The 57671-nt window shown below is 41.9% G+C and carries 53 protein-coding genes (2 of these 53 cut by a window edge); 24 read left to right on the top strand and 29 right to left on the bottom strand.

The window, feature by feature from the left end; genetic code table 11:
* Positions 1–229: the start of an efflux RND transporter periplasmic adaptor subunit gene (locus tag COR50_RS06330; RefSeq protein ID WP_098193212.1), read on the bottom strand. 1019 nt of this gene lie to the left of the window's left edge; the window shows 229 of its 1248 coding nt (coding positions 1–229); the start codon lies at positions 227–229; its stop codon lies beyond the left edge, outside the window.
* Between the two features lie 288 nt (positions 230–517).
* Here COR50_RS06330 and COR50_RS06325 point away from each other — a divergent pair, with 288 nt between their 5' ends.
* From COR50_RS06325 to COR50_RS06305, 5 genes are all read left to right on the top strand, one after another.
* On the top strand, positions 518–1882 hold the full coding sequence (locus COR50_RS06325) for a sigma-54-dependent transcriptional regulator (RefSeq protein ID WP_098193211.1): 1365 nt from the start codon (positions 518–520) through the stop codon (positions 1880–1882).
* A gap of 13 nt (positions 1883–1895) precedes the next feature.
* Positions 1896–3233, top strand: coding sequence for a sensor histidine kinase (locus COR50_RS06320; protein ID WP_098193210.1), 1338 nt, complete (start codon positions 1896–1898; stop codon positions 3231–3233).
* A 38-nt stretch (positions 3234–3271) separates the two neighbouring features.
* Positions 3272–3952: a lysoplasmalogenase gene (locus COR50_RS06315; RefSeq protein WP_098193209.1), complete on the top strand. Its 681-nt coding sequence runs from the start codon at positions 3272–3274 to the stop codon at positions 3950–3952.
* Between the two features lie 97 nt (positions 3953–4049).
* Positions 4050–5648, top strand: coding sequence for an L-aspartate oxidase (gene nadB / locus COR50_RS06310; protein WP_098193208.1), 1599 nt, complete (start codon positions 4050–4052; stop codon positions 5646–5648).
* A gap of 18 nt (positions 5649–5666) precedes the next feature.
* The gene (locus COR50_RS06305) at positions 5667–6551 is read left to right on the top strand and encodes a lysophospholipid acyltransferase family protein (RefSeq protein ID WP_098193207.1); all 885 of its coding nucleotides are present in this window, start codon (positions 5667–5669) and stop codon (positions 6549–6551) included.
* Positions 6552–7035: 484 nt separating this feature from the next.
* On the opposite strand, the gene COR50_RS06300 is transcribed toward COR50_RS06305, so the two are convergent.
* From COR50_RS06300 to COR50_RS06270, 7 genes are all read right to left on the bottom strand, one after another.
* Positions 7036–7419, bottom strand: a complete 384-nt coding sequence (locus COR50_RS06300) for a LysM peptidoglycan-binding domain-containing protein (RefSeq protein WP_098193206.1) — start codon at positions 7417–7419, stop codon at positions 7036–7038.
* Positions 7420–7461: 42 nt separating this feature from the next.
* Complete coding sequence (locus COR50_RS06295; RefSeq protein WP_098193205.1) at positions 7462–7944, bottom strand: BON domain-containing protein; 483 nt, start codon at positions 7942–7944, stop codon at positions 7462–7464.
* Positions 7945–8255: 311 nt separating this feature from the next.
* Positions 8256–9659 carry an MBL fold metallo-hydrolase gene (locus COR50_RS06290; RefSeq protein ID WP_098193204.1) on the bottom strand — a complete coding sequence of 468 codons (1404 nt, stop codon included), beginning with the start codon at positions 9657–9659 and terminating at the stop codon, positions 8256–8258.
* Between the two features lie 182 nt (positions 9660–9841).
* Positions 9842–10201 carry an ArsR/SmtB family transcription factor gene (locus COR50_RS06285; RefSeq protein ID WP_098193203.1) on the bottom strand — a complete coding sequence of 120 codons (360 nt, stop codon included), beginning with the start codon at positions 10199–10201 and terminating at the stop codon, positions 9842–9844.
* Between the two features lie 266 nt (positions 10202–10467).
* Entirely contained in the window at positions 10468–11145 is a 678-nt protein-coding gene (gene tsaB / locus COR50_RS06280; protein ID WP_157760650.1) for a tRNA (adenosine(37)-N6)-threonylcarbamoyltransferase complex dimerization subunit type 1 TsaB, read from the bottom strand.
* Positions 11146–11161: 16 nt separating this feature from the next.
* Positions 11162–11830 carry a 3-hydroxyacyl-CoA dehydrogenase family protein gene (locus COR50_RS06275; RefSeq protein WP_098193201.1) on the bottom strand — a complete coding sequence of 223 codons (669 nt, stop codon included), beginning with the start codon at positions 11828–11830 and terminating at the stop codon, positions 11162–11164.
* A 57-nt stretch (positions 11831–11887) separates the two neighbouring features.
* Complete coding sequence (locus COR50_RS06270) at positions 11888–12268, bottom strand: RidA family protein (protein ID WP_098193200.1); 381 nt, start codon at positions 12266–12268, stop codon at positions 11888–11890.
* 176 nt (positions 12269–12444) lie between these two features.
* Between COR50_RS06270 and COR50_RS06265 the strand changes: the two genes are divergently transcribed.
* Positions 12445–13227: a CPBP family intramembrane glutamic endopeptidase gene (locus COR50_RS06265; RefSeq protein WP_098193199.1), complete on the top strand. Its 783-nt coding sequence runs from the start codon at positions 12445–12447 to the stop codon at positions 13225–13227.
* Positions 13228–13480: 253 nt separating this feature from the next.
* Here the strand turns inward: COR50_RS06265 and COR50_RS06260 are convergent, their stop codons facing one another.
* From COR50_RS06260 to COR50_RS06250, 3 genes are all read right to left on the bottom strand, one after another.
* Entirely contained in the window at positions 13481–13735 is a 255-nt protein-coding gene (locus tag COR50_RS06260) for a hypothetical protein (protein WP_098193198.1), read from the bottom strand.
* Positions 13736–13793: 58 nt separating this feature from the next.
* Positions 13794–15473: a L,D-transpeptidase family protein gene (locus COR50_RS06255; protein WP_098193197.1), complete on the bottom strand. Its 1680-nt coding sequence runs from the start codon at positions 15471–15473 to the stop codon at positions 13794–13796.
* Between the two features lie 200 nt (positions 15474–15673).
* The gene (locus tag COR50_RS06250) at positions 15674–17224 is read right to left on the bottom strand and encodes an Rne/Rng family ribonuclease (protein WP_098193196.1); all 1551 of its coding nucleotides are present in this window, start codon (positions 17222–17224) and stop codon (positions 15674–15676) included.
* Between the two features lie 40 nt (positions 17225–17264).
* Here COR50_RS06250 and COR50_RS22420 point away from each other — a divergent pair, with 40 nt between their 5' ends.
* Together COR50_RS22420 and COR50_RS22685 are read left to right on the top strand one after the other, a co-directional pair.
* Entirely contained in the window at positions 17265–17471 is a 207-nt protein-coding gene (locus COR50_RS22420) for a hypothetical protein (RefSeq protein ID WP_098193195.1), read from the top strand.
* Positions 17464–17652 (top strand): hypothetical protein, encoded by a 189-nt coding sequence (locus tag COR50_RS22685; protein WP_198405789.1) that lies wholly within the window; start codon positions 17464–17466, stop codon positions 17650–17652. The genes COR50_RS22420 and COR50_RS22685 overlap by 8 nt, the downstream gene beginning before the upstream one ends.
* Here the strand turns inward: COR50_RS22685 and COR50_RS06240 are convergent.
* On the bottom strand, positions 17649–18497 hold the full coding sequence (locus COR50_RS06240; RefSeq protein WP_098193194.1) for a tetratricopeptide repeat protein: 849 nt from the start codon (positions 18495–18497) through the stop codon (positions 17649–17651). The two genes, COR50_RS22685 and COR50_RS06240, sit on opposite strands and share 4 nt — an antisense overlap.
* Before the next feature lie 24 nt (positions 18498–18521).
* Positions 18522–18809: an HU family DNA-binding protein gene (locus COR50_RS06235; protein ID WP_029464490.1), complete on the bottom strand. Its 288-nt coding sequence runs from the start codon at positions 18807–18809 to the stop codon at positions 18522–18524.
* Between the two features lie 224 nt (positions 18810–19033).
* On the opposite strand from COR50_RS06235, the gene mutY reads away from it, so the two are divergent.
* The 6 genes from mutY to COR50_RS06205 all read left to right on the top strand — a co-directional run bounded on the left by mutY (position 19034) and on the right by COR50_RS06205 (position 25048).
* Entirely contained in the window at positions 19034–20104 is a 1071-nt protein-coding gene (gene mutY, locus COR50_RS06230) for an A/G-specific adenine glycosylase (protein WP_098193193.1), read from the top strand.
* Between the two features lie 194 nt (positions 20105–20298).
* Entirely contained in the window at positions 20299–20748 is a 450-nt protein-coding gene (locus COR50_RS06225) for a single-stranded DNA-binding protein (RefSeq protein ID WP_098193192.1), read from the top strand.
* Positions 20749–20901: 153 nt separating this feature from the next.
* On the top strand, positions 20902–22251 hold the full coding sequence (gene gldE / locus COR50_RS06220) for a gliding motility-associated protein GldE (protein WP_232516289.1): 1350 nt from the start codon (positions 20902–20904) through the stop codon (positions 22249–22251).
* Positions 22244–22855, top strand: a complete 612-nt coding sequence (gldD, locus tag COR50_RS06215; RefSeq protein ID WP_098193190.1) for a gliding motility lipoprotein GldD — start codon at positions 22244–22246, stop codon at positions 22853–22855. The genes gldE and gldD overlap by 8 nt, the downstream gene beginning before the upstream one ends.
* A gap of 64 nt (positions 22856–22919) precedes the next feature.
* Complete coding sequence (locus tag COR50_RS06210; RefSeq protein WP_098193189.1) at positions 22920–23495, top strand: DUF3109 family protein; 576 nt, start codon at positions 22920–22922, stop codon at positions 23493–23495.
* Between the two features lie 167 nt (positions 23496–23662).
* Positions 23663–25048 carry a LutB/LldF family L-lactate oxidation iron-sulfur protein gene (locus tag COR50_RS06205; RefSeq protein ID WP_098193188.1) on the top strand — a complete coding sequence of 462 codons (1386 nt, stop codon included), beginning with the start codon at positions 23663–23665 and terminating at the stop codon, positions 25046–25048.
* A 102-nt stretch (positions 25049–25150) separates the two neighbouring features.
* Here the strand turns inward: COR50_RS06205 and COR50_RS06200 are convergent, their stop codons facing one another.
* The 9 genes from COR50_RS06200 to COR50_RS06165 all read right to left on the bottom strand — a co-directional run bounded on the left by COR50_RS06200 (position 25151) and on the right by COR50_RS06165 (position 36515).
* On the bottom strand, positions 25151–25960 hold the full coding sequence (locus tag COR50_RS06200) for an aldo/keto reductase (protein ID WP_232516288.1): 810 nt from the start codon (positions 25958–25960) through the stop codon (positions 25151–25153).
* Positions 25961–25988: 28 nt separating this feature from the next.
* Positions 25989–26150 carry a hypothetical protein gene (locus COR50_RS22550; protein WP_232516287.1) on the bottom strand — a complete coding sequence of 54 codons (162 nt, stop codon included), beginning with the start codon at positions 26148–26150 and terminating at the stop codon, positions 25989–25991.
* A gap of 298 nt (positions 26151–26448) precedes the next feature.
* The gene (locus COR50_RS06195; protein WP_098193187.1) at positions 26449–27855 is read right to left on the bottom strand and encodes a hypothetical protein; all 1407 of its coding nucleotides are present in this window, start codon (positions 27853–27855) and stop codon (positions 26449–26451) included.
* A complete protein-coding gene (locus COR50_RS06190) occupies positions 27845–28420 on the bottom strand; it encodes an RNA polymerase sigma factor (RefSeq protein ID WP_098193186.1) in 576 nt (191 codons plus the stop codon). The genes COR50_RS06195 and COR50_RS06190 overlap by 11 nt, the downstream gene beginning before the upstream one ends.
* A gap of 132 nt (positions 28421–28552) precedes the next feature.
* On the bottom strand, positions 28553–30070 hold the full coding sequence (gene purH, locus COR50_RS06185) for a bifunctional phosphoribosylaminoimidazolecarboxamide formyltransferase/IMP cyclohydrolase (protein WP_098193185.1): 1518 nt from the start codon (positions 30068–30070) through the stop codon (positions 28553–28555).
* A gap of 13 nt (positions 30071–30083) precedes the next feature.
* On the bottom strand, positions 30084–32138 hold the full coding sequence (locus COR50_RS06180) for a ComEC/Rec2 family competence protein (RefSeq protein WP_098193184.1): 2055 nt from the start codon (positions 32136–32138) through the stop codon (positions 30084–30086).
* A 117-nt stretch (positions 32139–32255) separates the two neighbouring features.
* Positions 32256–35072 carry a carbamoyl-phosphate synthase large subunit gene (carB, locus tag COR50_RS06175; protein ID WP_098193183.1) on the bottom strand — a complete coding sequence of 939 codons (2817 nt, stop codon included), beginning with the start codon at positions 35070–35072 and terminating at the stop codon, positions 32256–32258.
* Positions 35073–35398: 326 nt separating this feature from the next.
* Positions 35399–35848: a hypothetical protein gene (locus COR50_RS06170; protein WP_098193182.1), complete on the bottom strand. Its 450-nt coding sequence runs from the start codon at positions 35846–35848 to the stop codon at positions 35399–35401.
* A gap of 97 nt (positions 35849–35945) precedes the next feature.
* Positions 35946–36515 carry a helix-turn-helix domain-containing protein gene (locus COR50_RS06165; protein WP_098193181.1) on the bottom strand — a complete coding sequence of 190 codons (570 nt, stop codon included), beginning with the start codon at positions 36513–36515 and terminating at the stop codon, positions 35946–35948.
* 126 nt (positions 36516–36641) lie between these two features.
* Between COR50_RS06165 and COR50_RS06160 the strand changes: the two genes are divergently transcribed.
* The 6 genes from COR50_RS06160 (at position 36642) to acs (ending at position 44820) form a co-directional block, all read left to right on the top strand.
* A complete protein-coding gene (locus tag COR50_RS06160; RefSeq protein ID WP_098193180.1) occupies positions 36642–36884 on the top strand; it encodes a hypothetical protein in 243 nt (80 codons plus the stop codon).
* A 56-nt stretch (positions 36885–36940) separates the two neighbouring features.
* Entirely contained in the window at positions 36941–37252 is a 312-nt protein-coding gene (locus tag COR50_RS06155) for a hypothetical protein (RefSeq protein ID WP_098193179.1), read from the top strand.
* A 40-nt stretch (positions 37253–37292) separates the two neighbouring features.
* Positions 37293–39734: a mechanosensitive ion channel family protein gene (locus COR50_RS06150; protein ID WP_098193178.1), complete on the top strand. Its 2442-nt coding sequence runs from the start codon at positions 37293–37295 to the stop codon at positions 39732–39734.
* Positions 39735–40127: 393 nt separating this feature from the next.
* Positions 40128–41285, top strand: coding sequence for a tetratricopeptide repeat protein (locus COR50_RS06145; RefSeq protein WP_098193177.1), 1158 nt, complete (start codon positions 40128–40130; stop codon positions 41283–41285).
* Between the two features lie 333 nt (positions 41286–41618).
* Positions 41619–42683: a hypothetical protein gene (locus COR50_RS06140; protein WP_098193176.1), complete on the top strand. Its 1065-nt coding sequence runs from the start codon at positions 41619–41621 to the stop codon at positions 42681–42683.
* A gap of 220 nt (positions 42684–42903) precedes the next feature.
* Positions 42904–44820: an acetate--CoA ligase gene (gene acs, locus COR50_RS06135; protein ID WP_098193175.1), complete on the top strand. Its 1917-nt coding sequence runs from the start codon at positions 42904–42906 to the stop codon at positions 44818–44820.
* Between the two features lie 610 nt (positions 44821–45430).
* Here the strand turns inward: acs and COR50_RS06130 are convergent.
* From COR50_RS06130 to COR50_RS06105, 6 genes are all read right to left on the bottom strand, one after another.
* Positions 45431–45997 (bottom strand): L,D-transpeptidase family protein, encoded by a 567-nt coding sequence (locus COR50_RS06130; protein WP_098193174.1) that lies wholly within the window; start codon positions 45995–45997, stop codon positions 45431–45433.
* Between the two features lie 131 nt (positions 45998–46128).
* The gene (locus COR50_RS06125; RefSeq protein ID WP_098193173.1) at positions 46129–49065 is read right to left on the bottom strand and encodes a M16 family metallopeptidase; all 2937 of its coding nucleotides are present in this window, start codon (positions 49063–49065) and stop codon (positions 46129–46131) included.
* A gap of 140 nt (positions 49066–49205) precedes the next feature.
* Positions 49206–49574 carry a hypothetical protein gene (locus tag COR50_RS06120; protein ID WP_098193172.1) on the bottom strand — a complete coding sequence of 123 codons (369 nt, stop codon included), beginning with the start codon at positions 49572–49574 and terminating at the stop codon, positions 49206–49208.
* A gap of 80 nt (positions 49575–49654) precedes the next feature.
* Complete coding sequence (locus COR50_RS06115) at positions 49655–50590, bottom strand: outer membrane beta-barrel protein (protein ID WP_098193171.1); 936 nt, start codon at positions 50588–50590, stop codon at positions 49655–49657.
* Between the two features lie 72 nt (positions 50591–50662).
* Positions 50663–51769 carry an anti-sigma factor gene (locus COR50_RS06110; RefSeq protein ID WP_098193170.1) on the bottom strand — a complete coding sequence of 369 codons (1107 nt, stop codon included), beginning with the start codon at positions 51767–51769 and terminating at the stop codon, positions 50663–50665.
* Between the two features lie 45 nt (positions 51770–51814).
* Positions 51815–52300, bottom strand: a complete 486-nt coding sequence (locus COR50_RS06105) for an RNA polymerase sigma factor (RefSeq protein WP_098193169.1) — start codon at positions 52298–52300, stop codon at positions 51815–51817.
* A gap of 464 nt (positions 52301–52764) precedes the next feature.
* Between COR50_RS06105 and kbl the strand changes: the two genes are divergently transcribed.
* The 4 genes from kbl (at position 52765) to COR50_RS06085 (ending at position 56933) form a co-directional block, all read left to right on the top strand.
* Entirely contained in the window at positions 52765–53967 is a 1203-nt protein-coding gene (kbl, locus tag COR50_RS06100; RefSeq protein WP_098193168.1) for a glycine C-acetyltransferase, read from the top strand.
* A gap of 150 nt (positions 53968–54117) precedes the next feature.
* Complete coding sequence (blaOXA, locus tag COR50_RS06095) at positions 54118–54921, top strand: class D beta-lactamase (RefSeq protein WP_098193167.1); 804 nt, start codon at positions 54118–54120, stop codon at positions 54919–54921.
* A gap of 178 nt (positions 54922–55099) precedes the next feature.
* A complete protein-coding gene (locus COR50_RS06090) occupies positions 55100–56119 on the top strand; it encodes a VWA domain-containing protein (protein WP_232516286.1) in 1020 nt (339 codons plus the stop codon).
* Between the two features lies 1 nt (position 56120).
* Positions 56121–56933: a tetratricopeptide repeat protein gene (locus tag COR50_RS06085; RefSeq protein WP_098193165.1), complete on the top strand. Its 813-nt coding sequence runs from the start codon at positions 56121–56123 to the stop codon at positions 56931–56933.
* Between the two features lie 288 nt (positions 56934–57221).
* Here COR50_RS06085 and COR50_RS06080 read toward each other — a convergent pair whose 3' ends face one another.
* On the bottom strand, positions 57222–57671 hold the 3' portion of the coding sequence (locus COR50_RS06080; protein ID WP_098193164.1) for a hypothetical protein. The gene runs 270 nt beyond the window's last position; 450 of the gene's 720 nt are visible here — the last part of the coding sequence; its start codon lies beyond the right edge, outside the window; it ends in the stop codon at positions 57222–57224.

Here is a 57671-nt window from a genome sequence, read left to right as displayed (position 1 = left end):
CCAGCCTAATTGTTTTTAAGGGTTGCACGACCGCGGTTACAGCGATATAAACATCGAAGGAACCCTTTGTAACGGTAGATATCGTGATTTTGTCTTTTTCAACATTTAATTTTGACCTGTGGTCGGCAAATATGAGGTTATAGAGTAATAGGAGCCCGAGCACGGAGCCTACGCTCACCCAAGTGATCCGTTTTTTATTCCAGTACTTCTTTTCAATTTTTCTATCCATTGCTTAAAAAAATTTGCATAATGCTTTTTCCAATCTATATGCCAAACAGACCAAACCGCCATGGTGGCTAATTTAAGGGAAATGCATCCTCAAAAAATGTTCTGTAGTGGACATCATGTGTTCGGAATCGGACAGTTTGGTGGATAATTGATCTATATTGAAAAATGTAATTATTCCTGTTGATAGTTTGATTAATATTGTAATTGCGCCCATTGTGCCCTTTCGAAAAAGTTGCTCGGATAGTTTAGGAACGCCATTTGTTAGATTGATTTTTAGAAAACATTATATATGAATACAATTCACCCAGGCAAAGTTTTAATTGTAGATGATGATGCGGATGTGCTCAGAGCCGCCCGATTATTATTGAAACGACATTTTTCGCAGGTAGATTTTGAGAAGAATCCTCAAAAAATCCCTTACCTGGTAACGAACTTCGACTATGATGTGATATTACTGGATATGAACTTTACCAGGGATCTTAGCAGCGGTAAGGAAGGTTTCGAATGGTTGGACAAGATACTAGATATCAAACCGGACGCTGCTGTCGTACTCTTCACGGCTTATGGCGATGTGGAAATGGCAGTACGGGCTATTAAAGCAGGGGCCGTGGATTTCGTATTAAAACCATGGGAAAATGAGAAATTAATAGCCACGCTACAACATGCCATTGAAAATAAACAAGAGCAAACCCAGGCCAGCAAATCCTTTAGCAATAAAGCGGTTACCGGTTCTGAAAATCCTATTATCGGGGACAGCCCCGCTATGAAAGAATTATTGGATACGGCGGCCAGGGTTGCCGAAACAGATGCCAATATCCTGATCTTAGGAGAAAATGGTACCGGTAAAGATTTATTGGCGCGGCATATTCACCAACTTTCACATAGGAATGGGCAACCCTTCGTAAATGTAGATTTAGGTGCATTGAGTGAGACCCTTTTCGAAAGCGAGCTTTTCGGGCACGTTAAAGGCGCCTTCACCGATGCACGCGAAGATAGGACCGGCAGGTTTGAAGAAGCACACCAGGGAAGTATTTTCCTAGATGAAATCGGGAATATTACCCTTCCCTTCCAAGCAAAATTACTAACCGTTCTACAAAATCGTTCTATCACCAAAGTAGGCTCCAATAAAGCTGTACCGGTTGATGTAAGGCTAATTTGCGCCACCAATAGAAACATAGAACAGATGGCTGCGCAACACCTATTCCGGCAGGACTTATTATACCGCATCAACACCATCGAGTTACATCTACCGGCATTAAGGGAACGCCAGGAAGATATCGTGATGTTAGCAGAATACTTCCTCGGAATTTACCGCAAAAAATATAATCGCCCTGTTGCATTCTTGCATGATACGCTTGTTACACAAATGGAACAATATGATTGGCCGGGTAATGTAAGGGAATTACAACACGCCATAGAACGCGCCGTTATCCTTTCCCAGGGAAAAAGTTTGATGCCGAAGGATGTATTCATGAAATCCAACAATAACAACAACGATAAATCCATGGATACCGGTTACAACCTTGAAGAAATGGAGCGCAACATGATTAACCAAGCCTTGAAAAAATTCAACGGTAATATTACCGAAGCCGCCAAGGAGTTGGGACTTAGTCGTGCCGCACTGTACCGTAGATTGGAAAAATATAATATCTGATAAACCGATTCGTTTGAAAAAATTTAGTATCAATATTCTTGTTAGGATATTCTTAATGGTATTGACCATCAGTGCAGGTACTTGGGCAGCATTCAGCCATATGCCTTTGCTGGTGCTACTCTTCTTGGTATTACTGATCGTACAAACCTATCAAATGCATCACTTCGCCACAAGGGTCAACCGCAAGTTGTCCTTGTTTTTAGAAGCGATCCGCTATGAAGATTTCTCGGTACGGTTCAGCGCTGACAATAAGCTCGGGGAAAGTTTTAAAGCACTGAATATGCAATTCAACGAGGTATTGGAAGCTTTTCGACAAACTAGGGCAGATCGTGAAGCAAACCTGAAATATATTGATACGATTATCCAACACGTTTCGGTAGGGGTGCTTTCCTTTGACGCCGATGGTAAAATCGAGTTAATCAATCCCGCGGCTTTCCGCTTACTAGGTATTTACCGCTTAAGATATTTAGCGGAGCTCGGGAGCACTTACCCGGATCTGCCGGGGCTGCTGCACGAAATTCCCGCGGGCAGCAAGTTTTTATACCCCACGCCGAACGGGCAGCAATTATCAATTAATGCCACCACCGTAAGGCTACAGGGTCGCTTCGTGAAATTGATTTCTATTCAAAATATACATGGCGAACTACAACGGAAAGAGTTAGAAGCTTGGCAAAATCTAACGAAGATTTTACGTCATGAAATCATGAATTCAATTACACCGATCGTTTCCTTGATCGGCACGATGAAAGAGATCGTTGACCTGGATCTTGTACCCGCTGTACCCGGTGGAAACGAAGCCGTGATAGACCTGCAAGAAGCATTGCAAACAATTGAAAACAGGAGTAAAGGCATCATGAATTTTGTAAATGCTTACCGGGATTATACAACCTTGCCCAAACCCGTATTTACATTTGTCCGACTCGACAATCTTTTGAACACCATCAGTAATTTGTTATACAGTGAAATCAAGGGGAAAGGTATTTCTTTCAGGTTGCAAATAGAAGCGCCGAATACCGAGATCCGTGCAGACCAGGCACAAATGCAAATGGTATTAATTAACCTGGTTAAAAACGCGATGGATGCCTTGGAGCATACCGAAAATCCTAAGATTGAAGTTAAAGGTTTTATTAATAGCTCACAACAAATTTGCATCGCAATTATTGATAATGGCCCAGGCATCGAACAAGAAGCCCTACAAAAAATATTTATCCCCTTCTTCACAACGAAGAAAAAGGGATCGGGCATCGGTTTAAGCTTGTCACAACAAATTATACAGATGCACGGCGGACAATTAAAAGTGGAAAGTCCGCCCGGTGAAGGCACTTCATTTTATATCTTGTTAAATACATAAATTAGGCGTAAGTTGTTCGGAGTTATTTCCTGTACGTTATGCAAAAATATATTTGGGGTACTCTTTATTTTCTATTGTTATTGATTGATATCTATGCAATATTCTATAAAGTAGACCTTTTACGATACATCACGAAGCCTTCCCTGATGATTTTGCTGGCCCTCTATTACTGGATGCAAGTAGGCCATACAACCTATAGATCGAGGAACATAATTTTCTTAGCGCTGGTATTCTCTTGGTGGGGTGATATAATGTTATTGATCAATGGAACCGACAGTACCTTTTTCATGCTGGGTTTATCATCATTCCTACTTGCGCATATTATGTACACCATCTTTTTTATTCAAAGTAGACTTCCCAAAAGCATAGTTAATCATAACAATTTATGGTATGCATCTTTTGTGCTGTTATACGCGGTCTCATTAGTTGCATTCTTGTACCCGCACCTAGGTAATATGGCGTTACCCGTTATTATTTATGCCATTGCCATCACGGTGATGTTGATGAGCTGTATCTTTTCCTATGCCCACCTGTCATATGATTTTGTAAAGTTTCTTTTAACCGGGGCCATACTTTTTGTCCTGTCAGATTCTATCTTGGCATATGATAGATTTTACCAACCGGTTAAAGGTGGCGGTATATTTATCATGCTCAGTTACGGTTTAGCGCAATGGTGCCTAGTGGAAGGCGCTTCTAAATACTTGAAAAGAGCCTGGTAAAACATGGGTTATAATTTCATTAAAATCTATATTATATAAACCCTTAAACCTTGAAATACATCACTTCAAATGCGAAAATTGCGTACTTTTGAAGATTATGTATCAGACAGATTTTTTGGTTGTAGGCTCTGGTATTGCCGGACTCACATACGCATTAAAAATTGCCGATAAATTTCCCGGCAAAAAGGTGACGATTATTACCAAGTCAAGGGAAGATGAAACGAATACAAAGTACGCCCAGGGCGGTGTTGCCGTAGTAAACGATTTGGAACACGATAGCTTCGAAAAACACATCGAAGATACCTTGATTGCCGGCGATGGGCTTTGCAATGAGAAAGTTGTTGAAATCGTTGTCAAAGAAGGGCCTGCCCGGGTAAATGAAATCATAGAATGGGGTACAAACTTTGATAAAAACGCAGCCGGTAATTTTGCTAACGGCCGTGAAGGCGGTCATTCCGAATTCCGCGTAATTCACCATAAAGATGTCACCGGCAAAGAAATTGAACGGGCCTTATTAGAAGCCATCCACCAAAGATCAAATATCGAGATCATTTCGCATTGTTTCGTAATCGACCTGATTACCCAACACCATCTCGGTTACCTCGTAACCAAATCCACGATAGGCATCGAATGCTACGGTGTTTATATCCTCAACCAGCAAACAAAAAAAATCGAAAAGATACTCAGTAAGATCACCCTGCTGGCTACCGGTGGTAATGGCCAAGTTTACCGTGCAACGACCAATCCCGTTATCGCAACCGGTGATGGTGTAGCAATGGTTTACCGCGCCAAAGGCAAGATCGAAAACATGGAATTTATCCAGTTTCACCCAACTGCCTTGCATCAGCCCGGGGAGAATCCTTCCTTTCTAATTACCGAAGCCGTACGTGGCGATGGGGGTATCCTTCGAAACAAACAGGGCGAAGATTTCATGCATAAATATGACCCCCGGCTGTCGCTCGCGCCGCGCGATATCGTGGCTAGGGCCATCGATAGCGAGATGAAGATCTCGGGTACCGAGCATGTTTACCTGGATTGCAGGCATATGGATTTACAGAAATTTATACACCACTTCCCTAATATCTACGAGAAATGCAAATCCCTAGGAATCGATATCACTAAAGATATGATCCCTGTTGCTCCCGCTGCACATTATAGTTGTGGAGGGATCAAGACAAACGAATGGGGACAAACTTCTATCAGTAATTTATATGCTTGCGGGGAGTGTGCCAGCACGGGCTTACACGGCGCCAACCGCCTCGCATCCAATTCCTTGTTGGAAGCTATGGTATTTGCGCACCGTTGCTATCTCGATGCGGTGGAGAAGATCGATCAAATTTCTTTTAAACAGGATATCCCGGATTGGGATGCCGGCGGTACAACGGAACCGAAAGAGATGATCCTCATCACGCAAAGCTTAAAAGAACTGAAACAGGTGATGAGCGACTATGTCGGTATCGTGAGAACCAATACCCGTTTGGCCAGGGCGATGCGCCGCCTGGATATGTTGCATGAAGAAACGGAAGCCTTGTATGCCAAAACGGTGCTTTCACCGCAATTATGCGAGCTGCGTAACCTTATTACCGTGGGATACTTAATAGTAAAAGGCGCAAGTTTCAGGCACGAAAGCCGCGGTTTGCACTACAATACTGACTACCCGGAAAAAAGTCCGCTCGTACAAAACATCATTTTATAACAGTAGAAGGAAACAAATATGTATTATGTAGTCCTGGGTTTACTCTACCTGGTTTCAATATTACCTTTTCCATTACTGTACTTGCTAAGTGATTTCATATACCTCGTTATTTATCACCTGGTGGGCTACCGGAAAAAGGTGGTAATGCAAAACTTGAGAAATGCTTTCCCCGGAAAAAGTGAAGCGGAATTAACGGTTATAGCAAAAAAATATTACCGCAGGTTAACGGATATGATGGTGGAATCCATCAAGCTGTTGACGATGAGCCGTAAATCATTACAAAAACGTTTCCTATGTGATCTTAGCATCTTGCATGACCTATATGCGGCGGGCAAAAGTTGCCAATTACACCTGGGACATAATTTCAACTGGGAATGGGCCAACCTCTTTTGTATGCAAGGCGTACCGTTCAAGTTTTTAGTGGTTTTCATGCCGCTCAGCAGTAAAACGATGAACCGCGTATTCATTCATTTCAGGGAAAAATTCGGTAGCGTACTGCTCCCGGCCAACGACATGAAAAATGCGATGACTCCCTGGATAGGCAAACAATACCTGATCGCTTTAGTGGCCGATCAGAACCCCGGTAAGAAACACCGTGGGTATTGGTATCCCTTCCTCAACCAGATGACACTTTTTTATAAGGGACCCGAAACCCAAGCCAAGCGCTATAATATCCCCGTTGTTTTTGCCAATATAAAAAGAATCAAAAGGGGGTATTACAAAGCAGAACTGAAGCTGGCCTTCGAAGACCCGATCAATACACCCGATGGAGTTATCACTGAAGCTTTTGTAAAATACTTGGAATCAAAAATTTATGAAGAGCCGGAAGGCTGGGTTTGGAGCCATAGAAGATGGAAGCATAAATATTTGCCGGAATACGGCACGGGGGCGCAAGCTCATTAAAGCCACAGCCACGGGATAATGATAATTCCCTAAACCCTGAGGGGATTTAACTATAATAAATCATTATTGTCCGACTATATTTTAACCTGGGAGCAATTTGATCCCTCAATAGTTCGATTGAATGTCCACCTGCTCGTTTCTTGTACTTTTTTGCTTGCCCAAAAAAGTACAAGAAAAGGGCACAAATTGGCCATTACGGCCACCAATTTGATCGCTCGATCGAGCTTTTGTACTACTGTATGGCCCAGCTACCGTTCGATATTAAAAATGCGAAGTTTAACGGTTTTCTCGGCGGGGATTCCCGGGATTTTGAATAGATCATCCTTCGCTTATATCCTTGACCAGGTAAGGAATCCAAGTAAATTGAATGCAATTTTAGTCGGACAACAATGATAATAAATATAAAGGCATACCTGCTTCAATTTTTATTTCAATATGAATAAAAAATTAGCAAGTATGCCTTTTAAATTGAAGACCTACCTAATTATTGCACCGGGATTTTAAGTTTTTGCCCGGGGTGAATCATATTAGGGTCCTTGATTTGATCCTTGTTTGCATTGAAGATATCCTGCCAAGAAACGCCGGGGTAGTTCTTCGCGATCTTCGAAAGACTATCGCCGGGTTTTACTTCGTAAGTTGCAGGAGCAGCGGCGCCACCACCTGAAACCTTGATATCCATCACTAAGTCTGCCGAGCGCATTTCAGGATCCAACCTTTCGTACGTGCTCCACAGCTCATCCTTTACATTAGCAGAAGGCGCTTCACCATTGATGTACAATACACCATCATTTTCTGTTACTTTCAAAGCTACCACACCGGCACTATTGGCCTGGTCGATGATCGCCTTGTATTTATCTTGTAATCCCATGATGTAAGATTTTTTTAGGTTGAATGTGTATTTAAGTACAAATTATTTCAAAGTGATTTGGTTCACTACTTTTTTAGGTTTCGCTTCCTGTGCAACCTGCATTATTTCTTTTAATTTATCTTTCGGAGCTTCCCCGGTTAAGGTTACCTCACCATCCATCACGGCGACATTTACACCGGTAATACCTTTCGCCTGCAAGGAAGAATCGATGGTTGATTTCAACATATCATCCGGGCTAATTTCTACCGGGGGCGGAGGAGGTGGGGTTACGGTTAAATTGTTCGTGACACTTTTAATGCCTTTCACACCTTTCGCCGTTTCTTCTACCAGCGACTTGGTAGCTTCGTCTTGAACTTCACCGCTCAAGGTAGCAACACCATTTTTCACGTCAACGGTTACACCACCGGTCACGACAGCAATTTTGTTGTTAAGATCTTTTTGGAGCGCTGCATCATTAGGCTTACAAGCAAACAAGATGGTTCCCATGAGTGCGAGGCATACAATTAAAATGGATTGTTTTTTCATAAATGAAAGTTTTTAGGAATTTAGCGATTTCACCCGGATCAGCCAAAAGAACTACATTTTAAATAATTGTAAAGCAATGAGATATAAAATAATAATAAGATAATATTTCAATAATAAACCATGCTAATTATTTTTTATACGGCCTATAAATCAATTAAAAAGGAGTTATCACGGTAGATTACGGGGTGTTGAAATTCATGATTCTGTGGGTTATAGTTGCAAAATCTGCACCAATATCCCGCAAAAAAATACCCCGGGAGTTCTTCCCAGGGTATGATATATCCTAATAACGCTTCAATAGCGCCGATTGTTTAATTCAATACATTCTTTTCTTGTACTACTTCCAAGCCCTTCGTATCTTTCATTATGGCAAAGCCCCCGCCAACGTTACGCAAGTTGTGAATACCTTGGCGTTTTAGCATGGAGCAAGCAATTACGCTACGGTAACCGCCCTGGCAGTGTACATAAAGATTTTGATTCTCGTCAAGGTCTGCCATGCTACCGGGATCAGTCATTTCGTTCAAAGAAATATTGATAGCTCCTTTTATATGGCCACTTTCATACTCGCTGGGTTTCCGAACATCCACGATCACGAGGTTCTGATCATGCGGAATATCCATCGCCAATTCATCAGCTTCCACGGTGATGATCATATCTATCTGGTTACCAGCAGTTTTCCATGCTTCGTAACCCCCTTTTACATAACCGATTACATTTTCAAAACCGACGCGGGCCAAGCGAACGATCGTTTCTTCTTCCCTTCCTTCCGGTGTAACAAGGACAACCGGGTCTTTAAAAGATAACAAGCTACCTGCCCATTCAGCAAAACGCCCTTCCAGTCCAATACTGATACTGCCGGGGATAAACCCTTCCACGAACTCATTTGCATTGCGGGTATCGAGTAAGATGGCGCCATCCTTTACTTTTTCTTTAACATCCGCCGCTTCCAATGCCGTCATACCTTTACGGATAATCTCATCCAGCGCCCCGTAACCTTCGCGGTTAATCTTGGCATTGATGGGAAAATATTGAGGAGGCGTGCTTAAACCGCTGGTTACTTCCAGGATAAAAGCAGCTTTATCTTCGGCCAACAATGCATAATTGCTCTCTTTTTGCTCCCCGATGGTGCTGGAAGTATTCGGACCGAGGTTCTTTCCACAGGAAGAGCCGGGGCCGTGTGCCGGGTAAACGATCACGTGATCGGGTAATGTCTTGATCTTGTTATTCAAAGAGTCGAATAACATCGCCGCCAACTCTTCTTTGCCCAGGTTACCGCTGAACAAGTCCGGCCTGCCTACATCTCCCACGAAGAGCGTATCGCCTGTAAAGAGGCAATATGGTTCAGATTTTTCGTCCGACAATAAATAACAGGTAGATTCCAGGGTATGCCCGGGAGTATGGATTGCTTTAATTTGCAGCGCGCCGATTTCGAACACTTCGCCATCTTTGGCAATATGAACAGGAAAATTGGTAGTGGTGTCCGGACCATATACGATCGTGGCTCCCGTGGCAGCAGCGAGATCGAGGTGACCGGAAACGAAATCCGCGTGGAAATGCGTTTCAAAGATATATTTAATAGTGGCGTTCCTTTCTTTGGCTAAGTCTATATAAGCATCGATATCGCGTAATGGATCAATCACAGCGGCAATACCGTTGGACTCGATAAAATAAGCAGCTTCGGAAAGGCAATTAGTATACAACTGCTTTACGAACATAGGTTTTTGATTTTGGCAAAAATACAAATAAGTTCCGAGCCGGGCGCAACAGAAGATCATGCCCGTGTAAAGAGTTGCAAGTAAAAGAGAGGCAAAAAATGAGGCAAAGACAAAAGTAGCCGGACTTCCCATTGGGCCCGGCTACGAAAAATATGGTAATTGGAATTTATAAGTTAATAAAATTAACCTACTAATTCTTCCACAAATTTTGCCACTTCAGCAATTCTTTGCTTGTTAATGGTATAATGAATGAATTTACCATCTCTCTCTGTAATTACAATACCTGCTCTACGCAAGATTGCAAGGTGTTGTGACGCCACGGACTGCTCCAATCTCAATTTCACATAAATTTCCGTTACTGTCATGCGCTTGTGATCTTCCAACAACTTAATCATTTGTTGACGCAGCTTATGATTGATAGCCCTCAACACAGCTGCTGCTTTTTTAACGGCAATGTAATCCAATTTGATCTGATCTTTTTCATTCGCACCTCTAGAGATAATTAGGGTATTGGAAGAGGTGGTTAATAATGTTTTTTCCATCGCAAAATAGTTTTTAAAATAATGAAATGACAGGGATCAACGGACAGTAAAAACGAGATCGTTAGAAAACAATCCCGGATATTGATTATACAAAATTATAATATCTGACGCAATAAAAAAAATTTCTATAACTTCTTTTTGGACATACCACCAGAATAACCAATGAATTGGCTACATTTTACAATTATATGACATATATAATTAGTACCCTTAGAGTATTAAAAATATTCCACTTATCTTAAATCTTTGTTAAAGCCTTGCTGGTATTACTTCTTAGAAGGGTGATAGAATGCCTTCAGATAATCGGGTCCAAAATAAGCTAGGTCAGCGAAATCAGAATCCCTGTAAGCCTTTGCTGCTAAAGGAATCATATGTGCAGCTGATATTGTATAGGTAGGAAAATGGGCTTTTTCTATGGGGGGCAGTAACTGCTGCCATTTAGCAGCGCCATCCCCGAAAAAATACACGGTATGTTCTTTTAATATCTCTTGAAAAGTGGTTGGTTCCAATATTTTTGCCCCCGGCGTATCGATGATTTTTAAACTTGAATCATATACCGCGGTAAACACTTCCATCCGCCGGGCATCGATCATCGGAACATAAAATGCATTTTCGTCCCCGGTAATTGCATACATCCCTTGCGCCATCATTTGTAAAGTTGAAATGGCGATCAAGGGTTTTTCCCAGGTATATGCCAAGCCTTTCGCAGTTGCCACGCCGACCCTCAAGCCCGTATAAGACCCGGGTCCAGCGCTAACAGCTATTGCATCTAAATCTTGGCCACGAATACCCGCATCTTTCAAAATACTTTGAATAATTGGAATCATGCTCGCAGCATGATCTTTCTGTTGTTCGTTTACAACGGTTGCGATCTCTTGTCCATCTTTAGCTAAACACACGGAACCTATAGCTGTTGCCGTATCAATATGTAAAATATATCCCACGAATGATGCTCTTTTACTATTTCTTACTCTCAAAAAATTGCTGCTCCAGCGCTTCGCTCACAAGGTAACGGTTGTCTCCAGTGGCTTCGCGAACCGCTTGCAATACTTCGTACACATTTTGAATCCCGATCTTTTCCGCCCATTCAAACGGGCCATATGGGTAATTGGTACCGAGCTTCATCGAAATATCAATATCTTCTTTTGTAGCGGTACCTTCCCCGGCCGTCATGTATGCCTCGTTAATAATCATGCATACGACCCTGGGCCTCACTAAACCAACGGAATCCTCCACGATATCATACGCCCAACCCAAACGCTCCATCAAGGATTTAAGCTTACCAGTATCAGCGTTTAACGCGGCACTTACTTCCATTAAATCGCTCTCGATAAAACCGGGTAAAAAATTAGCGCCGAACACATTCTTTTCCCTGGCTTTACCGATCACAGGCCATAAAGATGATAAGGAGTCTTTTACCCTCGCTGCCAACAAGGGTAATTCCGGGTACATCAAATAATAATGTAATCTCCCCGGTTCCTCATCCAACGAAAGATCCATTGCCCAATCATACTGCGACCAATCTTTCACATCGGCAATATTTTCGAAATAAAATACTTGATGCTGGGAAAAATCTTTCTGTTGCAATAATTGCCAACGGTGTGCGTCACCGGAAATTAAAATTTTCATGGCAGGTAATTTCCGGCAATTTACTGGAATTGCGGCAATTAGCCCAAGGGAGCTGTATTAACCTACGGCGATCATCGAGATTTCCACGTTTACACCTTTAGGTAAAGCAGCCACTTGAACGGTTTCACGGGCCGGAAATTGCCCGGTAAAGAATTTACCATACACTTCGTTGATCTGGCTGAAATCGCCCATATTCATAATAAAGATGGTTGATTTTACAACATTGTCGAAGCCCAGGCCGGCTTCTTCCAATATACTTTTAAGGTTGAGCATCACCTGCTCCGTTTCTGCCTTGATGTCGCCGCTTACCAATTCATCCGTAGCGGGATTTACCGGTATTTGACCTGAGATGTACAAGGTATTTCCGGCTTTTACAGCCTGGTTATATGGTCCGATTGGAGCCGGGGCATTCTTAGTATTGATAATTATTTTTTCCATAGGGTACAAAAATATAATACGCCGTTGGAATTTGATATATTTTAATATCGACAAAGGCTAATTCGAGAAATTATTGTAATTTGTTCCTACCCTGTTCAACTCGAACCAACATTACGTCTAACCTATATTTACCGCTTAAATGTTAAAGACTGGATTGTTACCCAAATCATTATCCTATGTATATTCAATCTAATCGTGGCGTTTCACTTGCCAAGTGGCTGGCACTGTCCATTGTATACTTATTAGGGCTGCTGGTAAGTTTCTTCCTGGAAGAAACATTATCATGGCAGGACTTTTCCTTCTACATGTATATTTTTCTCGGCTGGGGTGTTTTTTTTCATCTATACTTTAATAAGAAAGTACATTTCAAGTTTATACCCCGCTTTGTAGTTAGCCCGGCATTATTAATGCTTACAAGCATTGCATGCATCGGTTACATCGGTTTCTGTAACGCTGTAAGTAACCTAGAAATTTCGCCACAAATACAATTGCTTGACACGTTCACCGTACGCACTGATAATATATTCCAGGTATTCGGCAGCGTTATCTTGATTGCTTTCCTCGAAGAATTCATATTCAGGGGCATGGTATTACCCACATTGATGAAGCAATACCATGCCGGCATTGCCTTGGTACTCAGTGCAATCCTGTACACCGCTATTCATCTTGAGGGGCAACATATATTGGAATTGTCTTTATTCGGATTGATTAGCGGCAGCCTATACATTGCCTTAAAAGATTTATGCATGTGTATATACTTTCATTTACTTCGCAATGTAATCCTCGCTATTTGCTCGGTAAAGGGAATATCAATGCCTATTATTTACGGCACTAACTACCAGGAGATTATCGGGATTTTATTGATAAGCCTTATTATGCTAGTGTTTTCGATCCTGGTAATTTATTCATTGGGAAACAAGTTATATGATCGGAGAAGGGTGGATTTCGCTATACGGTAGTGCTATTTCTAGTTGTTTACATGATAGAAGATATATATTATGCAAAAAATGCGGAGAATAAGATTTTGAGAACTCGGAAGTATAATAAAATCTCCTAAATAAAAGTCCCTGGTAAAGAAGGATTAACAAGGCAAGGGTAGCCGGCGCTATATTCATAATATAAACTTATTCGAAAGTTTCAAGGCTATAAAAAGCTGCGGTAAGATTAACAATTAAAAAGGTGTGAGATCAATTATTCTACAGGCGGGTTAACCTAATTTCCTGTATGTGCCCCCACACGGACTACTGTAATTCTACCATCATTTGATGATCCCTTAGCAGTATTATTACTTTCTTCTCTTTCAGCCCTAATGGCCTCCAGTATGTCTTTCGTATACCCGTCTTTCTCCAACTTCAAAACTAACTTACTTTTAACTCTCGGCGCTGTATTTAATTTATTTAAAAGTTTAAACATAATGAAAACATTATAACTAAAAATCAGGAAAAAAACTACCCAGCCTAAAATCATTCAGAAGAATTTATCCTGAAAAAAATTCTCCAACAGTAAGAAGATAAACAGATACTACCTACTCCTTCGAAAACAACTGCTTTGCTAGCTGCGCATCATGCCCATAAACATCGTTACGGAAATTCAATACGCCGTTATGATTTACCCAAGCTGTAAAATAACCTATAAACACGGGTACTTTATCTTTCAGCACCACGTATTTTTCCTTCTTCGCATTCATCGCTTCATCGATCTTTTTATCGGTCCAAGTGGAATCATGTCGAAGCAAATATTCGGCTAGCCTACGGGGTTCGGAAACACGGATGCAGCCATGGCTGAAAGATCGTTTCGTTTCTTGGAAAAGATGTTTCGAAGGGGTATCGTGTAAATAGATGTTATACTCGTTGGGAAATAGAAACTTTACCTTTCCCAGGGAATTGGAGCGACCCGGCTTCTGCCGTATGATATAGGGGAAATTTCTACCCGTATATTTCGACCAGCTTATAGATGAAGTTGGTATCACCTTACCGCTGGCACCTACCACTTCCATGTTATGCCTTGCCAGGTATGATGGATTGCGTTTTACTGCCGGTAATATTTCCCTAGATAAAATTCCCGGTGGCACATTCCAATACGGTGCGAAGACAACGTATTTCATTTCGCGGCTAAAGATCACCGTGCTGGCGCCGGGCGTTCCCACTACCACGTTACAACTCCATGCTAAAGAATCGTGATCAAAAACATGCAATTTAAATTCCGGGATGTTTACCAGGATATACTCCCCCTTCACATCTACCGGCACCCAGCGCAAACGCTCCATATTAATCAATATCTTTTCTACCAGTTTTGCAACGGGCACATTCAAAGAATTAATAGTTGCCTGTTGCAACTGGCCGTTAACCGTTAGACCCATGCGGCCCTGGTAATGCCTAATAGCAGAGTCTAGCCCCGCATCAAATATTGCGCTTGAATCCAAGTTGGGTAAATCGCCCCAAGCATGCAGGCGTTCTTTAACCTTGGCAATCACGGCAGCGGAATCGCCTTTTTTATATGTCTTTTTGTCGAGGAACAAAGAATCGTGCGGTATCTCTTCCGCTATTTTATTTATCCTGGAAAGTTCCTTTCTTAATAAACGGTATTGCTTATTTACAGGCTCATTGCCACTTAAGTCTTGGTTAGGGTTCGCAATTAGCGAGTCAAGCAAGCTGGCCATATCCATCTTTTTCCGGGGGATAAACCATTCCAAATCTTTCGCTGAATCTGCTGTCATTCCTCCCCAAACTTTGTCTCCATAAGCGAAGAACTGCGCTGTCATTAACATCTCGGTTTTAGAAACCAAGCTATCGTTGGGCTTCCACTCTTTATCATTGACGCGGTTGTTGAGCGTATCGAATAACGCGCCGAGTTCTTTATTCATAAGACTGCTATCGCCAATACCAAAATGGGCATCGGTTCGGATCATGTTAATGAAGCTCGATGCTTGTTCTGTTGGCCCGGTAGCAGAGATCCAAGCATAGTGAAAATCTCTCTTGGTATAAAAATCTTTTATAAAATCTGTATATGGGGCATATGCTGCATTCTTTTGTAAAAATGTATTGAGTTGATTGCTATCAATAGCCAGGTTAATATACTCTTCCTCTGTATAGTGCGTGCTATCTCTCATGATCGGGGCTTGCCTTTTCCCACTTCCCTGTTCACAGGAAACAAATAATGCCATCACGCAACTAGCTAGGAGTAAAAATCTCAAATGAAAACGCATAAACGTAGGGTTATTAAGTTAATAGTACAGATGCAATCTCTCTCGATGCCATTTATAACATTCAAATGCCGGGGTTGTTGACGCCCCGGAATATAAAATAAAGATATGAATAACAATGCGTTTTGTTGACATCTAGGGGAAATGGCAACCTATTTATAAAAGAAAAGGGAGCCAGAAGCTCCCTTTTACAATTCCTTTCGTTACAGTTTAATCTCCTCATCATTGGTATCGATGAAATGATATTCGGTGAGATGGTTATTGGAATCAGCTTTCAATTTGACCCATTTCTTAAACTTGAAATACCACTTCCATTGGCGGGAAGTTAGAAAGCCCTTGGTAAGGAAAGCATACAGGATAGGATGCACCCTGATGGTTAGTCCCTTGTGTTGATGATTGATCAGGTATTGCAAGTTCTTCTCAATATCTTCAACAATCAACATGGAAGCGCCAATCTTCCCGGTACCTTTACAAGCCGGGCAATCTTCTGCTACGCTGATGGTCACTTCCGGTTTAACCCTTTGCCTAGTGATCTGCATCAGGCCGAACTTTGAAATCGGTAAGATCGTATGTTTCGCACGATCTACCCCCATGAATTTCTCCATGGCTTCAAATACCGTTTTCTTATTTTCCGGTAGTTTCATATCGATAAAATCGATAATGATGATACCGCCTAAATCCCGTAGACGAAGTTGGCGGGCAATTTCCGCGGCTGCTTCCAGGTTAGACGCCAGCGCGTTTTGTTCCTGGTTATTGCTGGAACTTTTGTAGCCGCTGTTGACATCGATCACGTGCAAAGCTTCCGTAGCTTCGATAACGAGGTACACCCCGCTATCGAGGTTCACCGTTTTACCGAAAGAGGCTTTCACCTGCCTGGTCACCCCATAGTGATCGAATATGGGCGCGCCATTGTGATAAAAAGTAACGATATCTTGTTTCTCCGGGGCAATTTTCTGGATATAGCTCTTGGCATCGGTATAAATATTTTTATCATTTACAACGATACGGTTAAAGCTTTCGTTCAGTAAATCGCGGAGGATGCTAGTTGTTTTTGTTTGCTCGCTGAGAATTTTCTGCGGCGCTTGCGAGCCTTTCAAATTCTCCTGGATATTTTTCCAGGTATTAACGAGCGCTGTCAGATCTTCGTGGAGTTCCGCCGTTTTTTTTCCTTCTGCAGCCGTGCGAACGATTACGCCGAAATTGGGAGGTTTGATGGCTTCAACGATCTTCTGCAATCTTTTCCTTTCCTCGGAAGAATGAATTTTTTTAGATACCGCGACGATATCATTGAAAGGGGTTAATACGATAAATCTTCCGGGAAGCGAAATTTCGCAACTCAGCCTGGGTCCTTTAGAAGAGATAGGCTCCTTAAGGATTTGCACGAGGATATTCGGTTTCCCACCCAACACCTCGGTAATTTTACCAGTTTTAACGATTTCCGTTTCATTTTTGAACTTGGAAAAATCGAAGCCATCCGGCGACTTGTCGTGCATGGCCAACTGTGTAAATTTGAGGATGGATCTAACGTAAGGGCTGAGATCCGTATAATGTAGGAAAGCATCTTTTTCGAAGCCAACATCAACGAAGGCAGCGTTCAGACCCGGGATTAACTTTTTCACTTTCCCAAGATACAGGTCCCCTACAGCGAAATTCGGATTACCACTTTCATGATGCAGCTCCACTAATTTCTTATCCTCCAGCAATGCAATTTCTACACCCGATGGTGCTGCATTAATAATAAGTTCCTTATTCAAGCGTCCAAAATTTTAACCATTAATACTTCACTTTAAGCTGATGCTCCGTAATGAATACGATTCACAGCATTTTCATAGCGAATTAGCAGGCACAGGGAATCCTGCTGCTATTCACTTTCGAATTTTTGATGGATTGCTTAAGGGTTTAGTGATATATGCAGGTAGTGCTTGGAATATAATTTTCGGGTTACCGAAAAAAGACCTGCATGACCTTAGCAAGTTAGCCAAAATCATGCAGGATGTATAAAAATTTATCCGGCTACGCCAAAATAATATGGCGTGGAACAGGAGAAAAATTATTTCTTGCCTTTCTTATGACGATTTTTTCTCAGCCTTTTTTTCCTTTTATGGGTAGCAATTTTATGTCTTTTTCTTTTCTTACCGCAAGGCATACTCAAAAAATTTTAGTGATTATCAAAAAAAATTAGTGTAATTCATTTATATAATCATCAATTTCCGCGGCTAATGCCGGGTCATTGATGAGTTTTCTACAAGCAACTAAAGCTTCTTTCGCTTTATCGATTTGCCCGTTATTCCTATACGCTTCACCGAGAAGGAAGAGCGCTTTCGGGTTTTCGGGATCCCTCTGCAAGAGCTTATTCATCCTTTCAATCGCTTTATCATACTGGCCGGATTGAATTGCAAAGTTGCCGAGGATCAATTGAACTTCTACATTTTCAGGATGCGTGTTAGCCACCTCCATCAACATACCGATGCCCTTCATTGGTTCAGAAGAAGTCACCAATAGTTGACCTAGTTGGATTTTAACATCAATGTTCGAAGGATTGATCTCATTCGCTTTCGTAAGGAGTTCCATTGCGTTGTTGGCCATCCACTGTGCCACGGCGGGATCTTGAATATGCCCCATGTGGTTTAAAAACGAATTGGCCGCAAAGGTGAGGCTTTTTTCCGAATTTTCCAACTCGGCTGCTTTCCCGAGGTAATAAGCGGCAATAGGCTGCTCGTTCAAGGTATCCCAAACGGCAGCTAATTGTTTATTGACAGCAATTTCTTGATGATGTACATCTCCCCTAACCACCGCGTGTTCAAGCGCTTCAATCTGGGTTAGCTTTTCGGCGGGGATCCGTTTTTTTGCCTCCAGGAGTAAATCTTCGAAGTTGGCAACGGCAACAGTTTGCCCATCACCTGCAGCCATTGCAGGCGCTTGACCATGATCATGATTTTCGTGCGACGGCACTGTACGCCCAAAAGCATATAAAGCAACCAGGATAATTACGCCGGCCGAGATAAGTAATAGTTGTTTCTTTTGCACCCTAATTTACTTTAGGCTGCGAAGTTACGAACTTTTCAACTTTTTTACCTCGGCAACGAACTCTTTAGATGGCTTAAAGGCCGGAATGTAATGCTCGGGAATTTCCACGGCAACATTCTTCTTAATGTTACGGCCGATCTTAGCCGCGCGTTTCTTCGTGATAAAACTGCCAAAACCCCTGATATAAATGTGCTCGCCATTTGCCAAAGCTTCTTTCACCTCCTTAAACATGGCCTCTAGTGTTACTAACACATCTACTTTGGGGATGCCGGTTTTTTCAGCAATGTTATTAATTAAATCTGCTTTTCTCATAATGAAGCGGAGGATTACTTGTAGTAAAGTTATTAAAAAATAATTAATTGCTGAATTTTAAGCAACTAAAATTTAAACATTTTTCTTATAAATAGTAACCTTTTATTTTACGTTTCTTTGTACTCCAATTCAGGGTTTCACTTAAACCATACGATGAGAAGCGTATCTTTTAGGTACACGAATATATATAAAAAAACATAAACATATATAAACAATTTGTGTAAATGAACAACAACCATCAATTTTTTTCTTCCCAACTACTTTCATGGAACCGGGATTCCAATCAACGTACGATGCCTTGGAAAGGAGAAAAAGATCCTTACAAGATCTGGTTGTCTGAAATCATGCTACAACAAACCCGGGTTGAACAAGGTCGCGCCTATTACGAGGCATTTACCTCTAAATACCCGACTGTTTTTGATCTGGCCGCCGCCCCCGATGAGGAGGTTTTCCGGTTATGGCAAGGGCTGGGTTATTATGCCCGTTGCAAAAACATGTTAGCGGCCGCCCGCAGTATCGTTCACGATTATAACGGCATCTTTCCCAATGATTACCATACTATTACAACGCTAAAAGGCATCGGATCGTATACGGCGGCAGCAATTGCCTCTTTTGCTTTCAACCTTCCTTACGCGGTACTCGATGGAAATGTTTACAGGGTCTTAGCCCGCTTTTTCGGGATAGATACCCCGATTGACACGACCGAAGGCAAGAAAATCTTCTCGGAAACAGCCCAAAACCTGTTGCCGGTGAATAAACCGGCCGTCTATAACCAAGCCATTATGGATTTTGGCGCGGTTGTCTGCAAACCCCAGCAACCCAATTGCCTCGAATGCCCGCTTGCCACTAAGTGTATTGCCTTTCTAACCAACCAAGTCAACAAACTTCCCCTTAAATCTAAGAAATTAACTGTAAAAAATAGATACTTCTTTTATATTGTTGCTATTTATAATCAACAAGTTTTGATACAAAAACGTCCCGGTAAGGATATTTGGCAAAATTTACATGAGTTTATCCCCGTGGAATCGCCCGAAATCCTTCCTGCCCAAACGATCTTGGAACAATCGCGGGAGATCGTCGGAACGGTTGTTAACGGTAGCTTTACCCTCTCCCCTTTGTTCAAGCAAAAATTAACACACCAAACAATCCATGCCCAATTTATCAGGCTTGCCTTGAAAAGCCGGATCCAGGCGCCGCAAGGTTTCCAGTGGGTACCTTTAAACTCCTTAGATAACTACGCCTTCCCCAAGATTATCCTGGATTACCTTCAAAATAACCAATTACAACTGCTGTAACTTTTGGCAGCTTCTTTGTAATAATTTCAAACTATATGACCGTAAGACGTGTTAAGCTGTAATACGGCTCAAATTATTTCCCATTGGGGCAGTACTTTTTTTTAAAGTTGATTAGAAATACATTAACTTTAGAAAGGACGATAAATTAATACTTAGAAGAACATATCATCACTAGATTATTAAAACCTACAACCATGAGAGGTGTTAATAAAGTAATACTGATTGGAAACTTAGGAAGAGACCCCGATGTTCAGTTTTTGGAAGGCAACATTGCCGTAGCAAAATTCTCCTTAGCCACAACAGAAACTTTTAAAGACAGGGCCGGTAAACTGATCTCGCAGACGGAATGGCATACCGTAGTTTTATGGAGAGGACTGGCAGAATTAGCCCAGAAATACCTCCACAAAGGTAGTCTCGTTTATATCGAAGGAAGATTGCGCACCCGCAGTTGGGAGGACAAGGAAGGGAACAAAAAATTTGCTACCGAAGTGGTAGGGGATAACCTTGTCATGCTCGACAAAAGGATCGACGTTCACAACGGCGATCATTCCATGTCTTCGCAATCCGGCTCCGGAAGCAGCGAAGGATACAGCAGCATGGACATTCCCCCGATGAACGAACCTTCAGACGATCTCCCGTTCTAGGCTGGAAAACATTGATATCTTTCAATTAAATGTACCATGTCAAATGGGTACATTACTTATATTTGTATATAGGGAAAGTAACTCCATGTAATTTTAACAGGGACTTCTTTCCCATTATTTTTTTAAATTTATTGTTGATCAAAGCGTATACCCTTGGTTCATCATCAGGCAGATACCATGCCCTTAATTGCTACCCTATTACAAGTTGCCGGCACACCTACGCCGAATATTGTCGTATTCCTGCTGGTAATACTGGTTTTACTGATGCTGTCCTTCATCGTTTCCGGTGCGGAAGTAGCTTTTTTCTCCATGAATTACAAGGATTTGAACGTCCTTAAAACCCGGCAAAATGCTTCCGGCAAACTCATTACCAAGCTGTTGGAAAAACCTAAATCCTTGCTGGCTTCCATGCATATTGCCCAAATCGTCGTGGCAATAGCTTTCGTCTTGGTAACCAATTACCTTATCACCCAGATGGAGGCGCTGGAAAACATGATCGTGATCTCCGTGATGCTTCGCATTATCATCATCCTTTTCGTACTCATGTTCTTCGGTCAAATTTTACCAAGAACATGGGCGGCTCAAAATAACATCCGTTTCGCAACTTATTTCGCATGGTTCGTTCATATCATTCATGCCACGCTAGAACCCCTAAGCGACTTTTTCGTGGCCATGGGCGATACCATTGAATATAAAGTTTTTAACAGGAGCCTTAAACCTGTTAACTATCACGAGATTGACGAAGTGATAGAAATGAGTGTTGACCCCGGCGCTTCCCAGGAAGAGAAAAATATCGTCCGCGGCATTCTCAAGTTCGGCAATATCGAGGTAAAGCAAATTATGCATACCCGTTTAGATGTAAGCGGGCTGGAATATGATCTTCCTTTTTCGAAAGTCGTAGAGCAGGTGGCCGAATTACATTATTCCCGGCTCCCAGTTTACAAGGGTAACCTGGATACTATAGTCGGAGTAATCCATACTAAGGACTTGCTACCCCATGTTGACAAAGGCGATGATTTTGATTGGCACGAAACGATGCGGCAACCTTTTTTCGTACACGAACATAAATTAATCGAGGATTTATTGAACGAATTTCAAACGCGGCATATGCATTTTGCCGTGGTCGTAGACGAATTTGGGGGTACATCCGGCATCGTAACTTTAGAAGATATCATCGAGGAAGTAATCGGTGATATCAAGGACGAGTTTGATGAAGATGAGTTTAATTTCAACAAGGTTGATGACCATACCTACGTGTTCGAAGGCAAAACGATGCTAAATGACGTTTGCAGGATAATGAATATTTCTCCCGATACTTTCGAATCCGTAAAAGGAGAAAGTGATTCCCTCGGGGGATTAATTTTAGAATTAGCGGGAAAATTCCCCGAGGAAAACAGCGTTATTACCTATGAAGACTTCGATTTTACTATCTTGGAGGTCACAAAGATGCGTATCGAAAAAATCCAGGTGAGCATGAATCCCGGTTTATTAGAAAATGAATAAGTACAGCGTGAAAGCCAAGTTCCTAGTAATTATATTATTTTTTTGCAGTGCCTTCGTTGCCTGCCAAAACAATTACACTCCCAAGCCTAAAGGATATTTCCTGATCGAATTGCCCGAAAAATCGTACCGGTTATTCAACGAACCCGGGTACCCGTATACGTTTGAATATCCAACTTATGCTAACATCGTGAAGGATACCACCTTTTTTGATGAGAAAGCAGAAAATCCTTACTGGATCAATATCGAGTTCCCGGAGTTTCACAGCAAATTATACATGAGCTATAAGATTATCGGCGCCAATAAGCGTAACTCTTTTGAAAACCTGGTCGATGACGCTTTCAAATTAACCTACAAGCATACTTACAAAGCCTCCTATATTGATGAGCAGGAATTTAGTACCCCAAACAATGTGTACGGCCTGTATTATAACGTGGGCGGTAATGCGGCTTCCGCGAAACAATTTTTCGCTACGGATTCCACCAAGCACTTTATAAGGGGCGCACTTTATTTTTATGCGCCGCCAAATGCCGATTCCCTGCAACCGGTCATCAACTTTTTACAGGCAGATATGTATCATTTGGTAGAAACGTTAAAATGGAAATAAATACATCTTACCTTTGCAATAGAGAATGCTAATTCCCGGGAGGGGTAGCAGTTAATTGTGCAACATGATTGTAATTGATGATAAGTACATCAGCGATGAGCTGATAGAGAAGAATTTCGTGTGTAACCTCACTGCATGTAAAGGTGCGTGCTGTGTGGCAGGTGATTGTGGCGCCCCCTTAGAAGCCTCCGAATTGGACGTTTTACCTCAAATCTACCCCATAGTAAAGCCTTACCTAAGGGCTGAAGGCATAAGGGAAATAGAAAAACAAGGTTTTCACACCGTTGATGATGAGCATGGATACGTGACTCCCCTTGTAAACGGCGGTATTTGTGCATATGCAACGATAGATGATAAAGGTATCGTGGGCTGCGGTATAGAACAAGCTTTTAACGATGGAAAAATCGATTATAAGAAACCGGTTTCCTGCCATCTTTACCCTATCCGGATTACTAAATATCCGGGGTTTGAAGCAGTAAATTACGATCGTTGGGATATCTGTAAACCCGCGTGTAAAAATGGTAACAAATTACAAGTGCCGGTATACAGGTTTCTTAAAAATGCTATCATCCGCAAATACGGGGAAGAATTTTATGAAGTTCTCGACAAGATAGCGCAGAACCAACATAAAGATCAATAATGAGCTTTATATCAACTTATGGCTTAGATTTTGCAACAATTATTTAATAACTGTTGTTATTTACCGCTAAAGGGCGAAATATTTCCCGGGATCGGTTAATTCGGTATTAAATCTTAACAGGTAAAGTTGTCTATCTTTACTACATCAATTCATTACCAATTGGGCTTATGAGCAAATTAGCAACGAACTTCTTAGAAGAAAGTCAGCTGAAAGCAAAGGATCTGAATCACAGGAATACCATCAATTTTAATATTGGTAAATATAATGCTGCTGTCAAGAATGGGAAACTCCAGTTTTCTGAATTAATGACGGCACGTGAAAGAGCTAAAAATACCAAGTGGAGAGCTATCGAGCATCTCGATAAATCATTGGAAGATTTTGAAATGAATTTCACTCGCCGCGGTGGTAAAGTAATTTGGGCCGAAGATGCACAGCATGCCCGTGAGGAAATTTTAGCCATCTGCAAAGCTAAAAATTGCAAAACCGTGGTGAAAAGTAAATCTATGGCCACGGAAGAAATTCATATCAATGCTTTCCTTGAAGAAAATGGTATAGAAAGCATAGAAACGGATCTCGGTGAATATATCCAGCAAATGGATAATGAACCGCCTTACCATATCGTAACCCCGGCTATGCATAAAAGCAAGGAAGATATCGCGCAATTGTTCCATGAAAAACTCGGTACAGAACCGGCTTTGAACCCGGAACAACTCACGCTAGTTGCCCGCGATAAACTCCGTAAAAAATATCTTGAAGCCGAAGTAGGTATCACCGGGGCAAATTTCATTATTGCCGATATCGGCGGTATCGCGGTTACCGAAAATGAAGGAAATGGTAGGTTAACGACCACTTTTCCCAAAACACATATCGCGCTGGTTGGTATTGAAAAGGTAATACCCTCATTATCAGACCTTGCCTTATTCTGGCCATTACTAGCAACCTTCGGAACAGGGCAAAAAGTAACTTCCTATAATACGATCCTTTCCGGCCCAAAGCAAGAAACAGAGCCAGACGGACCGGATGAAATGTACGTGATATTGATCGACAACGGTCGTACCAACATCCTTGCCGATACCGTGGCTCGCGAAAGCCTTTACTGCATCCGCTGCGGTTCCTGCCTGAATGCTTGCCCCGTCTATAAAAATATAGGTGGGCATACTTATAAAACTACTTACAGCGGTCCTATCGGTGCAGTAATCACACCGCATTTGAGAGGGATGGAAGAATATATGCACCTCAGTTACGCATCATCTTTATGCGGTAATTGTACGGAAGTTTGCCCCGTAAGGATTAACCTGCACGAATTATTATTGCATAATAGGCATAAAGCCGTCGAAGAAAATTATACTTCGGGCAGTGAGAAAATGGCTTGGTTTGGTTGGAAACAGGTGAGCTTAAGCCGCAGGATGATGAATTTAGTGAGCGGCAATACGAAAAATTTCTTCATGAAACGTTTCTTCCGTAAAGCCTGGGGTGAAGACGACAGGGAATTGCCGATTTTTTCGCCTAAATCCTTCAACCAACTTTGGAAAGAAAAACGGGGTGGAAAATAGCTGGTATATTGAAGCATTAAAATAAATTATTTTAACAGGGTCAACATAATGAGCTTCTTAGAGCTAGTTATGATGACCCTATTTTATTTATCTTAACCGGGCCTAGCGCGCTCCCACCCAATGAGGATAAATTGGAGCCTGCCTGGAAATATCGTCCAGTTCCAGGAGCTCTTCCCCTGTTAACGCCCAATTTACCGAATCCAGGTTCTCGATTAACTGGCTTTCGCTCCTTGCGCCGATGACGATATTGGAAACAGAATCGCGGTGCAACAACCAATTTAAAGCTACTTGCGATATCGTTTTGTTTCTTTCACCTGCAATTCGCTCTAAGACATCTACAACATTATAAACCAATTCGATATCAACAGGAGGTGAACCAACTGCCCCGCCCGATTGAATGCGGCCCGGAGCTACCGGTTGATCACGTTTTATCTTCCCAGTTAGCCTTCCCCAACCGAGGGGGCTCCATACCATCAAACCCAAGCCCTGGTCCTTAATCAACGGTAATAGTTCTTGCTCGTAATCCCTCCCTATCAAGGAATAATAGCCTTGGTAAATCACGAATTTTTCCAGGTTAAGTTTTTCTGAGATTGACAAGGATTTCATTAACTGCCAAGCCGCGAAGTTGGAACAACCGATATACCTGATCTTCCCGCTCTTAATAAGCATATCGAGCGTTCTTAATGTTTCCTCGATGGGTGTATTATTATCAAAACCGTGAATGAAGTAGATATCGATATAATCCGTCCCCAGCCGTTTCAAACTATCATTTACAGCATTTACTAAATGAAACCTCGATGCACCCTTTTCATTGACACCCGGCCCCATCTCAAATGTTCCTTTCGTAGAGATGATTACTTTCTCCCTTCTTCCTTTTATTGCGGCGCCAAGAATTTCTTCCGAGACTCCCAAGGAATAAACATCGGCAGTATCGAAAAAATTAACACCCCCTTTCCAAACAAATATCTATTAAACGGGAAGCTTCTTGGATCCCGGTTTGCCCCCAGCGTCCAAAAAATTCATTCGTCCCGCCAAAAGTCCCCGTGCCTAAGCTCAATACAGGCACCTTCATGCCCGAACTTCCAAGTCTTCTATATTCCATATTTTATGGTTTTTAATCATTGTTGTCCGACTAAATTTTAACCGGGGAGCAATTTGATCCCTCAATAGTTCGATTCAATGTTCATCTGCCCCTTTAAAGCATTTTTAGTCGGACAACAATGCTTTTTAATTATAAACAAGACTGTAAAGTTCAGGCTCAATTTTTTATTATTAAAATAATTTAAATTATATAGTTCAATTATTTTAATAATAGATCATTCAATAATGATGGTGGAGTAAACATGCGGTTAACGGTATTTCTCGATTATTGAAACATGGCGGATAGCTATTCCCGGGGATTATTTTGTATAGAGTTTCCAGGTAACGTGTACTTCTGTATCGCTACCATCTGCGGGCACTTGCCAATTTGAACCCTTTTCGATTATCTTTTTAACAGCCCTGTCATACTCGGCTGAAATACTTTTCAAAAACTTCAATCCCGAAACTTCACCACTATTTCCTTTCACTTTAAATGAGAACATCATGGTACCGCTTTTTGAAGGAAGCCCGGCATGATGAAGTTGTGTGGCGAGATACAGTTTATAAGCATCCCTTCCAATTAGTGGACTTGTGCCTATGGCAGTAATTTGAATAGGTTCATTCATTTCTATATCACCATTCCCGGCATTGCCATAAAATCCTTTCCCTTTCCTATCCAGGTAAACAAATAAATCTTGATTACGGTTATTTAACTCCACCCGTTTATCATCAAAACCTTGCATCGCAAAGGTCAAGTTCTGATCCCCGGCATCATCAACCAGCATTCTAAATTTCCCCGAGGAGTCGGTGCGGGTATAACTTTGATTGCTTTTGCTTTTAATCAGCACATTGGCAATCGCATCATTGGTGAATTTATCTACAAGGTATGCATCCACATATTTACCATTTCCATATTCTAATTCTTTACCTATCAACTTTCCTTTCATCTCACCTATCGTGTCAAGGTAGCTAGCTGCAGTGGATCTCATGATAAGAATCGTATCTATCTTATTAGGTTTTAAGCCGAATGCAATTTGCCTACCTGCATTTTTACTTGGCATTTTCGCCTTGTATTGCATCAACCCGGCGCTATTTCCTTCCCGCTTAGCGTAAGCCTGTTTTGCATCCCGCGCGGCAGGACTTACTTCCGACATTGCGGGCGGCGCCTCTGCCTTGTTAGGCTTTGCCTCTCCTTCAAACGGCGGTTGTTCAGGTTTTGCATCCTTGATTGCCTTATTGTCTTCCTTAATTTCTTTAGGACTGGATTTCTCTCTTAGCCTAACATTATCTACATTATCTACACCGGGAGAATTACTAACGCTGTCCTTCTCAACTTTCGGTGCAACAACAATTTCCTGGGCCACCTTGGCGCTATTTCCTGTTTCCCTTTCCCATACCCAGAAAGAGCCGACAGATAAGAGTACGAGGATTACTGCCGCTGCTGCCCAACGGTAATCAACCTTTCTTTTCTTATTAATGTTTACGATCAACGGCATTTCGGAGCCACCACTTTCCACGACCCTGGCTTGCAAGCGGGCATTCAGATCATCCAGGTTTTTAGATTGATCAAAATCCCTTTCCGCGTAACCTTCCAGGGCTTCCGCTAAGAAGGGATCATCCAAAGCTTGTCTTTCCAGGTCATGCATAGCCTTATCATCCAATTTCCCATCGAGGTACTTTTGGATGTTTTGCGGGGTAGGTTCAATATGTTGATTACTATTGGCCATGCTGTTTATCCATGCAATTTTTTAAATTTCTTTTGCCGTTCTGTATATAGCTTTTTACTTTATTCATCTCATAACCCGTGATAGACACGATTTCCCTGTAACTTTTTTCTTGTAAATAAAACAGGTTAACGCTTTCTTTTTGCTCTACAGGCAATGTTTCAAGGCATTTTTCCATCGCCTGGAGATTATCTTCCAGGTTATTTCCATTTTCATGATGTTGAATTTCCCCTGATTCCATAACCGGGTGACCGGTAATTACGAGTGATTCCTTATTTTTAGCGGAGCGTATTTTCATAAGGCAATGGTTGCGCGTGAGCACGTGGAGCCAGCTCTTAAAATTTTGCACTTCATGTTGCTTTAGCTTTTGGATTAACTCCTCGAATATTAGCATTACGGCATCCTTACTAGATTCTTCATCGAAGTATTTCAAGCATACCCCGTAAACAAGGCCCATATAGCGTTGGTACAAGGCAGCCAAATAATCTAATTCCCCCGTGGATTTATATTTCCGGATGAGGGAATCATCGCTGGCGTCTTGCAATATGTTCTCTTGAATAAACTTCATCTAGATCGAAAATACCCTTCCAAAGTAACCATTTTTTTTGAAACAGCCTGTTAAAACCACTAAAAATGAAAGCGCCTCGGTACTGATTACCAAGGCGCTTTATATGGAGATTCTCCTCTCTATTTTAAATTATCAGTGCCTGAAATGGCGCATGCCTGTGATTACCATCGCCATACCATTTTGTTTGGCAAAATCGATAGAATCATTGTCCCTGATGGAACCACCCGGCTGGATCACGGCAGTAATCCCGGCTTCGTGTGCAATACTGACACAATCATTGAAGGGGAAGAATGCATCGGATGCCATCACGGCGCCATTTAGATCAAATTGGAATTGACCCGCTTTCTCAATCGCATGACGCAGTGCATCGATCCTGGAAGTTTGACCACAGCCTTTACCAACCAATTGCTTATTCTTTACTAAAGCGATAGCATTGGATTTCAGGTGTTTACAAACGATATTCGCGAAAGCAAGATCCGCTTTTTGGGCTGCTGTAGCTGCTTGCGCACCCACTTCATTCCACTCTTTGTAATTGCCTTCATCATTGTCCTGCACCAATACGCCGCCCAATACATTTTTAAACATGGAAGCAGGCTTCACGGCTTGTTTCTGCTGCAACAGGATACGATTTTTCTTGGATTGTAATATCTCTAATGCCTCTTGATCAAAACCGGGAGCGATCAAGATTTCGAAGAAAATCTCATTTACCAAAGCTGCTGTTTCTTTATCTACATTGACATTACAAACTAAAACACCACCGAAAGCGCTTTCTTTATCACCTGCCAAGGCATCGACCCAAGCTTCTTTCAATGTTGAACGGGAAGCAATTCCACAAACGTTTGTATGCTTGATCACCGCGAAAGTTGTTTCTTCAAACTCGTTGATCAACTGGCAAGCAGCATCCACATCCACCATATTGTTGTACGAAAGCTCTTTACCGTGCAATTTATTGAACGTTTCGTCCAACTTACCGAAGTAGGTACCTTGCTGGTGTGGATTTTCTCCGTAGCGGCATACTTGCCCTACCGGAACGGAAACCTGGAAATAATCGGTTGTTTCCGCTTCTTTGAGGAAATATTGCGCGATGGCCACATCGTAATGAGCGCAAACTTCGAAGGCTTTTGCAGCAAATTGCCTACGTTCTTGCAAATTAGTAGCACCATTATTTTCAACCAGCGCTTTTTCAAGATCGGCATATTGATCCTTCGAAGCTACAATGACAACGTCTTTATAATTTTTACCGGCTGCACGGATCAAAGAAACACCGCCGATATCTATTTTTTCGATAATAGCCTGTTCTTCACTTGTATTCTTAACGGTTTCTTCGAATGGGTATAAATCTACAATTACAAGGTCGATTTCAGGGATTTCGTATTGTTTCAACTGCTCCAAGTCTTGTGGATTTTCCCTGCGGGCCAAAATACCGCCAAACACTTTTGGATGCAAAGTTTTAACGCGGCCACCTAAAATTGAAGGATAGGCAGTGAGCGATTCCACCGCTACGCAAGGCACCCCTTGAGATTCAATGAATGTTTGGGTACCACCCGTAGAGTAAATAGTTACGCCTTGTTCCCCTAATTTCTTTACGATATTCTCCAGGTTGTCTTTATAGAAAACGGAGATCAGGGCCGATTTAATTTGCTTTTGCATTGAACTGAAATTATTAGAAGTTTATTACAAACGCTCCTTCGCGTTGAATAGAAAAGTTGCGCAAAGTTAATTTGTTACATTCACTTTTCCATTTTTCTACTTGCCTGATATGTAAACGGCTGTCAAATATTATCATTTTACATGTGTAAACGGATGTTAACGCTTCCATATGCAACTTTGCTCCCCGGGTAATCACGATATAATCCAACTCGACCTTTTTACCTCTCCCTGCCGATGGCCGGGTAAATGTGCTATTAATCACCAGTACTTTTAACCCATCTGCATTAAATGCAAAATTATTTATATGTGTCAATTTTCGTATGCCCAATGCCTTTCTTGCTTGAACAACACTTGCAGGTATTTCTTTTACCCGGTTTGTAAATGCATCGCTTCCAGATATTAAGTCCATAACCAATGCATCCCTGCAATTATAAATAATGAACTTCCTTTGATGTGCCTCCAGGTATTGTTTCCATCTTAAGTTCCCTATTAAGGCCAGGATACAATATAAGCAGGACCAAGCAGCCCATCTCAGGGTATACTTCCAGGCTAATAATAGAAATATGACCAGGAAAATGCTAATGAATAAGCCTAACCTATCGAGGCGGATATTTTCAATTACGGCAGCGGGTAGGTGATACAATAACTGGTTATAGGTATCAAAATATTGAATCAAATTTCCTGATATCATACCAAGAATTTTTGCAGCGAAAGGCATCCAAGAGCATAGCATTAGCAACAATAAACTATACAAAATAATTGTCGCCGCAGGAATGCTTAACAAATTTGCCGGTAAGAAATAAAGCGGGAATTGATGAAAGTAAAATAAACAGATCGGCAAGGTGCCTACCTGTGCAGCTAATGTCACGGAAATCAATTCCCAAATTTTCTTCATTGGTAACAGCTTTGGTTTCCATAAACCAGCAACCACCGGCTGGAATAACAAGATGCTTAACACCGCTATGTATGAGAGTTGAAAACCTACATTCAGAAGATAATACGGTTCATATAAAACGAGGAAAAAAGCGGAGGCCGCCAGCGTATTAAATATAAATCCGCGCCTCGTTACCCAGAACTTCCCGGTAACTACCAAGCTGAACATAAGTGCAGAACGTAGTACTGACGGACTTCCCCCGGTTATTAATGAAAATAGCCATAAAATAATAATGATAATCAAGCCCTTCAATATCCTTCCCCGGTTACCGGGTAATACCATCGTTAACAGCTTCAATAATGATAGGTAAATTAGCCCGAGGTGTAAACCCGAAATAGCAATAATATGTATGATTCCCGTTCCTGCGTAACCAGCAATAGCCGACCTGGCCAAGTCGGCCCGGTAGCCAAGCAGTAAAGCTTCGGCCAAACCAACTTGCTTCCCGGGTATATATTTCCTTAAAACTTGTAAACAATAGCTTTTAACCCTGTTCAATTGCCAAGTAATTTTATAGGGGTTCGCATGACTTACAAGCCGCCATTTTTTAGTGGGAATATATTGTTGATGGTATACCCGCCGTAAAGCCATGTAATCTTTATATTCAAAAGCCCCAGGATTACCATTTGGAGCAAAGCTCTCCAGTCGATTTTGGATAAGCACACATTCCCCCATCCCGGGAAGGCGACTATCTAAACTCCAATACAACATTATCTTTCCCGTAGCTTTTTCAAATAGCCCGTCTTGGCGAAGGCAGGCCCTGACTTTCACTAATGATTTCGCGGAGCGGGCGCCTGGCAACGGATCTTCTAGAATTTCAACGACCCATCCAAAAGCATTTCCCTTGATGTTGTTGATATACGCCGGAGCCCGCCTGGTATCTGCTGAAATTACCGCCATAGCGCCTAAACAAAAGTACAGGCATACGATCCCTATCCCCGGCAAAGATCGCAGGCGGTATCTCCATTGGATAGCTAAGTATTTCCAGCTTAAAACGTGGATTAAGGTGGGCAACCACAAACAAGGCAGCCATTGCAATTCCAACTCGATATTTAGGGCGCAGATTACGCCTAACAGGAATGGCAACAACAGGCGTAGGAGTGGCGCCCGGTGCCACGGGTTAACAAAACGATTCATCTCATAAATTAAGAAAATTTCATCGTAGTAAAACCAACATTAACAAAAACCCACGGGAAAATAAAAGTCCTGCTAACGCTTGCTAGCAGGACTTTTCAAAACATTATTATAAAGAATTTACTTACTTAAGTACATACTTTTCTCCTTGTACAAAGTCCTGAAGTAAGGATCCCTTAAATCTTTGATAAAGCGGATCGCTTCACCGGTAGATTTCATTTCAGGACCTAGTTCTTTTACTACGTTCGGAAATTTGTTAAAAGAGAATACCGGTTCCTTGATGGCGAAACCCTCTAACTTCTTCTCGATGTTGAAGTCGGTCAATTTCTTAGCGCCCAACATCACCTTGGTAGCGATGTTCAGGTAAGGAACTTGGTATGCTTTCGCGATAAACGGCGTTGTACGGGAAGCGCGCGGGTTAGCTTCGATCACATACACCTGGCCATCCTTGATGGCAAACTGGATATTGATCAATCCCTTGATGTTCAAGGCCCTGGCGATCTTCTCAGCGTAGTACTCCATCGTCGTAACCACCATCGCGCTCAGGTTGAAGGCAGGCAATACGGCGTTACTATCACCACTGTGAATACCGGCCGGTTCGATATGCTCCATCACGCCCATTACGTGGAAGTTTTCCCCATCGAAGATGGCATCCACTTCCGCCTCCTGGCAACGATCCAAGAAGTGGTCGATCAAGATTTTATTGCCCGGTAAATGTTTCAGGAGGCTGAGTACAGATTTTTCCAACTCCTCCTCGTTGATCACGATACGCATTCTTTGGCCACCCAGTACATAAGAAGGGCGCACCAAAACAGGGTATCCAACTTCCTTGGCCACCTCGATCGCTTCATCCGTGGTGTAAGCGGTACCATATTTAGGATAAGGGATACCCAGCTCTTTCAACATGTCGGAGAAACGGCCGCGGTCTTCCGCGATATCCATATTATCAAAAGAAGTCCCGATGATGCGGATACCTTTTTCTTCCAGTTTGCGAGCGAGTTTCAAGGCAGTTTGGCCACCCAACTGAACGATTACACCTTCTGGTTTTTCCAGTTCGATGATCTCCCAGAGGTGCTCCCAGAATACCGGTTCGAAGTACAGCTTATTGGCCATATCGAAATCCGTGGAAACTGTTTCAGGGTTACAGTTCACCATGATGGCTTCGTATCCAGATTCCTGGATCGCTTGTAAACCGTGCGTACAGCAGTAATCAAATTCGATACCTTGACCGATCCTGTTAGGACCGGAACCGAGTACAACGATTTTTTTCTTACCGGTTACAATGCTTTCATTCTCCTGGTCGAAAGCAGAGTAGAAATAAGGCGTTTTGGCTTCGAACTCGGCGCTACAAGTATCTACCATCTTGTAAGTACGGACGATATTGAGCGCTTTACGTTTTTCGTACACATCATCTTCCGTGCAATTTCCGAAGAGGTGTGCCAATTGTTTATCAGAGAAACCTAATTTCTTAGCATCCTTCAACAAGCCAACCGGCACTGTTTCAAGATCATGTTCCTCCAATTGTTTTTCCATATTTACGAGATCGTTGATCTGGTGTAAGAACCAACGATCGATATGTGTATGCTGGTGGATAGATTTTACGGACACTCCGGCCATCAATGCATCTTTCAAACGGAAGATACGATCCCAGGTCGGGGTTTTGATCTTTTCGAGCAGCTCTTCATTCTTCATCAGGGATTTACCGTAATAACCTAAACCGATCGCATCGTTCTCCAAGCTCTGACAAGCTTTTTGTAAAGCCTCGGGGAAGGTGCGGCCGATCGCCATTACCTCTCCTACGGATTTCATTTGCAATCCCAGGGTTTGGTCGGCTCCTTTAAATTTATCGAAGTTCCAACGCGGCATTTTGACGATTACATAATCGAGTGCCGGTTCAAAAAATGCAGAAGTTGATTGCGTGATTTGGTTTTTCAGCTCATCTAAAGTGTAACCGATCGCTAATTTTGCAGCGATTTTAGCGATGGGGTAACCCGTTGCTTTAGAAGCCAAAGCCGAAGAGCGGCTAACACGCGGGTTGATTTCGATGGCGATGAGTTCTTCATTCTCCGGGTTCAAAGCAAACTGAACGTTACAGCCACCTGCGAAATTTCCTAAATCGCGCATCATCCTGATGGCCATGTTACGCATGTTCTGGAACGCGGTATCGCTCAAAGTCATAGCCGGGGCTACCGTGATGGAATCACCGGTATGAACACCCATCGGGTCAAAGTTTTCCACGGTACAGATGATCACGACGTTATCATTGGCATCGCGCAACAATTCCAGTTCAAACTCTTTCCATCCCAATACAGCTTTTTCCACCAACACCTCGTGAATAGGGGAAGCTTTCAAGCCCCTGTTCAGCGCTTCATCAAGTTCATCTTTGCTGTGCACGAAACCGCCGCCGGTACCACCCAGGGTATATGAAGGGCGGATAACCAACGGGAAACCGATCTCCTGGGCAAATTCTTTACCTTCGAGGTAAGAGTTGGCCGTTTTTGCAGGCGCAACTTTAATTCCCATTTCAATCATCCATTGGCGGAACAGTTCGCGGTCTTCCGCTTTGTCGATGGCCTTCACATCCACACCGATCAATCGTACGTTATACTTTTCCCATATGCCAAGCTCTTCTACCTCTTTACAAAGGTTCAGGGCAGTTTGGCCGCCCATGGTCGGTAAAACAGCATCTATCTGGTTTTCTTCCAGAATCTGTTCTATACTCTCCACGGTTAAGGGCAACAAGTAAACCCTGTCAGCCATCATGGGGTCGGTCATGATTGTAGCAGGATTCGAGTTGATCAAAATCACTTTAATACCTTCTTCCCGTAACGAGCGTGCCGCTTGGGAACCGGAATAGTCGAATTCGCAGGCCTGGCCGATGATGATCGGACCGGAACCAATGATCAGAACAGATTTAATAGTGTTGTCTTTGGGCATTTTTAGTTTTATATTAAAAAATGAAAAACCTATTGCAATTCCCCCGTCCTATCGAACAAAAAAATCGTGCAAAACTACGGCATAAAAATATTTTTTGCAGGATAAATTTTGAGAAATTTGGAGAAGGTTGAAAAAAACCGATCATCATATAACAAACCATTTAAATACATTCTTTAATACTCCGCACACTGGCTAATCTTAAAACATTAGATTATTATTCCATCCTTACAAAGTTTTAAAATAAAAAGCGCAGGCTTTTGAAGCCTACGCTTATATCATTAAGTGTATTGATCCGTAAAAATTGCCAGCCGGTGGCCGGTGCAACGCTACTTCCCGGCGAATGTCTCCGTGGGTATATCGTAGATATAGATCAATTTCCACTTTCCATCCACCTTTTGAAATTCAAAATCCCCCACGGTGGCGAGTTCCTTCTCGATCCACATCCGATCTTCTTCATCAAGCAACTTTTTACCCTTCAACGTAGCGAAGCGGTTTTCCCCGGGAGTTCCGGGTGCGGGCTGATCTAGGAATTGTTTGAAAAAAATGGTGAAATCCTTCCGTGCAACGGTCATTACGGAATTGGTACCTTCACCCTTTTTCACGACCAAGGGAAAATCTATATACTGGCTTACCGTATTGAAATCCTTTTTTACGATGGCGGTTTGCCACTTGCTCCAAAATTGCTCAAAATCCTTCGTATCGGTGTCAGGAGCTGATTGGGAGAAACTATTCATCACGAAAAGGCAAAAGCCGATTACTAGCAGGCACTTCTTCATTTGTTGGCGATTTTTTATAGGGATACGATCTAATTTATAACAAAATAATAAAAAATCGCACACATACAAATAAATTTGAATGTATTTTTTGGAAATTTTAAGCTTGTAGCCTTGCCCTTAAGGCCGCATTTTCCCGCAGCAGCTCATTGTGGATTTCAAGTAGCTGGTAATATTTCTCGCGCCATTTCACTTGTTCCGCGGTTTCGTAAGATTGATCGGGGTCTTGTAAATTAGCGTCTAGCAGGAATTCGCTCTCATGGATAGGTAGTGCTTCGCAAACTTTACGGAGCAAGTGGGGATCAAATACTTCCCTTTCAAAGATATTATACAGCGCCCGCCTGGAAATCCCCATCTTTTCGGCCAGTTTATTACGCTTAATATCCCTCTCCACGATCAGGTTTTTCAGTCTTTCGCCGTAATGAAACTTCTGCCCGGGCTCCCTTTTTGGACCTTTCCAATCATAAAATTCTTCCAGCGAAATTCCCAGCGCTTTACAAAATCTAGCGATCGTAGTTCGCTTGATAGAGTTATTCTTAAAGTACCTGTGAACGCTCTGGTTAGAGAGTTTCACCTTGCTACCAAAGTCAACGTAAGTCATGCCCAGGTCCTTGATTACCTGCTTAAGCCTGGCGCCTTCATCAATTATATTTTGTGACCCCGCGCTCACTGTAAATATTTTTTGTTATAATTGTAAAGTTTTATCACTAAAAATGATGATAGTATATTTATCAATATAACATTTTAATACGCAACAGATACATTAATCTCTTTTAACTACCCAAAAACAAAAGGCATGGTGCAAAAAAAGCGCTTGAATAAAAACCTGTTACAAGAAGCTCATAGCTTCATGTTATTGATCCCAAAGATTTTCAGGGACTCTATTTGCGAAGAATGCGGATGGAGCGAAGCAACGTTTTACCGGCGGGCTAAAAATCCGGCAGGTTTCAGCAATGCGGAAAGCGAAAAAATCATCGAAGTAATTACGCTCGTATTGAAAAAAAGCATTGCGAAAGCACAGAGAACGTTTAGACCTTAGTTTACATTATTGTAAACTATGTTTACATTTGTTAAAATTTTAAAAAACAAATTACCATGGTCATTAACCAACCCGGTAATACCTTGGAACAGCTTAGCCCCGTAATTTGCGATTTCGCAAAATCAATGCAGGACTTAGGGGATAATGTTATAAGGTATTTATCGCTTACAATTCATGTTAGGGATGGCACCAGCCGCGAAACACCCGGTTATCCATGGTACCAGTTGGCGAACCCTGGCGGTTCGGGGTATTTACAGTGCCTTAACCTTGATATTCCGATAGGCATAACATCATTTATCGCGATTGTTGACCGCGACCAGCAGGGCGGTCAAACATTAACAGCTTCGCGACCGGAAAAGCAACAATAGGGGAAACTTGCTGTTATAGTTTAAAATCCCCGTAGTTGATATGAATGTTTTCCGGCTACTGCTCGTATATTTAGTTGTTATTATCCCACTCCTTCCGCAAATTGGCCTTGCGCAAGGCATCAGTGACACCTTGGAGAAAAAACAACACCAAGTAGCTAAAGATGTCGCAGCGGTAACGGCCGACACGTCGTTGTCAACATTATTAACCAATATTGAGAATATTACCCGGATGCTAAACCGGGTCAATAATACTATGCGAAGAGGTTTCGACACCTCCAACATCTCCGGCGAACTACCGAGATCGGAGCGACTGGTGGAGGTGATCGAAAACAATGTTCAAGGCCGATCGTATATTCTCAATATGCGGAGCGTACATGCTTTGCAGGTTATACTGCTGGAGATGGAAGAAGTTAACCGCGGTTGGCAATCTTCACTGGAAGATTATAACAAGCAAATTTCGGGTATGACTTCGGAAATCAAGAGCATCCTGACAGATAGCTTGTTGTTCTCCTTACCCAGGGATCCCAAGTTGAAGCAATTATATTTTGCCCAACTGGAACAGCTGGATAAAAAATGGCGGCAGGCCGATACTGCCAACAGGAATATTTTACTACGGCTCGGTTTATTACAAAATAGGGTGGCGATGAATTATATCAACATCACCAACCTGCTCGATGAAGTGGATTACAGGATCAAGACCGCCCGTAAGACTATCTGGAACCGTGAAGAAAAGGATTTGTTCAAGATAAGCCCCGGTGATTACAAAGTACAAATCATGGACAACCTCAGGGTCTCGATGACGGCAAACAACCGGGTGTTTGATTACTACTATCGCTATAACTGGAAAACACAAATAATGAATGCGCTGATTGCGCTGGCATTTTTTTGCTGGGTTCAGTTTAACCTGCGCAGGATAGCGAAAAAATATCCGGGTGATAATAGCATATGGGTAAACGTTTCTTACTTAAGAAAAAGCGTTTTCTTCTCAACGCTATTAGTCATATTTGCCATCGGTCCTTTCGTTTATGAAAACCCGCCGATCATCTACCTTGAAATGATGTGGATGATACAAGGCATCACGGTAACCATACTCTGCTGGACCTTATGGCCGCGTTGGTTCAAGAATTACTGGATATGCCTACTGGGCTTATACCTGGTAATTGCATTTTTTAACCTGCTGCTGCAATCCTCCTTCACGGAAAGATGGATTCAATTTACCGTGCAGGTGCTTTCGATTACCATCAGTATCATTTACCTTGTAAAGCACGCGAGGCAACCTTTCCGCATACGTAAGGAAACCGCCAATGCCATTGTAACGCTGGCTATACTATTACTCTTGCTGGCGACCGGATGTAATTTATTCGGCAGGGTAATGCTCGCCAAGTTCTTAACGGTAGCGGCATTATTTAGCATGATTTCCGCCGAAGTGTTGGTAGTGGTGGTAAAAATAATATTAGAAGCTATATACCTGCATATTGAAGCCAACAAGGATACAAGCCGCATGGCAGCATTCTTCGATTACAACAAGATTAAGGAGAGCCTGAAATACCTGCTGTACTTCGCGGTGTCTATCCTGTGGATGGTTACGCTAACCCGCAACCTGAACTTATACGATATTGTTCATGGCGAAGTGGCCCGTTTCTTGTCCGTGGAGCGCAAAATCGGCAACAGCAGTTTCAGTTTCAGTAGTATCTTGATCTTCTTCGTGGTGATTGCGGTGGCGGTATACGTGTCCAAATTAATGAAATACCTTTTCGGCGGATCGCAAAAAAGCGGTGGTACGGCAAAGCCGAGATGGGGCAACGCCGTTCTGCTACTAAGGATCGTAATACTCGGAAGCGGCATCTTCGTGGCTTTTGCAGCATCCGGCATACCGTTCGACAAGTTAACCATCATTATCGGGGCATTGGGCGTCGGTATCGGCTTCGGGTTGCAGAATATTGTTAACAACCTTGTTTCGGGAATCATCCTCGCATTTGAACGGCCTATACAGATTGGCGATATAATCGATGTTGGCAACAAAAGCGGCACCGTTAAAGAAATTGGCATCCGTGCAAGCAAGATCGAAACATTTGAGGGTTCGGAAATCATCATCCCCAACGGCGATCTTATCTCCCAACATTTAACTAACTGGACGCTCTCCAACCGGACACGCCGCGTTGATATCGTGGTTGGCGTTGCTTACGGATCGGATTTGAAACTTGTAAAAACATTATTAACAGGAATACTGGAACAGCAAGAACACATTTTTATCAATCCGGCGCCGCTCATTTTTCTCAAGGACCTGGGTGAAAGTTCTATCGATTTTCAACTGTTCTTCTGGTTGGATATCAGCAATATGCTCGGCACGAAAAGCGAAGTTTTAGACAAGATCTATTATACCCTCCAACAGCACAATATCGAGATTCCCTTCCCACAAAGAGATGTACATCTTAAATATCCTTCACCTACCGACGAAACCAAAAGCGCGGGCAATGAATAAATATAAAATTTCATTATTGTCCGACTAAATTATCAATGAAAAAATTATAATCGCCTTAAAAGTTCGATTCAATGTTCATCGGCTCGTTTCTTGTACTTTTTTGCTTGCCCAAAAAAGTACTAAAAAAGGCACAAATTGGCCATCACGGCCACCAATTTGATCGCTCGATCCAGCTTTTGTGCTACTGTATGGCTTCGCGATTAAAAGTGCGAAGTTCCACGGTTTTGTTGGCGGGGCTGAATAGATCATCCTTCGCTTATATCCTTGACCAGGTAAGGAATCCAAGTACCTTTAAAGCATTTTTAGTCGGACAACAATGATAAATTTTTTTCAACCCGATTTCTTCCTTTCAAACTAATTCCTTAGTTTTAATAAACTAAAAAATTAGTTAAGATGAATAAAATCACCAGGAACCTAGCTATTATTTTGCTTTCGATCTTCGTAAGTGCGCCCGCAGCGGCGCAGGAAGCCGGCATTGACAGGTCGGTTGTAATGGATTATATGCAGATGCAGCAATACGGGGATGCGCTGCAATACATATTGCCGAGGTATGATTCCAATTCGGTGAAAGATCTAAACCTGCTTGCATACACATACTATGTTAACGGTCAAACTAATATTTCAAGAAACACTTACCAGCAGGTATTAGATCTCGATTCCAGCAATATCCAAGCCTTACAGTATATTGCCTTGATCTATTCTAATAACGAGGAGTTTGAACGGGCGGTGGATTATTATCAAAAACTGGTTGAAATCAACCCTGCCAATTATTACTATTACAAGCAAATGGGGAGTATTTATAGCAAGCTGCAACAGCCCGATTCAGCCTTTGCCAATTATCAAACCGCGTACCAGCTAAATAATAAAGACGCCCGCGTCGTAAGTGCTTTAGCTGATATTTTAATTGATAAAAAAGACTATAAATATGCTGATAGCATATTAAATCGATACCTATTTACAGATTCGTCTCAACTTAGTATTATTAATGTAGCGATCCGTTCAGCCTACAATCAAAAAGATATGAAAAGGGTCGTAAGCTTCGGGGATGTATTAGTAAACCTGCATATAGTGTCGCCATCAGCATTTCAGTACGTTGCGGTAGCCAATTACTATTTAAAAGAATATAAAGATTGTATTAAAACCTTCGAATATCTTGAGTACTTCAAAACCGCCCCGGCGCTGGTCAAGTATTACGCGGCACTCTCCTATACCGAATTACATGATTACGATAAAAGCAACGAGCTTTTGCTAGCTTGTATTGAAGAAACCAAAAGCGATGCGCTGGGAAATTATTATTCCGCGTTAGGGAATAATTTCAATCAAATGAAACAATACAGAACAGCTATCAAACAATTTGATACAGCGTACTATATGAACCGCGGCACTTATACTCCCTACGCTATTGCCACTATATATGATAGCAAGATGAACCTACCTAAAGCTGCGAAAAGATATTACCAATTATACTTGAAAGAAGCCAATAACAGTGAAGATAGAAATGCAGAGGTCGACAAATACGTGCGGGAAAGGTTGAAGCAAATTGCTCAATAACCAAGTCTTAGCAAATAATTTATATAAAGGCAGGTCAGCATTACATGCTAGCCTGCCTTTTTTTTAAGATATTGATAACACTTTATCATTTATATTCGCTTTATAAATGCATGAAGAAGTGTGTATATATTGATACGGCATTCAATATATATTTCCTAGTAACTAAAACTTACCATCCTGATTGGTATAACAACTGTATTTGTAAATAACAAGAAAACATATTGAAATCAACAGATGTAACGGCATATTACTATATGCTGAATAACCTAACTATATGCTGTATTTAACAATATAAATACATATCAATATTTATCGAATCAACATTTTTCTATCATGAGACCCTTCTTATTGCTCTTAATTTCTATTATACTTTATTCATGTCATCAAGGTACCCGTTCTACGATTCAATATTTTGATATAAATGATTTTAAAGTTGAAAAGAAACTGACCGGGGAAGTCATCGATCTGTACACCGATCAACCCTTGCAGTATTCCATGATAAATGATACCATGGTAATTGTAAGCAGGGAATATATAAACAAAAATAGTTTCGAGATTTTTAACCTTAATAATAAACGTAAAGAATTTGAATTAACTTATCCTAACGAAAATACAGCAGCATTACTATTCAATTTATTCTATAAAAAAAATCATCGGCCATACATTTATTCACACACTTATTTAATGCCTGGTGATATCAAGATGCGGAAAATTAATACGGATTCGCTATTAAGATATAAAAATGCTTATATTCCCAAAAGCTTCTCCCTTCCTACCTTTGCAAAAGATTATGATTTTATCGATGCTGATAGCTTAGTAGTTTCCAATAATTATTACAGTGATATCGAAAAATTTAAAAATCCATCTTTACAATCCATCTACAAAATCAAGCTGGGTGATGGCCAACCTTTCCCAGATAGCTTAATAAAATTTAACACGAGAAGTATATCTGCCGACTTGATAGCTGTTTCCGAGAAGTACGACCGCATCTTATCGCTTGATGCTTACCTAAATAAAATCAGGATTTATGACAAGCGCTTGTTGCTGAAGAAAACGCTGATTGGCCCAGGTGAAGATCATCTAAACCCGGGTATAAAAAATGATTCAACCATCTATTACCATAATAGCTACAACTCGAACACCGGGGTTTTCAGCACGGCGGATCATGTATATGTTTTATACTACGGGAAAGAAGTATCTCCATCGAATCCAAAAGATATTCCGCCTAATGCAGCCGATGTTTTCAAAATAACATGGGATGGAGATTTAATTGCCCATTATACTTTGAACGACCCGGTATCTAATATTTATATTGATAGCAAGGAAGAAAATATTTACGGGACACATTATATAGACGAGCAAATAAAGCCAACATTTTTAAGATTTAGCATACGGTAAGGCTCCCTCCTATCCATCAATATTTAAGATTCTTTTGAACCCATTTTCACATGACAACCGCAGCCGGTTATAATACTGACGGTGCGGATTGCCATAATCAACCATTTGTTAATTTTTGAAAATTTTCAAAGAGAATACTCGATTATTCTAAGGATAGCTAAAATTATATGGGAATCTTTATTAAATTTAGAGCACGTAATGAAAAAACTGATATTAACTCATGTCGTATCCGTACCAAATCAAAAGCTTTGAAGAATATCAACAGGCTTGGCAGTATAGTGTAACCGATCCCGAGGGATTCTGGGCACAAGTGGCTGATAACTTTTATTGGCGCAAAAAATGGGATCGTGTTTTAGAATGGAATTTCAAAGATCCCGATGTTAAATGGTTCCAAGGGGCGAAACTAAATATTACCGAGAACTGTCTCGACCGCCACCTGGGTACTTTAGGCAACCAGCCCGCGATTATATGGGAACCCAACGATCCGGAAGAACGGCACCGCGTTTTAACTTACCGCACTTTATATAACAAGGTTTGCCAGTTTGCCAATGTCTTAAAAAACAACGGTGTAAAAAAGGGCGATAGGATTTGTATTTATATGGGCATGATCCCGGAGCTGGCCATCGCCGTTTTGGCCTGCGCACGTATCGGCGCCATACATTCCGTGGTTTTTGGCGGCTTCAGCGCACAATCTATTGCTGACAGGATACAAGACGCGCAATGTAGCTTGGTCATTACTTGCGACGGTGCATTCCGTGGCGGCAAAGACATCCCGTTAAAATCTGTCATCGACGATGCCCTAATCGGCTGTCCTTCGGTAAAAAAGGTAATCGTCTGCACCCGCACCCGTACCCCGGTAAGTATGCTAAAAGGTCGCGATGTATGGTGGGAAGATGAGATCAAGGCCGTGGAAACACAAGGCAACCCGTCTTGTCCTGCCGAGGAGATGGATGCCGAGGATGAACTTTTCATATTGTATACCTCCGGCTCTACGGGCAAGCCGAAGGGGGTTGTCCACACTTGCGGCGGCTACATGGTTTACGCCAATTACACATTCGTCAATACCTTTCAATATAAACTGGGCGAAGTATTTTTCTGTACGGCAGATATCGGCTGGATTACCGGCCATAGTTATATCGTATACGGGCCGCTTAGCGCCGGCGCAACCACTGTAATGTTTGAAGGGATACCTACTTTTCCCGATGCCGGGAGGTTTTGGGATATCGTGGACAAGTTCCGCGTCACTACATTATATACTGCACCAACGGCGATCCGTAGCTTAATGGGCTTCGGTTTAGGGCCGGTAAATCATAAAGATCTCAGCTCTTTACGTAAATTAGGCTCCGTGGGAGAACCGATCAACGAAGAAGCATGGCACTGGTTTAAAGATAATATCGGTAAAGGCCGATGCCCCATCTCCGATACCTGGTGGCAAACGGAAACAGGTGGTATCATGATTACGACCCTCGCAGGTGTAACTCCTGAAAAACCTGGCTATGCTACCCTTCCGATGCCTGGAATCCAACCGGTTTTGGTAGATGAAAATGGTAAAGAGATCGAAGGAAACGGCGTTTCCGGTAACCTTTGTATCAAGTTCCCATGGCCTGGCATGATCCGCACCACGTACGGTGATCACGAGAGATGCCGCAAAACTTATTTTGCTACCTACGAGAACCTTTACTTTACAGGTGACGGCTGCATGAGAGATGAAGAAGGGTTTTACAGGATCACGGGCCGCGTAGATGATGTGCTAAATGTAAGCGGTCACAGGATCGGGACTGCCGAGGTAGAAAATGCTATCAATATGCACGCAGGAGTGGTAGAAAGTGCCGTGGTAGGCTATCCGCACGATGTAAAAGGACAGGGAATTTACGCGTTCGTGATATTGGAAAACATGTCTAAGGACTTGGATCTATTCCGTAAGGATATCATACAAACTGTTTCCAGGATCATCGGGCCTATTGCCAAACCAGATAAGATTCAATTTGTTTCCGGCTTGCCTAAGACACGTTCCGGTAAGATCATGCGCAGGATATTGCGTAAAATCTCTGAAAATGAGCTTGATAACCTTGGTGATACTACTACTTTGCTTGATCCAGGAGTTGTTGAAGAAATCAAAAGAAACAGATTGTCATAAGTTTATTTGTCATCTTTTAATATTTGGGAAAAGAGGTCATGCAGATGACCTCTTTTTTTATTAGGATATCTTTAATATGAAAATATAAAACCCGGGTGTTTAATACACCCGGGAACTCAAACCATGAAAACTTAAACTATGAAAGGAACAACTTCAAAAATTCTTTCTATCAATTGAAAAGTAATATTTATTGACTTGTTATAATTATGTACGCAAATAAACTGTGATTGGATTTTCAACTAAATTACAGGTTCGGCAACTGGGATTAATTACGGCTAATCATCGCTAATGTTACTCAAATTTACAGTTGTTGGTTTATGGTTCAGTAGTAGGTGCCTTTTCGCTTTCAATATAATTGTAAATGCCCTCAATAGTGCGTGGATCCGGGTTTTGAAGCTTTAACCAGCAAATATTTTTGATATTTTGGCAACGCGCATTCAAAAAACAACCCTGGTTTCGAATCCTCCCGGTTTCAAAGCTCGAACCGGTATCTCTGAAATTTTGAACCGAACTTCCCATGAGAATACCTCAAAAAAAACGCCCATGGATAGACCAAGGGCGTTGCTTATTGCTATAAAAATAGCATAGGCTATGTTGAAAATTAACTCTCTTAATAACGAATTACCACCGGCGTGCCGACCTTTAATACATTATACAATTCATCCACATCAGCATTTTTCATACTAATACAACCCAAGGTCCAATTGATCCGGCGATCTACATAATAATCCTTGATACCGGAAGCCGCCTCTACGCCGTGAATGCCGATACCGTTTCCAATATCTGCACCGGAAGGTACTTGCCCCCTGGCTTGCCGTTGTTTAAACTTAGCGATAGAAACATCATTGGGAAAATCCAGCAGCATAAAACGATGCCAACGCCTGTCATAACGTTTACTGGATATCCGGAAGGTTCCTTCCGGGGTTCTTTTATCTCCCTGCATAATTTTATCACCTAAATCATTACTTCCGAATACAACCTTGTATATCTTGATCAAGGTTACATCTTCGTAAACATACATCCGGTAATCGGTTTTATCAATCAGTAAGAACACTTTATCTGCATCGATCCTGGCAGGATCAAGTCTTACATGATATAAATCCTCATTGCTCGTGAAACTGGAAAACGACAATAAAATTATCACGGGCAGCACACTATTATAAATCCAAGTTTTCATTAGGTTATGTAATATCAAAATAACGCCGAAGGAAAATGAATATTGTGCTTATGATTTTCCTACGTTTCTAAAAAACAGAACCCTGCCCCGAAATCCAGGGCAGGGTTCTTATTATTATGTATCAAAAATAATTAGTATCCGAATAATTCATCCAATGTAACCACTTTTACATCACCGTATTGTTTCAACAAATCTTGGTTAATCCTATCCTTTGATCCCACTATACAATATGTATAAGGTTTGTGGGCAATATTTTGCTGATGAAATTTATTGATATCATCAAAAGTCAATTGATCGATTTTTTGATATACCGATTTCCTGATATCATAATCCAAGCCCAATTTTTTCGCGGCTAAATAACTAAAGATGATACCGTCTTCAGTGATCCGCTCGGTTTCGATATCTTGCTTCATACTCTTACGGGCCACTTCCAAGGCTTTTTCGGAATGCGGTAAATCATTTAATAATTCATTCATTCCGGCAATAGCTTCTTTCATTTTATCTGCTTGGCTACCCACGTAAGCAATCGTTGAATAGAGATCATCTTTCTTGCTAGGTCCCCTATAAACAGCATAAGTAGAATATGCCAAAGCCTTGGATTCACGGATGGTTTGGAATACTATAGAGCCCATTCCACCACCGAAATATGCATTAAAAAGTCCTACTACAGCCGTTTTGGCTGGATCGTATTTATTATTGGAATACACCCAGTTTACTTCTGACTGCACCATATCATAATCTGCAAACAATACGCTGGATTTTTGTGGCACCTGTTGTTTGAAATCAACACCTTTCGGTACCGCTAAGAAGCTAGCAGGCATCTTGTGAAGACGCTTAATGTCTGTTATGGCAGCGGTCAATGTTTTGGGTCCATAATAAATAATAGTAGGTTTATAATTTACCAGGTTATGCAATAAATTGACTAAATCTTGCGCCTTGATATTTGCTAACTCTTCATTTGTAAATGTATAATTATAAGGATTTTCCTGGCCGTATAAACCGTAGTTAGTCAATGCACGCATAATTTGCCCTTTGCTAAGTTTGGCATCGGCACGGGATTTCATGATACGCGCTTTTAAAGCCTCGAATGCGGCTTCATCCACTTTGCAATTGCGGATCACATCTTCGAACATAGACACCGCTTTGTCAAAGTTTTCCTGTAAGCCGGTTATTGTCATTGATGAATTTTCACTCCCGCTGCTCACGCTGTATGAACAAGCAATATTGTAGAAATTCTTACTGATGTCCTGGGCCGACAATTTATCAGTCCCTAAGAAATCGAGGTAAGCAGTCGCCAAACCGAGTAATTTATTATCCCAACTGCCCAAGTCAATACGGTAGTAAAGGTGGAATATCTCGTTGTTTTTATTCTGTACACTCAATACTTCCGCCTGGCCAATTTTACCTTTCTGGATGTCCTTGTTAAAGTCTAGCCATTGTGGGCTAACCGGTGTTGCGGGCATCGAGGCGATAGATTTCAAGAAATCGGATTGGGCATCTCGGTTAACGGCTACGGGGGTAATCGGCGGTTTTACTACTTTTTGGATGTTCTTGTCTTCACCTTTTCTTTTGTAAACAATTACGTAATTGTCTTCCAAGTTTTTATTGGCGAAGTCAACGATTTGTTGCTTGGTCAATTTACCTAGATCATCGATAAAAGCAACATCAGCGGCCCAGTTTTTACCGGCGCTCTTGATATAAGAATCCATGATAGTAGTAGCGCGGTTATTGTTATTTTCCAAACCTTGCATTTCATCGAACTTATAGTTATTAACGATCGCCTTCAACAAGGATTCATCAAAATCTCCTTTTCTCAAAATGTCCAATTGTCCAAGCATCAAATCCCGCACTTCTTCCAACGATTGCCCGTTTTTAGCTTGCCCGCTCATATATAGCAATGAATAATCTTTAAAGCTCAATACACCGGAACCGGCGCCCAGCACCTTCTGATCCTGGTTTAGGTTAAGGTCAAACAGGCCCGCTTTGCCATTACTTAGAATTTGTGAAATGGCACCTATGATCACCGCTGATTTCGTATCGCTTGCCCCGGGCAGGCGGAAGGCCAAGTTTACACTTTCAGCATCCGGACCGTATACATTTCTTACGACAGGAGCAGTTATGGCCGCTTCTTTAGTGCCGGCATAAGCATCCACGGTTTTTTCTTTCATAAAACCAAAATCCCGGTCGATACGCTTGATCACGTAATCTGGATCAAAATCCCCGGCCATTACCACGGCCATATTATTCGGCACATAGTATTCATCATAGAACTTGCGAATGGCCTTTAAAGAAGGATTTTTCAGGTGTTCGATGGTACCGATAGTTGTTTGCTGACCGTAGTTGTGTGTCGGGAAAGCAGCATCCAACAAGGACTCAAATAATTTATTATTGTCATTGTCTAAACCCCTGTTTTTCTCTTCATAAACTGCTTCCAACTCCGTATGGAATAAGCGGAACTGTGGGTTCCGGAAGCGTTCAGCCTGTACGGCCAGGTACTTATCTACGGCATTGGAAGGAATATCCTCCTCGTAAACAGTTTCCTCCACCCAGGTATGCGCATTCGTTTTTTGCGCACCCATAGCCGTCATCATCTTATCATATTCGTTGGCGATGGCATATGTGGCCGCGATTCCGGAAACGCTGTCGATTTTGCGGTAAATTTCTCTCCTAGCTGCTTCGTCGGTCGTTTGATTATAAGTATCATATAAACCTTCGATTTCGTCCAGGTAAGGCTTTTCTTTAGACCAATCCAGGGAGCCGAACTTGTCCGTCCCTTTAAATAATAGGTGCTCTAAATAGTGTGCTAAACCCGTGTGATCTTTAGGATCATTATTACTACCCGCCCTAACGCCGATCAATGTTTGAATCCTGGGTTCTTTCTTATTGACACTTAAAATTACAGTCAGCCCGTTATCGAGGGTATAAAATCGGGCCTGCATAGGATCATTAGTTACATATTTGTATGTGTAACCTCCTGATTTTGCTTCTTTCCACTCGTATTTGTCCTGTGCAAGCAATGGTAATTGCGCCACGAACACGAGCAATAGACATAGTTTAAATATCTTCATACTAAGCTGGTTTTGAAGATCGAATTTATCAAATAATTAATTGATGCAACAAAATATGACAGCTTTCTGTGAAAATTTGTAAAATCACAGGATAAGCGGTAATTTCTGTGTCAATTAGTCTAGAAAAGGGAATTTAATTGTTAATTGCTTCTGCTAGGAGCTTCAGTTTTGCGGTGAATATTCGTTTTTGGAGTAGCTGTCAATGCCACCAGGTGGGACTTGATGATATTGGATTTTTCTTCTTCAGAATTTTTTACATACAGAACATGGTAATGCCCAGAATAATGCCCGGGATCAAGGCGGGATGCCTGGTACACGCTATCGGGTACCATTACCATGGCTTCATCGAAACCGGGATTTGGAAGATTTTTTAAATTTTGGGGTGTTTGTTGAAACGGCTCCAACTTTTCGAGCGCATTATCAGATTGAATACCCAAAACCTTGTCTTTTTTAGCATGCAATAAAGTGATGACACCGATTACTGCCAATAAAGCTAAAAATGTTCTCATTGGGATATCGTTTTTAGTGTTCTCGCCGGACAAATTTGTCGTTACGGCGTTGCAAAGTAACGTATAATTTATTTGATTACCTAAAATCCATTGAACCTGAAACCAATAGAAAAGGGGTATTGCTCTAAACCGTAGTCGTGTAGCGGCGTTAGGGCAAAATTTCCGTACAGTTTTACAGGGCCGTAGCCTAATTCACTGGTTAGCGATAATTTCCATTTGTTCAGGTTAAACTCATCGTTGGTTTTTACCTTGCCATATTCTTTGCTGATTTGCTTGGTACGGGCTTTCACGAGGTATCCCCCCATGATACCGAAACTAGCTTCAAAAGCTCTTCCTGGGCGGGTAGGATTACTATTAAAGTTGAGCATCAACGGGATAGACAGGTAGCCGGCATATAATTTATTTTTAGAGAAATCGAGGGTGTCCCTAATGATTTGCGTGGGATATCCCGGTACATATGAAATATTCCTCGCGTAACGGTAATTATTCATTTCCAGTCCCAAGGCATATACCAGGTTGAGTTTATGTTTATACATATTCAACCTTTGCATAATTAACCAAACATTTATATTGATCGATTTCCCGGTGATTAACTTAAACTCGGAAGGGGTTAATGGGGCGCTAGCGCTGCGCGGTGCGAAGGTGTTTAAGCCTACACCGGTATAATCATAGCGGAATTGTTGCCCGTTCCCAGCCCGGTCATTCAGGTAAGAGTAGGTAGGGATATAAGAAGCTGACGGATACATAGCCATTGCGAAGGCTTCGCCGTAATTACTTCTATCAGTATAATTATTGAAACCTATATCAAATACGAACCACCTCGTATGCAAGTTCTTTTTTAACTTGTTACGCATATAAGTAGTGTCATTAAACATCTTGAAGGAATTCCGGTTACGGGTATCCTTGTTTCTAACGATGATCAACCCCCTAATTTGTAAAGTATCCGATGTTACCTGGGCCGCTGCCGCCAGCGACATCATGATACCGATCAACACGAGTAAAATTTTACGCTTCATAAAATTTTTATCTTTTTCCCGGCAGATACCTGCCTAATATCATATCTTTCTTTAAATCAGTATATTAGATGCCTAGTCCCGCTTCTTTTTCGCGAAAAACTTGGCAACGCTTGTTACCTTATCGAATAATTTACCCTCACCGCTCGTACTTACGGACATGATGAGTTCACCCTGGAATTCTTCTTTACGGGGCGCTGCCGCTGCAAAGGTCTTTTCTTCTAAAGGATCCTTATTTTTTGCAACAGCGGTTGCTACCTGAACTTTCGGTGGTGCGACCTTGAGATCCCCCGGGATGGAAACATCATTTCGAATGGAAGGCTGCTTGGTTAAAGCAAGGTCGGCACTTTGTAACGTATTCAATTCTTGATCGAAAGCGAGCGCTTTATTAACATTATCAACCAGGGAGGCAGCATCCTGCTCCTGCTGCTGCGAGCTTGTCCGGGGTACAGCCGTAACCTTTGCGGACTGCTTAGGTACCGGTGTTGCTTTACCGGCAGCTACCACTGTTTTTTCCGCTGCCTGTTCAGATATTTTAATATCGTTTAATTGTTTTGCCGCACCTGTTTCCGCTAATTTTAATTGATCATTGGCTAGCTGTTTACCAGGTGCATCGTCCTTTGTATTTACCCGCATGTTTTGAGTGGAATTACTGGCCACGGTTACTTGGGGCGATGCAGGTTGATCATTCCACAAGGGCAATCTCCAAAGCAATAGACCCGCCAATACCGCAGCCGCCGCGTACCACCTCCAGGTAACAACTTTCGTCGCCCGGTGCTTATATAAACTAGCTTTTTCGGGAAATGCTACGGATGCAGCCGGGAGCTTGGTGGCTTTCCAAGCGGCTAGTTCCTGCGCATACCCCTGGTTTTGATTAACAAAAGACTCAAATAATTGATTATTAACATCATCCAACTCCCCATCGAGGTAATTCAACATATATTCATGAAAATTACCCGCATGTATGCCCTTTCCTTTATACAATAAGGCTTTATTACCAAATTCCATACCCGGCATATTCGCATCTAACTTGGTAGCCTCCAATAAGGTCAACTCATCACGAACTTCAGGATGAAGCAGGACGAATTGATTCCAAGCCTGCAATTCAACGGGGGATAATTCCCCGTCGATAAAAGCATACATGTACTCCTCGTAGTTCGATATGTTGATGTCTACAGACATTCGTTATTGTTTAATATCCCGCTAAGGTCAAATATATTTATATTACTAAATTACATTATCCATTTTTCCCAGGTATTCTTTGAGATGAGCCCTGGCCCTATGCAGGTATACCTTCACTTGTGAAGGATTGAGATCCATAATTTCCCCTATTTCTTCATAGCTATAACCTTCATAATCCTTCAACATTACCAGGGAGCGTTGCACTTCGCTTAGGCGGCTCAAGGCCGATTCCAACACATTTTTCGCGTTATGTATCTTCTGTTCCGATATCTTTATATCATCCTTAAACTCATCAACCAACGATATCCTTTTCACTTTCCTCACGTGGTCGATCATATTATGGTACGCAACGGTAAACAAGTAAGACTTTGCTTTTTCGAAGGGTACATCCTGGCAATGCTTCCACAATATTTCAAATGCATTCTGCACTACATCCCGCGAATCCTCATGATGCGTCAAATTCTTCACGATAAATCGGAAGAGATTATCTGCATACAAGTCGACACATTTGTTATATTCCTTTTCCGTCATCCGGGCAGTTGCGATTTTTAGTGCTAAAGTTCCGACAATAGTTTCAATCTACCCACTATCTCAACAACACATTGAAGATCAATTACATATAAATTCCGGTTGTATTGGCTGCCCGTTATAAACTTGTTCAAAACCATTTCCCCTCGCAACATTTACATAACATGGCTTGTATAATCTATACCATACTTTTAAAGCCGGCATGCAAATAACAAAAGGAATGGTGCAACCGGATCATAGATTAATTCCCTGGATGTGTGTAGGTTAGGGGGTTAATAATCGATCAAGGCAACTGTCCTAATTTGCATGATAATTATATGACGTACCACTACAATGGAATGTTACAGCTAGGTCAAAGTTTTTTCCTTTCCGGGGCTACAGCTTCCTGCATACCTGGATCTGGATTACTTTTATCTTGAATAGCCGTGTCAATATGATGTTGCTTAGGCATTAAAATTTATGCTAACATGAACAAAAATTTCATTACCCGCTTACAGGCGGAACTTGCTGAGATTCAAGAGGCAGGATTATTTAAAAAAGAGCGTATCATTACCTCCGAACAAGGCGCTGAAATCGAAGTCGGTGGTAATACAGTTATAAACTTCTGTGCGAATAACTACCTAGGCTTGTCATCTCATCCCAAGGTGATCGAAGCTGCAAAAGATGCGATCAACACGCACGGCTACGGTATGAGTAGCGTACGCTTTATCTGCGGTACCCAAGATATCCACCGGGAGCTGGAACAAAAATTGGCTACTTTTCTCGGTACCGAGGATACCATTTTGTACGCGGCAGCTTTCGATGCCAACGGTGGCTTATTCGAACCATTGTTCAATGAACAGGACGCGATTATCTCCGATGCTTTGAACCATGCTTCGATCATCGATGGCGTACGCCTTTGTAAAGCGCAACGTTACCGTTACGAGCATAACAATATGGCCGATTTGGAAGCCAAATTGAAAGAATCTCAACATTTGCGTAGCAGGATTATCGTGACCGATGGTTCTTTCAGCATGGACGGCACTATCGCGCAACTAGATAAAATATGCGACCTGGCCGATCAATACGATGCCATCGTGATGATCGATGAAAGTCACTCTACCGGTTTCTTAGGAAAAACAGGTCGAGGTACACACGAATACAGGAATGTAATGGGCCGTATCGATATCATCACAGGCACCTTGGGTAAGGCCCTGGGTGGCGCTTCCGGCGGTTTCACTTCCGGTAAGAAAGAGATTATCGACATGTTGCGCCAACGCAGCCGCCCGTACTTATTCTCCAACTCGGTGGCGCCAACGATCGTAGGTGCATCAATTGTTGTGCTGGATATGTTGAGCGAAACCACCGAATTGCGCGATAAGTTGGAATACAACACCAAGTACTTCCGCGAAAAGATGACATCCGCAGGTTTTGATATCAAACCCGGCGATCACCCGATCGTACCGGTAATGTTATACGACGCGGTATTAAGCCAACAGTTTGCCGACAAATTGTTGAAGGAAGGTATTTATGTAATCGGCTTCTTCTACCCCGTTGTTCCAAAAGGGCAAGCCCGCATACGGGTACAACTGAGTGCGGCCCACGAGCAGGAGCATCTTGATAAGGCCATTAATGCCTTCATCAAGGTGGGTAAAGAACTGGGTGTGCTAAAAAATGCCGTAGACGCATAAGCATCTAATTCATTCATAATATTTTAAACTGCCGGGAACATAACCCGGCAGTTTTTTTATAGCAAGACTTTTGGAATATTTCTGTCAAACTTCCCCGAATAGCCAGAAAAAAGATTTGCATCCTGTATTTTTGCCCAAAACTTATAACAAATGATACGTTTCGGTTGGATATCCCTATTGATGATCACCGTATTTGCATCCTGTATGCCAAATAATGTGAAGCAAGAAAAGGCATGGGAAAAGTATTTCGCAGCGGATAAGGTAGAAGGTTGTTTCATGTTATATGATAATAGCCATCATGAATTCAAGGTATATAACCTCGACCGTACACAACAAGCATTTTTACCGGCTTCAACTTTCAAGATTTTTAACGCGCTAGTAGGTTTGCAAACCGGGGTTATTTCCGATACCGGGATGGTGATTAAATGGGATAGCGTGACCCGCAGCGTGCCGGATTGGAACCAAGATCTCAGTATGAATAGGGCTTTTAAAGTGTCTTCCGTGCCCTATTTCCAGGAAGTGGCCCGCAGGATCGGGAAAGATACAATGCAGATGTGGCTCGATTCTATTCATTATGGCAACAGCAAAATCAGTGTAATTGACTCATTTTGGTTAGATAACAGCTTACAAATCACGCCTGACGAGGAATTGGGCTTCGTTAAAAAATTATACTTCGACGGGCTACCTTTCCATAAAACCACGATGCAGTCCGTGCGGGATGTAATGCTGATGGAGAAGACCCCGAAATATTTGTTAAGTTATAAAACGGGCTGGGGTATCGTTGGATCCAAACAAATTGGTTGGATCGTGGGTTGGATCGAGGAAAATATGCACCCGAGCTTCTTCGTGCTGAATTTTGAGTCAGAAGATCCCAATATCAAGATCCCGGAAGTGAGGGATCGCATTTTTAGGGGAATTTTGAAAGAAGAAGGGTATTTCCAAGGGAAAAAATAATCATTCGAACTCATTATATTGAAAAGTCGGCCAAGAGGTCGGCTTTTTTCTTTTCCGGGAAACTTATTCGTTAAAAAACTTATAAATAAGGTGCTACACTACTTGATTTCCGTTACAAATAATTTACTTTTGAAAGTATCCATGTCGCATATCTAAAGCCTAGACTGTAGATTATATCATGCTAAGATTTCAACATTCGGAATATTTGTGGGCACTGGCGTTGCTCATCGTATTATTACTCGCCTTCATCGGGGTGGCAGTTTGGAGACGCGGTACCATCAAGAAAATCGGTGATCCCGGAATGGTAGAGCGGATGTTTAAAGGATATTCGCGCCGGTTATTTACCTTGAAATTCCTGCTGGTGTTCCTCGCATTTTTCTTCGGTGCAGTAGGGCTGGCCAATATTCAAAAAGGTACGAGACAAGAAAAAATTACCCGCAAAGGTGTGGATGTAGTCATTGCCCTGGATGTAAGTAAAAGTATGCTGGCCACTGATATTGCGCCGGACAGGCTTACCAGGTCAAAACAACTCATCACCAAATTATTAGAAAAATTATCGAATGACCGGGTTGGCCTGGTCGTATTTGCCGGGAACGCTTACTTGCAAATGCCCTTGACGGTGGATTATTCTGCCGCCAGGATGTATTTGAGCTCTGTAACACCGGATATGATCCCGACGCAAGGAACGGCCATTGCCGAAGCGATACAAGTCAGCAACAACGCCTTCAACAAGAAGGAAAGAAAACATAAAGCCCTCATCATTATCAGCGATGGGGAAGATCATGATGAAGGCGCGATGAGCCAAGTAGATGCAGCCAAGGAAAGCGGGGTGATGATTAGCACGGTGGGCGTAGGTTCTCCAACAGGGTCGCCATTGCCAGACGCTAACGGCGGTTATAAAAAAGATAATCAAGGGAATACCGTTATTTCGAAATTAAACGAGGAAGAGCTGACTAAAATCGCCAATGCCGGCAACGGGATTTACGTTCACCTCGATAACAATACGGACGATGTAGTAAATGCCCTCGCCAACAGGATCGACGAGATGGAACAAAAGACCTTCGGAGACAGGGTATTTACAGATTATAACAGCTATTTCCAGTACTTCCTGGGAATTTGTTTATTGTTAATCGTGATCGAATACTTCGTACCGGGAGTGAAAAACTTCAGGTTAATCGATCGAACTGAAGCTATTTAACATGTTACAAAGATTTACAACTAAAACTTTTATTATCGGCTTGGTGGCTTTCTTAGGATGGCATTCTTATGGCTTCGCGCAACAAAATAGGGTCAATAAGAAGCTGATCCATGAAGGGAATGAACAATATAAAAAACAATTATATTCCGATGCGGAAGCTGCTTATAAGAAAGTCTTGGAAAAGGATGCTAAAAACCAGGTAGCTAACTTCAACCTGGGCAACTCCCTGTATGAGCAAAAACGTTTTGACGATGCCCGTAATCAATATACGAACGCGGCGAAATTCGCTCAAAATGCCACGCAAGCGGCCAATGCCTCCTATAATGTGGGTAACACTTTCATGAGTAATCAAAAATGGAAAGAAAGTATCGAGGCCTACAAAGAAGCCCTGCGGAAAAACCCGCATGATGAGGATGCCCGTTACAACCTTGCATATGCCAAGGAAAAATTAAAACAACAACAGCAGCAGCAACAAAATAAGGATAACAAGGACAATAAAGACGACAAGAAAAATAAAGATCAGCAGAATAAGGATAATAAAGACAATAAGGATAAAAAAGATCAGGACAAGAAAGATCAGAAAGATAAAGACCAACAGAAAAAGGATCAACAAAACAAGGATCAGCAAGATCAGAATAAGGATCAAGATAAAAAAGACGGTCAAAAAGAGAAGCCCCAACCCATGCCCAGCAAGCTGAGCGAAAAAGAAGCCAAACAATTGCTACAAGCATTGCAGCAAGAAGAAAAGAAATTACAGGATGAGAAATTGAAGAAAGTAAAAGGTAGACCGGTGCCGATGCAAAAGGACTGGTAGTATACCTGCTTTTCAATATATTTCAAAAGGTCGGAGCCCAAAATGCTTCGACCTTTTATTTTAAGAATGTTCTTTATTCCCTTTTAAAACATTAAATAATACACAACCCGCAAGGACCATCGAAGCGATTATAAAAATGTACATACAATATTGACCAAGCTCCCAATGGTTCAACCGTGCAATTACACAGAATACCATAAGAGCATCGGCATTGATTTTCCTCAATACCTGTTATATTTTATACAATATGGTAATAATTACTTCCTATAATTCGCCTTTAAACCCTGATCAAGGTTCCATGGGGTCATAACGCTTTAATTTTCGAACTAAATGCTTTCTAAGTCGTTCGGTGATTCCCTGCCTAAATTTTGTGATGATAACAGCATCGTATCCACCTGCTTTTTTGCGTTCAGTAGGCGTGAGGATCATTAGTTGGCAAATAATCTCTTTTCCGCCCCAATCATGGAAAAAAGTTTCTTTATCTATCAGCCTACTATCACTAAAAAAGGCGACCTTTTTCCTATTAAACCGGAAATCGTGCTGTTCCAATTGCAAGTAGAGTGTTTCATTGAGATAAGCTGCTTCATCTTTGGTAAGGTTCGGGTTCTTGTCTTTCCCCAGGGATGCGGAAAATTGCTCGTCCGTCATGTACCGCAACCTTGTAAGATCGTGACTATTGGAGGCCAGGGCATTTCTTCTGCACAAGTTGGTAAAACCGTCATTAGAAAATATCACGTA

Origin of the sequence: Chitinophaga caeni (genome assembly GCF_002557795.1) — a bacterium.
Classification (GTDB): Bacteria; Bacteroidota; Bacteroidia; order Chitinophagales; family Chitinophagaceae; genus Chitinophaga; species Chitinophaga caeni.
Note: the sequence above shows the minus strand (reverse complement) of the source record. Positions and strands in the feature narration are given on the sequence as shown.

What these genes read in the sequence shown, in the direction of transcription:
- COR50_RS06225 (WP_098193192.1), top strand. Translation starts at nt 20,299, where the DNA reads ATGAGAGGTGTTAATAAAGTAATACTGATTGGAAACTTAGGAAGAGAC.
- COR50_RS06305 (WP_098193207.1), top strand. Translation starts at nt 5,667, where the DNA reads ATGTATTATGTAGTCCTGGGTTTACTCTACCTGGTTTCAATATTACCT.
- acs (WP_098193175.1), top strand. Translation starts at nt 42,904, where the DNA reads ATGTCGTATCCGTACCAAATCAAAAGCTTTGAAGAATATCAACAGGCT.
- COR50_RS06105 (WP_098193169.1), bottom strand. Translation starts at nt 52,300, where the DNA reads ATGACGGAAAAGGAATATAACAAATGTGTCGACTTGTATGCAGATAAT.
- COR50_RS06260 (WP_098193198.1), bottom strand. Translation starts at nt 13,735, where the DNA reads ATGATTTTAGGCTGGGTAGTTTTTTTCCTGATTTTTAGTTATAATGTT.
- COR50_RS06190 (WP_098193186.1), bottom strand. Translation starts at nt 28,420, where the DNA reads ATGAAGTTTATTCAAGAGAACATATTGCAAGACGCCAGCGATGATTCC.
- purH (WP_098193185.1), bottom strand. Translation starts at nt 30,070, where the DNA reads ATGCAAAAGCAAATTAAATCGGCCCTGATCTCCGTTTTCTATAAAGAC.
- COR50_RS22550 (WP_232516287.1), bottom strand. Translation starts at nt 26,150, where the DNA reads ATGGAATATAGAAGACTTGGAAGTTCGGGCATGAAGGTGCCTGTATTG.
- COR50_RS06110 (WP_098193170.1), bottom strand. Translation starts at nt 51,769, where the DNA reads ATGTCTGTAGACATCAACATATCGAACTACGAGGAGTACATGTATGCT.
- COR50_RS06205 (WP_098193188.1), top strand. Translation starts at nt 23,663, where the DNA reads ATGAGCAAATTAGCAACGAACTTCTTAGAAGAAAGTCAGCTGAAAGCA.
- COR50_RS06325 (WP_098193211.1), top strand. Translation starts at nt 518, where the DNA reads ATGAATACAATTCACCCAGGCAAAGTTTTAATTGTAGATGATGATGCG.
- COR50_RS06275 (WP_098193201.1), bottom strand. Translation starts at nt 11,830, where the DNA reads ATGAAAATTTTAATTTCCGGTGACGCACACCGTTGGCAATTATTGCAA.
- COR50_RS06145 (WP_098193177.1), top strand. Translation starts at nt 40,128, where the DNA reads ATGAATAAAATCACCAGGAACCTAGCTATTATTTTGCTTTCGATCTTC.
- COR50_RS06255 (WP_098193197.1), bottom strand. Translation starts at nt 15,473, where the DNA reads ATGCGTTTTCATTTGAGATTTTTACTCCTAGCTAGTTGCGTGATGGCA.
- COR50_RS06265 (WP_098193199.1), top strand. Translation starts at nt 12,445, where the DNA reads ATGTATATTCAATCTAATCGTGGCGTTTCACTTGCCAAGTGGCTGGCA.
- COR50_RS06195 (WP_098193187.1), bottom strand. Translation starts at nt 27,855, where the DNA reads ATGGCCAATAGTAATCAACATATTGAACCTACCCCGCAAAACATCCAA.
- COR50_RS22685 (WP_198405789.1), top strand. Translation starts at nt 17,464, where the DNA reads ATGTATAAAAATTTATCCGGCTACGCCAAAATAATATGGCGTGGAACA.
- gldD (WP_098193190.1), top strand. Translation starts at nt 22,244, where the DNA reads ATGAATAAGTACAGCGTGAAAGCCAAGTTCCTAGTAATTATATTATTT.
- COR50_RS06085 (WP_098193165.1), top strand. Translation starts at nt 56,121, where the DNA reads ATGTTACAAAGATTTACAACTAAAACTTTTATTATCGGCTTGGTGGCT.
- COR50_RS06155 (WP_098193179.1), top strand. Translation starts at nt 36,941, where the DNA reads ATGGTCATTAACCAACCCGGTAATACCTTGGAACAGCTTAGCCCCGTA.
- COR50_RS06150 (WP_098193178.1), top strand. Translation starts at nt 37,293, where the DNA reads ATGAATGTTTTCCGGCTACTGCTCGTATATTTAGTTGTTATTATCCCA.
- COR50_RS06160 (WP_098193180.1), top strand. Translation starts at nt 36,642, where the DNA reads ATGGTGCAAAAAAAGCGCTTGAATAAAAACCTGTTACAAGAAGCTCAT.
- kbl (WP_098193168.1), top strand. Translation starts at nt 52,765, where the DNA reads ATGAACAAAAATTTCATTACCCGCTTACAGGCGGAACTTGCTGAGATT.
- carB (WP_098193183.1), bottom strand. Translation starts at nt 35,072, where the DNA reads ATGCCCAAAGACAACACTATTAAATCTGTTCTGATCATTGGTTCCGGT.
- COR50_RS06210 (WP_098193189.1), top strand. Translation starts at nt 22,920, where the DNA reads ATGATTGTAATTGATGATAAGTACATCAGCGATGAGCTGATAGAGAAG.
- COR50_RS22420 (WP_098193195.1), top strand. Translation starts at nt 17,265, where the DNA reads ATGCTCCGTAATGAATACGATTCACAGCATTTTCATAGCGAATTAGCA.
- COR50_RS06315 (WP_098193209.1), top strand. Translation starts at nt 3,272, where the DNA reads ATGCAAAAATATATTTGGGGTACTCTTTATTTTCTATTGTTATTGATT.
- COR50_RS06115 (WP_098193171.1), bottom strand. Translation starts at nt 50,590, where the DNA reads ATGAAGCGTAAAATTTTACTCGTGTTGATCGGTATCATGATGTCGCTG.
- COR50_RS06130 (WP_098193174.1), bottom strand. Translation starts at nt 45,997, where the DNA reads ATGAAAACTTGGATTTATAATAGTGTGCTGCCCGTGATAATTTTATTG.
- COR50_RS06290 (WP_098193204.1), bottom strand. Translation starts at nt 9,659, where the DNA reads ATGTTCGTAAAGCAGTTGTATACTAATTGCCTTTCCGAAGCTGCTTAT.
- COR50_RS06180 (WP_098193184.1), bottom strand. Translation starts at nt 32,138, where the DNA reads ATGAATCGTTTTGTTAACCCGTGGCACCGGGCGCCACTCCTACGCCTG.
- COR50_RS06235 (WP_029464490.1), bottom strand. Translation starts at nt 18,809, where the DNA reads ATGAGAAAAGCAGATTTAATTAATAACATTGCTGAAAAAACCGGCATC.
- COR50_RS06285 (WP_098193203.1), bottom strand. Translation starts at nt 10,201, where the DNA reads ATGGAAAAAACATTATTAACCACCTCTTCCAATACCCTAATTATCTCT.
- COR50_RS06120 (WP_098193172.1), bottom strand. Translation starts at nt 49,574, where the DNA reads ATGAGAACATTTTTAGCTTTATTGGCAGTAATCGGTGTCATCACTTTA.
- blaOXA (WP_098193167.1), top strand. Translation starts at nt 54,118, where the DNA reads ATGATACGTTTCGGTTGGATATCCCTATTGATGATCACCGTATTTGCA.
- COR50_RS06295 (WP_098193205.1), bottom strand. Translation starts at nt 7,944, where the DNA reads ATGAAAAAACAATCCATTTTAATTGTATGCCTCGCACTCATGGGAACC.
- COR50_RS06300 (WP_098193206.1), bottom strand. Translation starts at nt 7,419, where the DNA reads ATGGGATTACAAGATAAATACAAGGCGATCATCGACCAGGCCAATAGT.
- COR50_RS06125 (WP_098193173.1), bottom strand. Translation starts at nt 49,065, where the DNA reads ATGAAGATATTTAAACTATGTCTATTGCTCGTGTTCGTGGCGCAATTA.
- nadB (WP_098193208.1), top strand. Translation starts at nt 4,050, where the DNA reads ATGTATCAGACAGATTTTTTGGTTGTAGGCTCTGGTATTGCCGGACTC.
- COR50_RS06270 (WP_098193200.1), bottom strand. Translation starts at nt 12,268, where the DNA reads ATGGAAAAAATAATTATCAATACTAAGAATGCCCCGGCTCCAATCGGA.
- COR50_RS06140 (WP_098193176.1), top strand. Translation starts at nt 41,619, where the DNA reads ATGAGACCCTTCTTATTGCTCTTAATTTCTATTATACTTTATTCATGT.
- mutY (WP_098193193.1), top strand. Translation starts at nt 19,034, where the DNA reads ATGAACAACAACCATCAATTTTTTTCTTCCCAACTACTTTCATGGAAC.
- COR50_RS06090 (WP_232516286.1), top strand. Translation starts at nt 55,100, where the DNA reads ATGCTAAGATTTCAACATTCGGAATATTTGTGGGCACTGGCGTTGCTC.
- COR50_RS06170 (WP_098193182.1), bottom strand. Translation starts at nt 35,848, where the DNA reads ATGAAGAAGTGCCTGCTAGTAATCGGCTTTTGCCTTTTCGTGATGAAT.